Annotated in this window: 54 protein-coding genes, 2 tRNA genes and 3 pseudogenes (1 of these 59 only partly in view); 32 read left to right on the forward strand and 27 right to left on the reverse strand. The window is 71.5% G+C overall.

Annotated elements, in window-relative coordinates; all coding sequences use genetic code 11:
* The 6 genes from AB0D85_RS33750 to AB0D85_RS33775 form a co-directional block, all read left to right on the forward strand.
* Positions 1-839, forward strand: an 839-nt coding sequence (locus AB0D85_RS33750; RefSeq protein ID WP_362328642.1) for a helix-turn-helix domain-containing protein, incomplete at its 5' end; no start/stop codon positions are given.
* Positions 840-1,039: 200 nt separating this feature from the next.
* Positions 1,040-1,642, forward strand: a complete 603-nt coding sequence (gene orn / locus AB0D85_RS33755) for an oligoribonuclease (RefSeq protein WP_089105167.1) — start codon at positions 1,040-1,042, stop codon at positions 1,640-1,642.
* 114 nt (positions 1,643-1,756) lie between these two features.
* Positions 1,757-1,829: transfer RNA gene (locus AB0D85_RS33760), tRNA-His, on the forward strand.
* Positions 1,830-2,237: 408 nt separating this feature from the next.
* Positions 2,238-3,581 (forward strand): endonuclease domain-containing protein, encoded by a 1,344-nt coding sequence (locus AB0D85_RS33765; RefSeq protein WP_362328644.1) that lies wholly within the window; start codon positions 2,238-2,240, stop codon positions 3,579-3,581.
* Positions 3,582-3,769: 188 nt separating this feature from the next.
* The gene (locus AB0D85_RS33770) at positions 3,770-4,000 is read left to right on the forward strand and encodes an antitoxin (protein ID WP_362328646.1); all 231 of its coding nucleotides are present in this window, start codon (positions 3,770-3,772) and stop codon (positions 3,998-4,000) included.
* The gene (locus AB0D85_RS33775; protein WP_362328648.1) at positions 3,997-4,419 is read left to right on the forward strand and encodes a type II toxin-antitoxin system VapC family toxin; all 423 of its coding nucleotides are present in this window, start codon (positions 3,997-3,999) and stop codon (positions 4,417-4,419) included. Before AB0D85_RS33770 ends, AB0D85_RS33775 begins: the two co-directional genes overlap by 4 nt.
* Positions 4,420-4,607: 188 nt before the next feature.
* Here AB0D85_RS33775 and AB0D85_RS33780 read toward each other — a convergent pair whose 3' ends face one another.
* From AB0D85_RS33780 to AB0D85_RS33805, 6 genes and pseudogenes are all read right to left on the reverse strand, one after another.
* Complete coding sequence (locus AB0D85_RS33780) at positions 4,608-4,805, reverse strand: hypothetical protein (RefSeq protein WP_362328803.1); 198 nt, start codon at positions 4,803-4,805, stop codon at positions 4,608-4,610.
* A gap of 131 nt (positions 4,806-4,936) precedes the next feature.
* Positions 4,937-5,545 (reverse strand): annotated as a pseudogene (locus AB0D85_RS33785) (tetratricopeptide repeat protein); the annotation flags it as partial.
* A 380-nt stretch (positions 5,546-5,925) separates the two neighbouring features.
* Entirely contained in the window at positions 5,926-6,258 is a 333-nt protein-coding gene (locus AB0D85_RS33790) for a fumarylacetoacetate hydrolase family protein (RefSeq protein WP_362328650.1), read from the reverse strand.
* Entirely contained in the window at positions 6,182-6,466 is a 285-nt protein-coding gene (locus AB0D85_RS33795; protein WP_362328653.1) for a fumarylacetoacetate hydrolase family protein, read from the reverse strand. Before AB0D85_RS33795 ends, AB0D85_RS33790 begins: the two co-directional genes overlap by 77 nt.
* Before the next feature lie 46 nt (positions 6,467-6,512).
* Positions 6,513-6,617 carry an Rv2993c-like domain-containing protein gene (locus AB0D85_RS33800; protein WP_362328789.1) on the reverse strand — a complete coding sequence of 35 codons (105 nt, stop codon included), beginning with the start codon at positions 6,615-6,617 and terminating at the stop codon, positions 6,513-6,515.
* A gap of 354 nt (positions 6,618-6,971) precedes the next feature.
* The gene (locus AB0D85_RS33805; protein WP_362328655.1) at positions 6,972-7,640 is read right to left on the reverse strand and encodes a helix-turn-helix domain-containing protein; all 669 of its coding nucleotides are present in this window, start codon (positions 7,638-7,640) and stop codon (positions 6,972-6,974) included.
* A gap of 100 nt (positions 7,641-7,740) precedes the next feature.
* Here AB0D85_RS33805 and AB0D85_RS33810 point away from each other — a divergent pair, with 100 nt between their 5' ends.
* Both AB0D85_RS33810 and AB0D85_RS33815 read left to right on the forward strand, forming a co-directional pair.
* Positions 7,741-8,733 carry a 4,5-dihydroxyphthalate decarboxylase gene (locus AB0D85_RS33810; protein ID WP_362328657.1) on the forward strand — a complete coding sequence of 331 codons (993 nt, stop codon included), beginning with the start codon at positions 7,741-7,743 and terminating at the stop codon, positions 8,731-8,733.
* Positions 8,734-8,787: 54 nt separating this feature from the next.
* Complete coding sequence (locus AB0D85_RS33815; RefSeq protein ID WP_362328791.1) at positions 8,788-8,976, forward strand: DUF1427 family protein; 189 nt, start codon at positions 8,788-8,790, stop codon at positions 8,974-8,976.
* Here the strand turns inward: AB0D85_RS33815 and AB0D85_RS33820 are convergent.
* Complete coding sequence (locus AB0D85_RS33820) at positions 8,940-9,260, reverse strand: integrase core domain-containing protein (RefSeq protein WP_362328659.1); 321 nt, start codon at positions 9,258-9,260, stop codon at positions 8,940-8,942. The genes AB0D85_RS33815 and AB0D85_RS33820 overlap by 37 nt on opposite strands.
* Positions 9,244-9,770, reverse strand: a pseudogene (locus AB0D85_RS33825) (IS30 family transposase); the annotation flags it as partial. The gene AB0D85_RS33820 and the pseudogene AB0D85_RS33825, both read right to left, overlap by 17 nt.
* A 6-nt stretch (positions 9,771-9,776) precedes the next feature.
* On the opposite strand from AB0D85_RS33825, the gene AB0D85_RS33830 reads away from it, so the two are divergent.
* The gene (locus AB0D85_RS33830) at positions 9,777-9,938 is read left to right on the forward strand and encodes a hypothetical protein (RefSeq protein ID WP_362328805.1); all 162 of its coding nucleotides are present in this window, start codon (positions 9,777-9,779) and stop codon (positions 9,936-9,938) included.
* Here AB0D85_RS33830 and AB0D85_RS33835 read toward each other — a convergent pair.
* From AB0D85_RS33835 to AB0D85_RS33845, 3 genes and pseudogenes are all read right to left on the reverse strand, one after another.
* Positions 9,881-10,171 (reverse strand): annotated as a pseudogene (locus AB0D85_RS33835) (IS3 family transposase); the annotation flags it as partial. The gene AB0D85_RS33830 and the pseudogene AB0D85_RS33835 sit on opposite strands and share 58 nt — an antisense overlap.
* The gene (locus AB0D85_RS33840) at positions 10,149-10,430 is read right to left on the reverse strand and encodes a transposase (RefSeq protein ID WP_362328661.1); all 282 of its coding nucleotides are present in this window, start codon (positions 10,428-10,430) and stop codon (positions 10,149-10,151) included. The pseudogene AB0D85_RS33835 and the gene AB0D85_RS33840, both read right to left, overlap by 23 nt.
* A gap of 71 nt (positions 10,431-10,501) precedes the next feature.
* On the reverse strand, positions 10,502-11,116 hold the full coding sequence (locus tag AB0D85_RS33845; RefSeq protein WP_362328663.1) for a hypothetical protein: 615 nt from the start codon (positions 11,114-11,116) through the stop codon (positions 10,502-10,504).
* A 189-nt stretch (positions 11,117-11,305) separates the two neighbouring features.
* Here AB0D85_RS33845 and AB0D85_RS33850 point away from each other — a divergent pair, with 189 nt between their 5' ends.
* Positions 11,306-11,560 (forward strand): hypothetical protein, encoded by a 255-nt coding sequence (locus tag AB0D85_RS33850; RefSeq protein WP_362328665.1) that lies wholly within the window; start codon positions 11,306-11,308, stop codon positions 11,558-11,560.
* Between the two features lie 276 nt (positions 11,561-11,836).
* Complete coding sequence (locus tag AB0D85_RS33855) at positions 11,837-11,989, forward strand: hypothetical protein (protein WP_362328807.1); 153 nt, start codon at positions 11,837-11,839, stop codon at positions 11,987-11,989.
* 219 nt (positions 11,990-12,208) lie between these two features.
* Here the strand turns inward: AB0D85_RS33855 and AB0D85_RS33860 are convergent, their stop codons facing one another.
* From AB0D85_RS33860 to AB0D85_RS33875, 4 genes are read right to left on the reverse strand one after another with little or no spacing between them, the layout of a single operon-like run.
* The gene (locus tag AB0D85_RS33860) at positions 12,209-13,492 is read right to left on the reverse strand and encodes a TIGR02679 family protein (RefSeq protein ID WP_362328667.1); all 1,284 of its coding nucleotides are present in this window, start codon (positions 13,490-13,492) and stop codon (positions 12,209-12,211) included.
* Positions 13,482-17,603 carry a TIGR02680 family protein gene (locus AB0D85_RS33865; RefSeq protein WP_362328669.1) on the reverse strand — a complete coding sequence of 1,374 codons (4,122 nt, stop codon included), beginning with the start codon at positions 17,601-17,603 and terminating at the stop codon, positions 13,482-13,484. The genes AB0D85_RS33860 and AB0D85_RS33865 overlap by 11 nt, the downstream gene beginning before the upstream one ends.
* Positions 17,600-19,024, reverse strand: coding sequence for a TIGR02678 family protein (locus AB0D85_RS33870; RefSeq protein ID WP_362328671.1), 1,425 nt, complete (start codon positions 19,022-19,024; stop codon positions 17,600-17,602). The genes AB0D85_RS33865 and AB0D85_RS33870 overlap by 4 nt, the downstream gene beginning before the upstream one ends.
* A gap of 40 nt (positions 19,025-19,064) precedes the next feature.
* Entirely contained in the window at positions 19,065-20,612 is a 1,548-nt protein-coding gene (locus AB0D85_RS33875; RefSeq protein WP_362328673.1) for a TIGR02677 family protein, read from the reverse strand.
* 424 nt (positions 20,613-21,036) lie between these two features.
* Between AB0D85_RS33875 and AB0D85_RS33880 the strand changes: the two genes are divergently transcribed.
* Both AB0D85_RS33880 and AB0D85_RS33885 read left to right on the forward strand, forming a co-directional pair.
* Positions 21,037-21,291: a type II toxin-antitoxin system VapB family antitoxin gene (locus AB0D85_RS33880; protein WP_361288642.1), complete on the forward strand. Its 255-nt coding sequence runs from the start codon at positions 21,037-21,039 to the stop codon at positions 21,289-21,291.
* On the forward strand, positions 21,291-21,710 hold the full coding sequence (locus tag AB0D85_RS33885) for a PIN domain nuclease (protein ID WP_362328675.1): 420 nt from the start codon (positions 21,291-21,293) through the stop codon (positions 21,708-21,710). Before AB0D85_RS33880 ends, AB0D85_RS33885 begins: the two co-directional genes overlap by 1 nt.
* A 428-nt stretch (positions 21,711-22,138) precedes the next feature.
* Here AB0D85_RS33885 and AB0D85_RS33890 read toward each other — a convergent pair whose 3' ends face one another.
* Positions 22,139-24,193: a hypothetical protein gene (locus AB0D85_RS33890; protein ID WP_362328677.1), complete on the reverse strand. Its 2,055-nt coding sequence runs from the start codon at positions 24,191-24,193 to the stop codon at positions 22,139-22,141.
* A gap of 280 nt (positions 24,194-24,473) precedes the next feature.
* Between AB0D85_RS33890 and AB0D85_RS33895 the strand changes: the two genes are divergently transcribed.
* Together AB0D85_RS33895 and AB0D85_RS33900 are read left to right on the forward strand one after the other, a co-directional pair.
* The gene (locus AB0D85_RS33895) at positions 24,474-25,049 is read left to right on the forward strand and encodes a TetR/AcrR family transcriptional regulator (protein ID WP_362328679.1); all 576 of its coding nucleotides are present in this window, start codon (positions 24,474-24,476) and stop codon (positions 25,047-25,049) included.
* Positions 25,050-25,135: 86 nt separating this feature from the next.
* Positions 25,136-25,930 (forward strand): oxidoreductase, encoded by a 795-nt coding sequence (locus AB0D85_RS33900; protein WP_362328681.1) that lies wholly within the window; start codon positions 25,136-25,138, stop codon positions 25,928-25,930.
* A 69-nt stretch (positions 25,931-25,999) separates the two neighbouring features.
* Here the strand turns inward: AB0D85_RS33900 and AB0D85_RS33905 are convergent, their stop codons facing one another.
* Positions 26,000-27,055, reverse strand: coding sequence for a LacI family DNA-binding transcriptional regulator (locus tag AB0D85_RS33905; protein ID WP_362328683.1), 1,056 nt, complete (start codon positions 27,053-27,055; stop codon positions 26,000-26,002).
* A gap of 341 nt (positions 27,056-27,396) precedes the next feature.
* Between AB0D85_RS33905 and AB0D85_RS33910 the strand changes: the two genes are divergently transcribed.
* The 5 genes from AB0D85_RS33910 (at position 27,397) to AB0D85_RS33930 (ending at position 33,053) form a co-directional block, all read left to right on the forward strand.
* A complete protein-coding gene (locus tag AB0D85_RS33910) occupies positions 27,397-28,722 on the forward strand; it encodes an extracellular solute-binding protein (RefSeq protein ID WP_362328685.1) in 1,326 nt (441 codons plus the stop codon).
* 5 nt (positions 28,723-28,727) lie between these two features.
* Positions 28,728-29,738 carry a sugar ABC transporter permease gene (locus tag AB0D85_RS33915; RefSeq protein WP_362328793.1) on the forward strand — a complete coding sequence of 337 codons (1,011 nt, stop codon included), beginning with the start codon at positions 28,728-28,730 and terminating at the stop codon, positions 29,736-29,738.
* Positions 29,739-29,748: 10 nt separating this feature from the next.
* Positions 29,749-30,645: a carbohydrate ABC transporter permease gene (locus AB0D85_RS33920; protein WP_362328687.1), complete on the forward strand. Its 897-nt coding sequence runs from the start codon at positions 29,749-29,751 to the stop codon at positions 30,643-30,645.
* Positions 30,646-30,769: 124 nt separating this feature from the next.
* Positions 30,770-32,203, forward strand: a complete 1,434-nt coding sequence (locus AB0D85_RS33925) for a GH1 family beta-glucosidase (RefSeq protein ID WP_362328689.1) — start codon at positions 30,770-30,772, stop codon at positions 32,201-32,203.
* 157 nt (positions 32,204-32,360) lie between these two features.
* Entirely contained in the window at positions 32,361-33,053 is a 693-nt protein-coding gene (locus AB0D85_RS33930; protein ID WP_362328691.1) for a hypothetical protein, read from the forward strand.
* Positions 33,054-33,126: 73 nt separating this feature from the next.
* Here AB0D85_RS33930 and AB0D85_RS33935 read toward each other — a convergent pair whose 3' ends face one another.
* The 3 genes from AB0D85_RS33935 to AB0D85_RS33945 form a co-directional block, all read right to left on the reverse strand.
* The gene (locus AB0D85_RS33935) at positions 33,127-34,611 is read right to left on the reverse strand and encodes a cellulose binding domain-containing protein (protein ID WP_362328693.1); all 1,485 of its coding nucleotides are present in this window, start codon (positions 34,609-34,611) and stop codon (positions 33,127-33,129) included.
* Between the two features lie 111 nt (positions 34,612-34,722).
* The gene (locus tag AB0D85_RS33940; protein ID WP_362328695.1) at positions 34,723-36,174 is read right to left on the reverse strand and encodes a HAMP domain-containing sensor histidine kinase; all 1,452 of its coding nucleotides are present in this window, start codon (positions 36,172-36,174) and stop codon (positions 34,723-34,725) included.
* Positions 36,171-36,875: a response regulator transcription factor gene (locus AB0D85_RS33945; protein WP_362328697.1), complete on the reverse strand. Its 705-nt coding sequence runs from the start codon at positions 36,873-36,875 to the stop codon at positions 36,171-36,173. Before AB0D85_RS33945 ends, AB0D85_RS33940 begins: the two co-directional genes overlap by 4 nt.
* Positions 36,876-36,973: 98 nt before the next feature.
* On the opposite strand from AB0D85_RS33945, the gene AB0D85_RS33950 reads away from it, so the two are divergent.
* Positions 36,974-37,504 (forward strand): hypothetical protein, encoded by a 531-nt coding sequence (locus AB0D85_RS33950; protein WP_362328699.1) that lies wholly within the window; start codon positions 36,974-36,976, stop codon positions 37,502-37,504.
* 14 nt (positions 37,505-37,518) lie between these two features.
* Here AB0D85_RS33950 and AB0D85_RS33955 read toward each other — a convergent pair whose 3' ends face one another.
* Together AB0D85_RS33955 and AB0D85_RS33960 are read right to left on the reverse strand one after the other, a co-directional pair.
* Entirely contained in the window at positions 37,519-38,391 is an 873-nt protein-coding gene (locus AB0D85_RS33955; RefSeq protein WP_362328701.1) for a fused MFS/spermidine synthase, read from the reverse strand.
* Positions 38,392-38,427: 36 nt separating this feature from the next.
* Complete coding sequence (locus AB0D85_RS33960; protein ID WP_362328703.1) at positions 38,428-38,835, reverse strand: hypothetical protein; 408 nt, start codon at positions 38,833-38,835, stop codon at positions 38,428-38,430.
* A 255-nt stretch (positions 38,836-39,090) separates the two neighbouring features.
* On the opposite strand from AB0D85_RS33960, the gene AB0D85_RS33965 reads away from it, so the two are divergent.
* Positions 39,091-40,515 (forward strand): hypothetical protein, encoded by a 1,425-nt coding sequence (locus AB0D85_RS33965; RefSeq protein WP_362328705.1) that lies wholly within the window; start codon positions 39,091-39,093, stop codon positions 40,513-40,515.
* A 171-nt stretch (positions 40,516-40,686) separates the two neighbouring features.
* Here the strand turns inward: AB0D85_RS33965 and AB0D85_RS33970 are convergent, their stop codons facing one another.
* Positions 40,687-41,283: a histidine phosphatase family protein gene (locus tag AB0D85_RS33970; RefSeq protein WP_362328707.1), complete on the reverse strand. Its 597-nt coding sequence runs from the start codon at positions 41,281-41,283 to the stop codon at positions 40,687-40,689.
* A gap of 213 nt (positions 41,284-41,496) precedes the next feature.
* Between AB0D85_RS33970 and AB0D85_RS33975 the strand changes: the two genes are divergently transcribed.
* From AB0D85_RS33975 to AB0D85_RS34005, 7 genes are all read left to right on the forward strand, one after another.
* Positions 41,497-42,450: a phosphatase PAP2 family protein gene (locus AB0D85_RS33975; RefSeq protein ID WP_362328709.1), complete on the forward strand. Its 954-nt coding sequence runs from the start codon at positions 41,497-41,499 to the stop codon at positions 42,448-42,450.
* A complete protein-coding gene (locus AB0D85_RS33980; protein ID WP_362328795.1) occupies positions 42,404-43,552 on the forward strand; it encodes a hypothetical protein in 1,149 nt (382 codons plus the stop codon). The genes AB0D85_RS33975 and AB0D85_RS33980 overlap by 47 nt, the downstream gene beginning before the upstream one ends.
* Positions 43,543-45,132 (forward strand): hypothetical protein, encoded by a 1,590-nt coding sequence (locus tag AB0D85_RS33985; RefSeq protein WP_362328711.1) that lies wholly within the window; start codon positions 43,543-43,545, stop codon positions 45,130-45,132. Before AB0D85_RS33980 ends, AB0D85_RS33985 begins: the two co-directional genes overlap by 10 nt.
* Entirely contained in the window at positions 45,129-46,466 is a 1,338-nt protein-coding gene (locus tag AB0D85_RS33990) for an AAA family ATPase (RefSeq protein ID WP_362328713.1), read from the forward strand. Before AB0D85_RS33985 ends, AB0D85_RS33990 begins: the two co-directional genes overlap by 4 nt.
* Positions 46,467-46,913: 447 nt before the next feature.
* Positions 46,914-47,276, forward strand: a complete 363-nt coding sequence (locus AB0D85_RS33995; protein ID WP_362328715.1) for a hypothetical protein — start codon at positions 46,914-46,916, stop codon at positions 47,274-47,276.
* A 53-nt stretch (positions 47,277-47,329) separates the two neighbouring features.
* Entirely contained in the window at positions 47,330-48,019 is a 690-nt protein-coding gene (locus AB0D85_RS34000; protein ID WP_362328717.1) for a bifunctional DNA primase/polymerase, read from the forward strand.
* Positions 48,010-48,083: transfer RNA gene (locus tag AB0D85_RS34005), tRNA-Lys, on the forward strand. Before AB0D85_RS34000 ends, AB0D85_RS34005 begins: the two co-directional genes overlap by 10 nt.
* Positions 48,084-48,146: 63 nt before the next feature.
* Here AB0D85_RS34005 and AB0D85_RS34010 read toward each other — a convergent pair.
* A complete protein-coding gene (locus AB0D85_RS34010; protein ID WP_362328797.1) occupies positions 48,147-49,397 on the reverse strand; it encodes a M6 family metalloprotease domain-containing protein in 1,251 nt (416 codons plus the stop codon).
* A gap of 371 nt (positions 49,398-49,768) precedes the next feature.
* Between AB0D85_RS34010 and AB0D85_RS34015 the strand changes: the two genes are divergently transcribed.
* Positions 49,769-51,613 carry an EAL domain-containing protein gene (locus AB0D85_RS34015; RefSeq protein ID WP_362328719.1) on the forward strand — a complete coding sequence of 615 codons (1,845 nt, stop codon included), beginning with the start codon at positions 49,769-49,771 and terminating at the stop codon, positions 51,611-51,613.
* On the opposite strand, the gene AB0D85_RS34020 is transcribed toward AB0D85_RS34015, so the two are convergent.
* The 3 genes from AB0D85_RS34020 to AB0D85_RS34030 form a co-directional block, all read right to left on the reverse strand.
* Positions 51,583-52,680 carry an LLM class flavin-dependent oxidoreductase gene (locus tag AB0D85_RS34020; RefSeq protein WP_362328721.1) on the reverse strand — a complete coding sequence of 366 codons (1,098 nt, stop codon included), beginning with the start codon at positions 52,678-52,680 and terminating at the stop codon, positions 51,583-51,585. The genes AB0D85_RS34015 and AB0D85_RS34020 overlap by 31 nt on opposite strands.
* Positions 52,681-52,862: 182 nt before the next feature.
* A complete protein-coding gene (locus AB0D85_RS34025) occupies positions 52,863-53,594 on the reverse strand; it encodes an aspartate/glutamate racemase family protein (RefSeq protein ID WP_362328723.1) in 732 nt (243 codons plus the stop codon).
* Positions 53,591-54,403 (reverse strand): aspartate/glutamate racemase family protein, encoded by an 813-nt coding sequence (locus tag AB0D85_RS34030; protein WP_362328725.1) that lies wholly within the window; start codon positions 54,401-54,403, stop codon positions 53,591-53,593. Before AB0D85_RS34030 ends, AB0D85_RS34025 begins: the two co-directional genes overlap by 4 nt.
* A 161-nt stretch (positions 54,404-54,564) precedes the next feature.
* Here AB0D85_RS34030 and AB0D85_RS34035 point away from each other — a divergent pair, with 161 nt between their 5' ends.
* Together AB0D85_RS34035 and AB0D85_RS34040 are read left to right on the forward strand one after the other, a co-directional pair.
* Positions 54,565-55,518, forward strand: a complete 954-nt coding sequence (locus AB0D85_RS34035) for a D-2-hydroxyacid dehydrogenase (RefSeq protein ID WP_362328727.1) — start codon at positions 54,565-54,567, stop codon at positions 55,516-55,518.
* A gap of 16 nt (positions 55,519-55,534) precedes the next feature.
* On the forward strand, positions 55,535-55,599 hold the 5' portion of the coding sequence (locus AB0D85_RS34040; protein WP_362328729.1) for an amidase. The gene runs 1,351 nt beyond the window's last position; 65 of the gene's 1,416 nt are visible here — the first part of the coding sequence; its start codon is at positions 55,535-55,537; the stop codon falls past the right edge of the window.

Genomic DNA, 55,599 nt, shown 5'->3' on the forward strand with positions numbered 1-55,599 from the left:
CGCCGCCCGAAGAAGCGCTGGACGCGCTGCGCCGCGCCCATGAAGAAGGGGCCCGCATAGTCGGGCTGTGCACGGGCGCGTTCGTGCTGGCCGCCACCACCCACTGGATGTACGCGCCGACACTGGCCAAGCGCTATCCGTCGGTGCACGTCGACCCGCGAGAACTCTTCGTGGACGACGGCGACGTCCTCACCTCGGCCGGTACGGCGGCCGGGATCGACCTCTGTCTCCACATCGTGCGGACGGACCACGGCAACGAGGCTGCCGGGGCACTGGCCCGCCGCCTGGTGGTCCCGCCGCGCCGCTCGGGCGGTCAGGAGCGCTACCTCGACCGGTCTTTACCAGAGGAGATCGGCGCCGACCCGCTCGCCGAGGTCGTCGCCTGGGCGCTGGAGCACCTCCACGAGCAGTTCGACGTGGAGACCCTTGCGGCACGCGCGTACATGAGCCGTCGTACCTTCGACCGTCGCTTCCGCTCGCTGACGGGATCGGCCCCTCTCCAGTGGCTGATCACCCAGCGGGTCCTGCAGGCGCAGCGCCTGCTGGAGACGTCGGACTACTCGGTGGACGAGGTGGCGGGCCGCTGCGGCTTCCGCTCCCCCGTCGCCCTGCGCGGCCACTTCCGCCGCCAGCTGGGTTCGTCCCCGGCTGCGTACCGGGCGGCCTACCGGGCACGCCGGCCGCAGTCCGACCGGCACGAAGCCCCGGAACCGGCCCCGCTGCCGCCGACGGGTCCGCTGCCGGTCCAGTATCCCGAGGGCGTACTGCCGATGCAGACCCGCAGGTCAGCAGCGGTAGGCCTGTCGGCAAGCCTGCCGGGGCCCCGCACAGGCAGCTGACGTGCGGTCTGCCCACCCGACTGGCTCGGGTGGGCAGACCGCACGCCCTCGCGACGGCGCCCGGCCACATCTCAGCCCGTCCGGCGCTTGAGGACGAGGCCGCAGGCCGATGACGCGGGGGTCCGGGGGCGGCAGCCCCCGCAGACGTCGACGCCGTACCGGGGGCACCCAAACGCGGACGTCAGCTTTAGGGTGGTCGCATGAACGATCGCATGGTGTGGATCGACTGCGAGATGACCGGCCTCTCGCTGTCCGACGACGCGCTCATCGAGGTGGCCGCCCTCGTCACCGATTCCGAGCTGAACGTGCTCGGCGAGGGCGTGGACATCGTCATCCGTCCGCCGGCCAAGGCACTGGAGACGATGCCGGAGGTGGTGCGGCAGATGCACACCACGTCCGGCCTGCTCGACGAACTGGCCGGCGGCACGACGCTCGCCGAGGCCGAGGAGCAGGTCCTGGCCTATGTACGGGAACACGTGAAGGAACCCGGCAAGGCCCCGCTGTGCGGAAACTCCGTCGGCACCGACCGCGGCTTCCTGGCCCGGGACATGGCCGCCCTGGAGGGCTGGCTGCACTACCGGATCGTCGACGTGTCCAGCGTCAAGGAGCTGGCCCGGCGCTGGTACCCGCGGGCGTACTTCAACAGCCCCGAGAAGAACGGCAACCACCGCGCCCTCGCCGACATCCGCGAGTCGATCGCCGAACTGCGCTACTACCGCGAGGCCATCTTCGTACCGCAGCCCGGCCCCGACTCGGACACCGCGCGGACCATCGCGGCCAAGCACGTCCTGCCTGCGGAGTAGGCATACGGGAGGTCTCCGGAGGGGCTCCCGGAAAGCCGTGCGCGAGCACCCCTTCGGACCCTGTACACTTTTTCTCGGCCGGTCGGAGAAACCACAAAGTCGCCGCCGGTCGTGGTGGGTGTAGCTCAGCTGGTAGAGCACCTGGTTGTGGTCCAGGATGTCGCGGGTTCGAGTCCCGTCACTCACCCTTGCATGAAAGGCCCCTGGCCTGCGGAAACGCGGGACAGGGGCCTGCTTGTCGTTTGGTCACGGCCGAACTACGGCCCATACAACCGGGATTCGAGTCGCCCGGGAAGAAGCGATAGCCGTAAGTCCGTATGGAATCTCACCTAAAGCATGCATCCAGTCGCGGACCGTGCCGTCTCTGTACATCGATCCGCCGGTGAGTGACGGGATCCTGATCAGGGACGAAGGACGCGAGGAGGGCAGTGGTGCTGCGGAGCGGAGCAAACCGTCGCGGCACTGACGCCGAAGCCAGCCTGCGGTTGTTCCCGCGTCCGCGCCCGTCCGGGCCTGGTTGAGAAGTGCGCCGCGTTGTCGGGGGCTGGCAGCCAAACAGGCCCCTTGGCTCGTTGCAGGCCGTTAGCCTGTCGGTATGTCAGAGCGTGTCAAGCCAGGTCGCGCCCACGGCCTGATCACCCTGGCTGCCGCGGACGCTCTGTGGGTCGGTCTGACGGCTGATGGTGCCGTGCCGACGGCTCCTGGGGCCTTCACGTGCTCTCCCGCCCGCGCCTGGGTGGGGTATGTCCTGCTCGGCGACCATGCGGTGACAATGGTGAGGGCGAGCGGCGGTCAGTGGAACGTCCCGGAGGATGAGGTGCGCCTGGCGGCCACAGAAGTCAACGCGGTGGCGATGGACCGACACGACATGGTCCGCATCGGCCCGTTTCGTGGAGCGCCGAGGCAGGGATGCAGCGAGGAAACGCCACTGCGTTGGCGCCGACGCATCGCGGAGGAACTGCAGGAGTCGGGCGGCCCCCAGCGGGCAGCACGACGTGAAGCCGGCCGGCCGCACCATCTGGCGGGGATCGACTGGCGGCAGATACTCGTGGAACAGACCCGCGACGGGACGCATCGGACGTGGTGGCTGCCGCGTGCCGTGGTCAGGCTGCTCGACGCGGCCGAGCATGCCGAGACGCGGTGGGTGCAAGCCGCGCGGACCCGACAGGCGAGCGCAGCCGTCACCGAGCCGTCCTCCCGCCCCCGACGGGCCCGAGACGCCGGGGGTCGGCAGACGGCGAGCCCCGAGAGACCCACCGCCTCACCACGCCCGTACGACAAAGAGCTGGAAGGCCAGCTGTACTCGGTGCTCAGCAGGAAGCCCGGCACCTCCAGCAGGGTGGCCGGGTGGGCGTGCGCCGTCTGCCGCACTGAGCCCGCCACCGTGCTCGACCACTGCCACGAACACGGCTACGTCCGCGCCCCCGTCTGCCAGTCCTGCAACACGCTGGAACGCCCCGACCACCTGTACAACAACGACATCCGCGTGGCGAACCGCTACACACGCCTCTTCCACACCGACACCGACAACTGGCTCCGCCACTGGCACCGCTGCCCCGGCTGCCGCGCACGCACCACCCTGCCCCTGCCCCACCTCGCCGCATGGACCGCCCACACAGCCTGCGGACCGCTGCGCCCGACCCACCCCGCCCCCCGCGGACGCAAACCCTGCGGTGTCCTGCGCGTGTCCTGGACAGGCAGTCAGAACGCCCCCCGCTCCTGCCTGCTCACCGTCACCGTCGACTTCTGCCCCTCCGGCGAACACCGCATCCTGGCCCAAGTCCCCTACCGCGAAGCCGCCGAGCGATTTCGCATCTGGTTGGCGGAGACGGCCCCCGCCGTGGCCGCCGCGGCCGGTCCTGACCGCTTGGACGGCCTCCCGGCCCAGTCCCGGCCAGTCATCGCGGACACCAGCGGCAAGAACCTGGAACTGTTCTGAACGGACACCGGAGCCCTCGCGCACGGCCATCAGACGCACCCGCCTCGGCCGTTCCGGCCGTCTTCGCTTGTTGGGATCGGCGAGATTCTTCTCTCCCGCTGCGTTGCACATCCCCTGTCCGAACTTCCCGACTGCCTGCGCCCATTTCGGCGACTGCACATCGCCTGCAATGCTGCTAAAATGATGGCATGACCGCGATCACCATCCGGGACGTCCCGGACGACACACTCAACGCCCTGAAGGTCCGCGCCGCACAGGCGGGCAAGTCGCTCCAGGCGTACGCCCTGGACCTTCTCGCCCGGGAGGCCGCCAAGCCCACCCTCTCGGAGATGGCCACACGCCTGGAACGTGAAACACGCGCCGAGCTCAGCACGACCGACATTCTCGACGCCATCGAGGACGGGCGGGACCGTCGTTGATCGTCATTGACTGCTCCAGCCTCGTGCACTTCCTCCTCGACCACGGCAGGACCGGAACCGCGATCCGTGAGCGGCTGAGCCGCGCCGACATCCTCGCAGCGCCGGGCCTGCTGGACTACGAGATCACCTCGGCCGCCTTCGGGCTGGCTCGCGGCCGACGAGGGGACAAGCCGAAGATCACGGAAAGGGAGGCCCAGAAGGCAATCACCGACTACCAGACCCTCGCTCTCGATCTCCACCCCACGCTGGTCCTGTGGCAGCGCGTGCGCGAGCTGTCGAACAACCTCTCCGTCTACGACGCGCATTACGTGGCCCTCGCCGAAAGCCTCGGTGTCCCGCTGATCACCAGCGACGCCAGGATCGAGCGCAGCGGAGTAGCACGCTGCACGATCGAGACCTTCGAGGCATCCAGCACCTGACTCCAGCGGTACCGGCGCGTGGGGTTCCACAACCCATGAGCGGCCGGCGAGGCCCCATCGGCGTCCGGCCCGGACCTTGCCGCGGCACCGGCTCGATCACGGCCTGCCGGCTCGACCTCCTCGGGCCTCCAGCGGGGCCGTGCGGGCACACGTGCACTGCCGTCGCGTGAGTGACGAACTCGGCGACCTCAAACCGCGTCGTGCAGGAGTGAAGCAGCTCTGTTGTAGACGTCGAGGGCCTGCTGTTGCCTTCCTGCGCAGGCCAGCGCACGAGCAAGGTTGTACAGAGCCTTTCCCTCCTCGCGCTGGTTGCCGACCTCGCGCAGAATCCCGGCAGCCCGGGTGTGCGCGTCGATGGCCGGCTCGAAGCTGTTGAGGCTCTGCAAGGCTCCCCAAGGTTGTTGAGGGCCTCGCCCACCTGGCCGCGACTGCCGTGCTCTTCGAGCAGGGGAATCCATGTTCGGTAGATGTCGGCGGCTTCGTTGAACTGGCCGACCTCCAGCAGCGCGACCCCGAGGCCGAAGAGGGCTTGGCCTTCGTCATAAGGGGTGCCTACCTCCTGCGAGAGGGCCGGCTCTCGCCGATGCGCGTCTATTGCCTGTTCGGGCCTGCCGAGCCGGGTCAGAGATCGACCGAGGTTGCCGAGGGCCTGGCACTCGCCGTACCGGTCACCGATTTCCTGGCAGATCTCCAGGTCTGCCTGCTGGGCTTCTGCTGACTGCTCATACAGCCCCAGATCCGAGAACAGCCCGCCCACGTGGCCGAGGGCTACGGCTTCGCCTTGGCGGTCACCAGCCAGCTGGAGTGCTGCGCCGGCGCGGAGGAGGGTGTTGAGCGCCTCCTCGATCCTGCCTACGTGAGCAAGTACCGCTCCGAGGGATGCGAGTATTCGGCCTGCTGGTGCGCTCACTTGCTCGAAGCAGTCGAGGGCGCGGGGGCGGGCGTCGATGGCCTCATCGAACCGGCCTGTCTGCGCAAGCGCCGTACCGAGGTTGTCCAGTGCCATGCCCTCACGGCGCCGGTCCCCAAGTTGTCCGGCAGCGGCCCGGCACTGCCCGCAGGTTTCGATGGCCTCTTCGAATCTTCGGGCTCCGCTGAGCGCGTTGGCCAGGTTGCCGAGCAGCATTGCCCGGTTGAGCTGCACAACTGACCGGGGGTGCTCGAAACCGTCGGAACACTTGGCACCGGCTTTCGTGCCGGGGCGTCCGGTCGGCGCTGCGGGCACGGTTGTCAATGAACGGCTGGATCCGTGTCACGTGCTCCAGCGCAGAGGACGTGACACCGATCCAGTCGTCGAAGTAACGGCGTCGGTCGAGGAAGCGGGCGAGGCTGAGCGCAAGGCCGGTGCCGAGGAGAGGATCGCCGGCGCTGCAGACGTCGGTGGCAATTGCGACAAGGTTGGGGTATTCGGCGTCCAACCAGGCCAGTGCCTGAACAGAGTCGGTGAACCGCGGCAAGCCGCGGCCATCGGTGTCGAGGGCGGGCGAGTCCGCACCGTCGCGCGAGTCACGTCGCCAGCCGATTTGTGCGGGGTTCGTCAGGGTCCCGATTCCCTCGATCGTGACCGACACGTTCTGCCCGCAGGTCACCGGGCCGCCCTCCGGGGTGCCGTTCCGGGATCTTGTGGATCAGCGGCGACGTGCGCGAGCGTTGCTTCACCGCGCCGTCCACCTCTGTGCGCAGCTCCAGGTCCGCGGGGTCGATCGACGTCTCGATCCACGGGCCGAGCGGGCAGGGGGGCGAATCCCTTGGCACGTCCCCTCTACCCGTCGGCCTTCTGCAGGTCGCGGGCGCTGAGATCGTTGGCGATGGTGTAGCCGAGGATGACGCTCGCGGCACGCTCGGCGGGCACGTTCTTGGCCGGCAGGCCGATCACTATCGCGAGCTCACCCTCGGAGTCCATCCGCTCGGACGCCGTGGGCAGCACGATCGCCACGTTGTGTCCGATCAAGTTCGTGGACGGCTTGAGGAACGTCATCGGCGCCGAGGGCACCTCGTTGCCGAACTCCGCCGCGTGCGTCGCGTAGTTCCGCCCGACGGCGATCACCTTCGACGGAAGGATGGGCCGCGAGCAGCCGCACGTCGGCCAGTGGTCAGCGTTTGCCCGTGAAGTTGGTCCTGCCGAAGGGATGTTCGGCGACCTGGAGGACCTGGTCTTCCTCGATCGATACGAACGCGACGCCACCTGACTGAGCAATCCGAGCTACGTGACCTGCGGCACAGCCCGTGGTCGCGAGTTCCGCGCCGTGCCTGGCGCTGCGCCCGGCCGGCTGCCACTCGGGTCCCGTCGCGCAGTTCGCACCCGGCGCCCGACGGCCCCTCGGGGCCGAGGATCCGGCGGCTCGTCATGGTGTCCGTGCCAGCAGCTGCGGTGATGCGGTTTCCGCACTCGCGGCGTGCCTTCCGCCGGGCCTGGGCCATACCCACCCGCTCCTCTGCGACGTGAGATGTCGAAGTCCGGACGGTGGCCGTTGAGCTGCCGGAGTAACGCGAGACCTCGGGCGACGGTCGCCGGGGCCGGGGTATCGGTACATTGCGATAGCGCGTGGAGTTCAGGGCTCCACGTGCCGCGCTTGCGGATTTTCGTCCCGCGGTGGTGCGTGTGTGCAGCCGAGGAGCATCTGGATGTCGTCGGCGATTCCTGCCGTGTTGGTCAGTCCGAAGCCCACGCGCTGCAGCAGGCACCCGTGCAGCAGGGCCATCACCACCCGTGCTCCACGCTCGGGTTCCACGGCGACGGGGACGGCGCCGGCGGCCTGGCCTCGGCGAAGGGCGTCGGTGATGCTGGCCAGCATCCCTTGGAAGCCCTCGACGGCGCGGGCGCGCACCGTCTCGTTGCGCAGCAGTTCTGACCAGCTCTGCACCCCACAGCGCAGCAGTTCCTCGACCGGCACCTCGCCCCCGGCGGGATCGATGATGGTTTCGGTGCTCAGCGCGTCGAGGGAGGCGGCCACCAACTCGACGGGGGAGGCGTGGTCGGTTGTCGCCGCCAGCTGCTGGACCGGGGCGAAGACGAGCCGGAAGGCGTCTTCCGCGATGGTGAGGATGATCTCTTCCTTGTTCGCGAAGTACCGGTAGGCCGCCCCGGCCGAGACACCGGCCTCTGCGGCGATGTCGGGCATGGAGGTCTGGTGGAAGCCGTCGCGTGAGAAGCAGCGACGCGCGGCCGCCACGATCTGCGCCCGCCGGGCCTCGCGACGCTCAGGGGTAATGCGCGGCACAGTTTCAACCTCCAACGTAAATGACCATTCACCTTGACAGTGCGGATCCCCTGGCCCACCCTAAACGTGAATGGTCATTCACGGAAGTGAGAGGTCCCTGATGAGCACACCCCTGCGCGTCGCCGCCTACACCTACGAGCACACGGAGGCGCTGCTCGACGGCCGCGTTCCGATCGACGGGGCGGACGCGACCCTCGAGACGGCCTCGCTGGTGTCGGACATCTTCCGGCGCACCATCGAGCGGCGCTACGACGTCGCCGAGTACGGCCTGACCTACTTCTTGCGCACCTTCGACCTCGAGGACTCGCCGTTCCTCGCGCTGCCGATCTTCCCGAACCGCAACTTCCGGCACTCGTCCGTCTTCGTGAACACCGCGGCGGGGATCGAGAAGCCGCAGGATCTCGCGGGCAGGACGATCGGCGAGTTCGCGATGTTCGGTCACGACCCTGGCGTGTGGATGAAGGGCATCTTCTCCGACGAGTACGGCCTGACGCCCGACCGGTCCCGCTGGGTCATCGGGGGCACCGACCACCCCATCCCCGCGTTCGACTGGGTCCCGCAGCCTGTGCCGGACGGGGTGGACGTGCGGCACGCGGCGGAGGGCGAGACCCTGGGCGCGATGCTCGAGTCCGGCGAGATCGATGCGCTGATTTCGGTCGACGTACCCCAGTCCCTGCTCAACGGCTCGACGAAGATCGCCCGGTTGTTCCCGGACTACGAGACCGTGGAGCGCGACTACTACCGGCGCACCGGGATCTTCCCCGCCATGCACATCGTCGCGGTCCCCCGGGAACTGGCAACGCAGACCGACCTGATGATCTCGATCTACCGTGCCTTCTGCGAAGCCAAGGAACTCACCCAGGAGAAGTACCGCCACGGTGCCCTGAAGCAGCACATGGGCGTCATCACTCCCTGGTTCAGCAAGCATTTCGAGGAGAACCGAAAGCTCCTCGGCGAGGACTGGTGGCCCTACGGCCTCGAAGCGAACCGCAAGGTCGTCGACACGTTCCTGCGCTACCACCACGAACAGGGCCTCTCCAAGCGCCTGCTCACCAGCGAGAACATCTTCGTCCCCGCGCTGCTCGACACCTGAGCGGCACGGACACCTGGTCGGCGGGAAAGGGACACCTTTGTGGCGTACATCGAGATGGCCGTAGTCGGCCTGCTCGTCGGGGCGCTCCACGCGCTTGCGCGGATCAAGTCGCCCGCGCCTCCATTGATCGCCATGGTGGGCCTCGGCGGCATGCTCATCACCGCTACCTGGTGGAGTGTCAATCCCCTCGATCTGTGGAGACCTTCCTATGCGGCCAGTTCCTCGGTGAGGCTGGCCCGGTAGTTGTGTTCGTAGTCGATCGGGCTCTTGAAGCCGCACACGCTGTGTAGCCGGCGGCTGTTGTGGAAGTCGGTGATCCAGGTCGCGATTCGGATGCGGGCTTCGGCGCGGGTGCTGAAGGTGTTCCGGTGGACGTATTCGACCTTGAGCACGCTGTTGAACGCCTCGCTGACGGCGTATTCGAAGCACGAGCCGGCCCGGCCCATGGACTGGAAGACGCCCAGCCGGCGGCAGGCCCGGCGGAACTTCCGAGAGCCGTATTCGGCGAGTTCAACCGGTCGTTGCAACACCGGGCTGTTGTAGCGAGCGTAGCTGCTCGCCGAATACCTCGGCGGGAGTCTTCCAGCCTAGGATCTTGCGGGGTCGGTTGTTGATCGCCAGGGCGACGGCCTCAAGGTACTCGGCAGACCACCTGGCCAGGTCGGTCCCCTTGGGAAGTACTGGCGCAGCAGCCCGTTCGTGTTCTCGTTCGTCGGACGCTGCCAGGGCGAGTGCGGGTCGGCGAAGAACACCTTCGTCCCGGTCTCGAGCGTGAACTGGGCATGGCCGGAGAGCTCCTTCCCGCGGTCCCAGGTCAGGGTCCTGCGCAGTTGCTCAGGCAGCCGCGTCACCGACGCCATCAGCGCGGCGTTCATCGCGGCGGCGCCGTAGCCGCCCAGCGACGGGCTGTTCCTCTCCGGGGGCTTGTGGGCCCAGCCCTCCAGCCGGGGCAGGCGGACCAGGATCGTGGACCGGCTGCTGCGCTCGACGAGCGTGCCGATCGCGGACCGGCCGGTCCCGATGACCAGATCACCCTCCCCACGATGCCAAGGGCGGCCGGCCGCCGGCCCGGCCGGGTCAGCCCCCGCCGTCTGCACACCTTCCGCGCGACCAGGCCGAACTCGGACATGATCTTCGCGATGGTGTTCACCGAGACCCGCCGGCCCTGCCTCACCAGCCTGATCCAGATCTTCGGCGAGCCGTAGGCGCCGCCGGAAGTGTCGAACTCCTCCCTCACCGCTTCGATCAGATGCTGTCTGCGCAGCTCACGCTGGGTGGGCCGGCGGGTGCGGTGCTCGTAGAACCACGACTCGCTCACGCCCGGAGCGCGACAGGAGACGCGGTGCGAAACGCCGTACTCGGTCCTGAAGTCGCTGATCACCCCGACGACGGACGCCGGGTCCGCCACGGCTACTTCACCCACAGGACCATGCAGCATTCGAGGACTCACGCTCCATGACCAGCTCCTTGTTGTCCCGCTTGAGGTGGGCGTTCTCCCGCCGCAACCGCTCCGGCTCGTCGCTCCCGCCCGCCGGAGCGGCTCCTGCCCTGCGGGCGCGGGAGACCCAACTCGCCAGCGCGGTCTCGTTGATCCCCAGGTCCTCGGCGACCTCGGCGATCGTCTTGCCGGACTCCGTGACGATCCGTACGGCCCCCTCACGGAACTCCGGATCAAACTTCCGCCGCTTCTCCGCCATGACTTCCAACTTCCCCTGCAGTCACGGTCTTCACGCTACGAGGGGAGGGGCATTCCCGCGGTCAGCTTTCTTTACGTCCTCGACAACACGCAGCAGCTCGGCCGCTCGGACAGCCACAGATCTGTCCTCGTCACGTGCCAGCTTCCGGGCGAGATCAGGAGGTACCGCACGCGGCTCCACCTTGACCACTTCCAGCAGGTCCGCGCCGCATAGTCCCAGTCGTCCTGCGCGCGGCTTGCCGCCATCCTGTCGAAGACCGCACGGGTGGCAGCTCGGTGGAGCAGGAGCTGGTTCGCACCGGCTCTGGCCGCGGCATGCACGTACCAGTCCTCCGTGCTCGGCTGGCTAAGCCTGCCCAGCAGAGGAATGGGTACACGACCAGGAATCGACTCCGCCCACTGCCACATCACCACAGCCGCACTGCTACGCAGGGAGAAATCGGCCGACACGGCCTGGTTCTTCACGTCTTCGATCTCGATCAGCATGGGATCCAGCCGGCCAACAGCCTCGAGAAGCGAGTAGGTGAGCAGCTGAGTGGTGTGGTCATCCATCGTTGTGGCCACCCCAAGCATCGCCTCGATGGTGGCCCGCTGTTGGTCCCGGCGCAGAGGCAGGAAAAGCCGGTTCACACGGCGCTCCGCTTTCTCGTGGTCGCCGAGGCCCAGTCCGTCGAGAAGCTGCTCCACTTGTAGCGCGACGTCTGAGATCGGCGGGGAGCCACCCGGCTCAGGCGTGGCTCCGCCACTGGCACCGCTACCCCGGCTGCCGCGCACGCACCACCCTGCCCCTGCCCCACCTCGCCGCATGGACCGCGCACACAGCTTGCCGATCACTGCGCCCGACCCGCCGAGCCCCTCACGGGCGCAGGCCCTGCGGTGTCCTGGACGGGCAGTCAGAACACGCCCCGCTCCTTCCTGCTCACCGTCACCGTCGACTTCTGCCCCTCCGGCGAACACCGCATCCTGGCCCAAGTCCCCTACCGCGAAGCCGCCGAGCGATTTCGCATCTGGTTGGCGGAGACGGCCCCCGCCGTGGCCGCCGCGGCCGGTCCTGACCGCTTGGACGGCCTCCCGGCCCAGTCCCGGCCAGTCATCGCGGACACCAGCGGCAAGAACCTGGAACTGTTCTGAACGGACACCGGAGCCCTCGAAGATCTACAGGCCGCTTCCGGCACTTCGACGAGTTGACATGGTGTGCAGCTTTCGATGAGTTGACCGGTCGTTGCGGGCGAAGCCGTGAGCGGTGACACCGCACCTGAACGAACGTCAGCGTCGGCTGTCGGACAGGGCGGAGGCCCGGCAACTCGGTCACGATGGATCGCCGCCGCACTCGCGGTGGATCCGTCCCGTCACACGGCCCTGCGTACCCTGCTGCTTATCCCGTTGCCTACCGGGCGGGTGCCCCGCGTGATCGGCATCGGCGATTTCTCCCTGCCCCGGCGGCGCCGCTATGCCGCCGTGGTGATCGACGCCGGGACCCATGAGCGGATCGACGTGCTGCCCGACCGCACGGCCGACACGCTGGAAGCGCGGCTGCGCGAGCATCCGGGTGCCGCGTGACGAGATCTTCCAGACCCTCATGGAGCGATGATCGCCGAGGCGGCGGCCCGCGACGACGTTTCCAGCCCGGTCAGCGTGGACTCGACGTCGCCCGCTCCCTGAGATGACACCACCGTTCCAGTCAGCCCAGGGGGCTCGGGCACTGACGCCGACTCCCCGGTGGATGCCGCCCGGCGCACCGTGGTGGACGGATCGATCCGACCGCCACCGAACGCCGGTTCAGGCGCGGGTGAGGTCGGACAGGAGCGCGGGCAGGAGGCGTTCCTCCATGACCGCGCTGCCCGACGCCTCCATCGCGAGGGCCAGTCCGGGGTCCCAGGGGCTGGCCGCGGGCGGTCCCGCGAGCGGTGTGGACTCGCCTTCGCCGACTGCCGCCGTGTAGTCGGCGGCAGTCATCCGCCAGGGGCGGGCACCGTGGCGGGCCACGGCGTCCGCGGTGATGCGCAGGCCGGCCCAGTCGAAGTCGGCGCGCCAGTGCAGCCGGGCTCCCGCGCGTACGGCGTCGCCGAGCAGTCTGTGGCAGGCGGCGGACGGGACGCCCTCGGTACACACGAGAGCGGCACCGGCGTCCTGGAGTTCGCCGGCGGCGGCGCGCAGTACGGCCGGGTTCTCGCAGACGTAGATGGTGCGGGCGGCGGGGACGACGGCGTCGGTGGCGAGTTGGTGGAGGGTGAGCCGGAAGGGGATGCCGAAGTCGGCGGCATCGCGAAGCCAGTCGCAGACCACGGTGTCGCCCTCGGCTCCGATGTTGAGGACGAGTACCTGGCTGGCGAGGTCGTCGGCGATGGCCCCGGCGCTCTCCCACAAGGCGCGCCGCCCGGCCCGATCACGCGGTACGGCCGCATCGTCGCCGGTACGCCATGCGAGGGCACGCAGGACGAGTTGTTCGAGCGGGGTGCCGGGGACGAGGGCCTTGGTGTCACCGGTGGTCCACTCGGCGAGGACCGGCAGCGGCAGCGGCAGGGCACCGACCGCATGTCCGGGGATGCGTTCCCCGTCACCGGTCAGTCTTTCGAGGACGCGTACCGCCGCGTCCAGGAGCGGCGCGTCCCCCCGACGTACGAGACGGGTGAGGGTGCCGTCGGCGGCGATCCGGTCGAGCCAGGCGGCGAACCATCCCTGCTCGGCGAGCCGGCTGGAGTGGGCCGACGTCAGGGCCTGCTCCCGGCGGGCCTGCTCACCGGCCCGCTCGGCCGGCCGGTCGCGCAGGGGGCCGTGGAGTCGGCCGAGGGTCTGGAGGAGACCGGTGCCGTAGCGGTCGTACAGATACCCGTCCAGGTCGCGCAGGGGTACGGAGAGGCGCTTGACGGTTTCGGGCCGGTAGCGGCCGGTGACGCCGATGACGGTGCGGCGCTCGGCCTCGCTGGGCCCCGTGAGCCCGATGTCGCCGTCGAGCGCGCCGCCGGTGCGCTCCAGTCTGCGGCGGGCAGCGACGAGCAGGCGGGTCCATCCCTCGCCCCGCACCTCGTCGTATCCGTGGCTTTCATGCTGCTCAGCCGACAACCGCGGTCTCCTCGGGGGTCGGGGCGCGCCGGGTGCCGGGCGAGCCGAGGGCGGCGGTGAGGTCGCCGGTGTCGTCGGCGAGGAGCCGGTCGCCGTCCCAGACGAGGAGCAGCGCGGAGACGGTGTGGTCGACGGCGGTGTGCGCGAGGTCGTAGTGGGCGGCGGCGGACACGGAGGCGTGGGCGGCCCACAGGTCGTAGCCGGTCATGAACAGGTCCAGGTCGAACTGGGCTGCCAGCGACATGAGTTCACCGCGCCCGGTGTCGTCGACGCCCGCGAAGGCCTCGTCGAGGGCGAGCAGGCGCGGGGCGTGCGGGTCGGCGGAGTTGAGCATGGCGTGCGCGGCGGCGAACAGCGGCAGGTGCAGCGACACCGACTGCTCACCGCCCGACAGGCGGCTGTGCCGGGCGCGGGTGAGCCGCTCCTCGCTCTTGTCGGGACGTACCAGCTGGAACGCGAACTGCCGCCAGCGCCGGTAGTCGAGGACCTCGGCGAGCAGTTCGCGGTAGGGCTGGTCGCGGTGGCGGGCGCGGGCGGTCTTGATCTGCGCGGCGAAGTGCGTGCGCACCCGGGCGAGACCCTCGGGGCCGAGGCGAGCGGCGCCGGCATCGAGGAGGGCGCAGACGGCGCGCTGCTCGTCGTCGAGGTGATCGGCGAGCAGCCAGCTCACCCCGACCGTGGTACCCGAGGACATGGTGCGCCGGCGCATGTCGGTGTTCATTCGCCTGATCAGGTCGCGGGCGTCGACCGTGCGGTCGTGGATCTGCTGGGCGAGCCGGGTGAGCAGGGCGTCCTCCAGGATGCGCCGCTCGGACTCGGAGAGCAGTTCGGCCTGGTCACGGCGGTGGGAGGCGATCTTCTGCGCGAAGGCCGCCACAGGCAGCGGGCCCTCCTCGTCCGCCACACGCACGAGGATGACCCCGTCGGAGCCGTCCCATTCGGGCCGGTAGTCCTGTCCGGCGGCGGCGAGCTGCGCCTGCAGGTCGTCCAGCGCCTTGGTGAGACGGGTGACGGACTGCTTGAGGCTGCTCTCGGTGGGAGTGAGGTCGCGGGTCGCGGCCAGGACCGCCTCATGGACGGCGACCACGGCCGACGGAAGTGCTTCCCCCGCCCAGTCGGCCTCCTGGGCGGGCCAGGCGAGGCCCGGCGGGCAGCGCAGGATGTCGAGGAGTTCACGGGCGGCGTACGGGCGCAGGGAGCGAGCGGTGTCCTTCTCCTCCGCCGCGGCGACCGCCCCGGCCTCGGCGGCGGCCGTACGGCGGGCCTCGGCCGCCGCGGTGCCGGCGATGGCGGTGTGCTGGGCCGTACGAGCCGCCTCGGCCTCCCTCACCAGGACGTCGATCCCGTCCTCGGTCTCCCGCACCCGGCGCATCACCTCCTGCGCCTCGGCCCCGACGGCTGTCTGGAGGGCTTCGAGACCCGCGGCCTCCTCGGCGTGCCGGCGGCGCGCCGCGCGCTCCGTGTCCGCCGCCGCCTCCTCGTCCCCGGCGGCGACGCCGAGCCGCTCGGCGGCGGCCTCGGCCGCCTCGCTCTGGCGGGCGTGTTCGCGGCGGCGGCCGGCGAGTTCGCGGACCGCCGTCTCGAAGGCGCGGGTGGCGGTCTCGACGGCGTCGACCTGTTCTGGGCGCCCGATCTCGATGGCGTGCTCGGCCGCGGTACGCCGCAGAGCGCGCTCGGTGACCGAGCAGGCGGCCACCGACTCGTCGTACGAACCCTGCGCGGCGTCGGCGGCGTCGCGGGTGGCGCGCAGCCTCGCCGCGGCCCGGTCGAGCTCGCGCAGCGCCTGCGTGATGCCGGTGGTGCGGGGCAGGGCGGCGCGGGCGGCGGCGTACGCCTCCAGGGCGGCGTCCGTACAGGCCTGCAGGCGCGCCAACTCGTCGACCTGGGCGGAGAGTTCGGCCAGCAGTGCCTCGCAGACGGCGATCCGGGCAGCGCGTCGGCGGGCGCGGGCGGTCGCGCCGACGTACTCGGCGTGCTCCTTGGTGTGGGCGCCGACCAGGACACCGGCCGTGTACCGCCCGTCGGGGCCGATGTGCGGGATGCCGGTGACGAGGTCGCCGGTGACGGCGACGGAGCGCAGTACGGCGGTGATCCGGGCGGCGGTCGGGATCGCCGTGCCGGCCCCCGGGCTCTCGGGGCTCTCGGGGCTCAGGAGATCGGCCAGACTCGGGCCGCTCACCGGGGCGCCGGCACGCAGGTAGCCTTCGCTGTGTCCGGCCGCGACGGGGTTGTCGTCGGCGGTGACGAGTGCGTCGAGGAGGCCCGACGCCTCCAGGGCGGCCTCCAGGTCAGCTCGTTGACGTTCTGCCAGGTCCTCTTCGAAGTCGACCAGTTGCCACAACGGGACGCCGTCACCGGGTGCCCGGTCGGCGGTGCGGCCGCGGGCCGGTGGCGGGGCGTCGTCGTGTTCGGCGGCGATCCGGTCGCGTTCGGCCTCCGTCTCGGCGCGGCGGCGCTCGATGTCGGTGCGCCGGGCGCGCAGGGAGGCGAGGGTGTCGCGCAGTTCCTGCACGGCGGGAGTGGTGGCCTCGGTGAGGGTGTCGGCGAGCGTGACCGCCTCGGCCTCGCCGGTGCGTTCGAGGGCTTCGACGAGGCGGCCGGCCCCCTCCGCGGTGAGGAGTTCGCCGTGCGCCTGCGTCCACTGGCCGAGTGCCGTACGGACCTGTTCGCGGGCGGATTCGAGGCCCGACTCGGCGGCGGTCTCCGCGGTCTCGGCCGCGGTGACCGCCTCCTGCGCGCGATCGAGGGAGATCCGGGCGAGGTCGCGGGTCTGCTCGGCGCCGCGTGCCGCCTGCTGGGCGGCACGCACCGCCCGGACGCCCTCGTGGCGGGCGGCGGCGAGCGCTGCGGAGCGGTCGGCGAGATGGGCGGGCTCGGCGTCGGCCGGGGTCCAGGGGAGGCCGGCGGTGTAGGCGTGGTCGGCGACGGCGGCGGCGTCCCGGGAGACGGCAGCGTCGAGTTCGGCGGCGAGCCGGGCGGCGTGTTCGGCCTCGGCGCGGGCGCGGCCGGTGGCGGCCGTACGGCGTTCGCGTTCGGCTATGGCCTGCCGTGCGGTCTGCTCGCAGGTGCGCACCAGGCGTTCCAGGTCGGCCAGTTGCTCGACGGCCTGATAGGCGGCGGAGGAGCGCAGCTGGTCGAGACGGGCGCGCTGGGCGGCGAGCGAGGCGTCGGCCGACTCGGCGCGCTTCTCGGCGGCGGCCTGCTGTTCCCGGGCCGCCGCCAGGTCCGTGGCGGCCGTGCGCAGCGCGGCGGCACGCTCGGCGGTCTCGGCGCGGCGGGCGGTGAGCCGGTCCGCGGCGGCGCGGGCGTGGACCCGCAGATAGGTGGAGTAGCTCGCCAGGAAGGCGCGGGTGGCGTCGTCGGCGGCGGCCAGCCCCTCCAGCGTGCGCTGCACGGACTCCATGTCGTCGAAGGAACGGGCCGCCTCGGCGATCAGGTCGTCGTCGAGCGGGCGCAGGCCGGCGGTGAGGGTGTCGGAGAGCTTGGCCGGGTCGAGGTTCTTGGCGAGCTGCGGGCGGCGCAGGGTGAGGATCAGGGTGAGCAGTTGCTCGTACCGCTCCGGGCCGAGGCCGAACAGGCGTTGGTCGACGGCGGCACGGTAGTCGGCGGTGGAGGTGATCAGCTCATGTCCGAGTTCGGCGGCGAGCTGCTTCCTCGTCATCGGCCGGTCGTCGTGGGTGAGGAGGGAGAAGTCCTCGCCGACACGGCCCTCGGCGACGAAGTGCCAGCGGGCGGGTGTGTCGCGATGCCGCTGGGCGTGCAGCCCGATGCCGCAGGTGACGGCCTCGCCGGTCTCCCGGTGGGTGAACTCGATCCAGACGTAGCCGAGCGCGCTGTCCTGCCCGCGGAAGAGCAGGTTGGACTTCATCGTGCGGTCCTCGGCGGCGAACGGGTTGAGCCGCTTGGGGTCGATACGGCCGTCGAGGACGAACGGGAACAGAACCTCCAGCGCCTTGGTCTTCCCTGACCCGTTGGGGCCCCGCAGCACCAACCAGCCGCCCGCGAAGGAGAACTCCTCGTCCCGGTAGTCCCACAGGTTGATGATCCCGGCGCGGGTGGGAACGAACCGGGCTGAGGGGGCGGGGGCCTGGGTGGGAGCGGGGGTGCTCACGGAGTCGGGTCCTTGGCGATGTCGTCGGCGAACAGGGCTGTCCGGGAGGGCAGTTGGGCCGCCGTACGGGTCTTCACGCGGGCGGTGACCCCCCGGTAGCGGGCGAGCAGCGGAAGCGCGAGGGCCCCGCCGTCGACCCGGGCGATCAGCGACATGCCGGCCAGCAGGTCGAGCGCCTGGTCCAGCAGCCGGTCCGGGTCGCCGCGCAGGTCGGCGGCGAAGCCCGCGCCGTACTCGGCGGTGATCTCCTTGAGTCTGCCCCGGAGCCAGGAGTCCGTGACGAAGGGGTAGCGGGTCTCTGCCGGCTCCTGCCCCTCGTCACCGGGTGCCGCGTACACCGGCACCTCTTCCGGCTCTGCGAGTCCGGCGAGTTCGGCGATCAGCCCACGCGACGGCAGGGCCGCGTCGATACGCCGGGCGCGCGCCGCGAGGCGTTCGGCGGCGGTGGGCGCGGGCAGCAGTTCGAGGGCGTGCCGTCCGGAGCGCTGCACGGCGGCGCTGATCCGGGCGGCCAGCAGCAGCGCTGCCTGCGCGACGGTACCGCCGCCGGGGAAACGGATGTCGGACAGCCTGCCGGAGGTGTCGATGAGCGCCACGCCCTCGGCCCGCCGCTCCACCGTCAGCCCGGTCAGGCGCTCCAGGTCCTCGGCGAGGGCGGGGGCCCGCAGCTGGCCCAGGAGTTCCGTGTCGGCGTCGGCGAAGTAGGCGACCGGATTCTCCAGCACCAGACGGCGGGCCCGGCGGGCCTGGTCGCGGCGCTGCGCCGCACGCCCTGCGGACATGCCCAGCGCACCGGCCGAGTCCAGGAGCGACATGACCGAGGTCAGGTGCTGCAGGACGCGGGTCGGGTGATGGACGGCGAGGAGGATCTCCCGGTCGATGTCGTACAGGGCCTCGGCCCGCTCGGGGTCGCCGGCCCAGGCTGTGGCGGAGCCGTCGGCGAGAGTGAGCGCGCCGCGCTCGGTGAGCCAGGTGACGGCGTCGACGAAGGCGTCCCGGTCGGGCTTGCGCGCGGTGTCGAGGCCGAGTCCGTCGATGCGTACGGCGTCGGCGGCGACCGCGTCGGCCAGCTCGCCGAGTGCCACCTGCGCGCCGTGGCGGCCCAGGGCCGCGAGGGTGAGGACGAGGTAGGCGTAGCGGCGGCGGTCGAAGGGCCGTCCCGCGCGAGTGAGGGCCGGGCGGGTGGCGTCCAAGCCGTCCTGAGCGCGCTGGAGCCGGGCGGTGTCGGCGGTGGTGACGAGCCGGTGGCCCAGCACCTCCATCAGGTCGGTGCGCAGCTGCTCGGCCCAGCGGCGCACGGTCGCCAGCGCCGCCCTGTCCGGGTACCCGGGCGTGATCAGCGGATGCCGCAGCACAAGCCGTACCGCCTTCTGGTAGTCGGCGAGTTCGAGCGGGGAGACGCCCTCGGCGACGCGACTCATGCGGTCCTGCCGAGGTGACGGCTCGTACGGCTCGTACGGTTCATGCGGTGACCTCCAGGCGCAGCCCGTCGAGATGGAGCCGCCCCCGCACGGTGTCGACGGTGGTGGAACCCTCGGCGGGGGTAAGGGTGAGCCGTACGCCGTGGGCGGAGCCCGAAGCGGCGGTGACCCGGCGGCTGGCGGGGACACGGGCGGCGAGGGCCACGTCCAGCAGGGCCAGCAGAGCCCGTGTCTCGGGCTCGTCGAGCGTCCGGCCGTACACACCGTCCGAGGCGAGGGAGTGCGCGGCACCCCGGCGCTCGGCCTGTTCCTTGAGCTGTCCGGCGCGGAGCAGGGCCCGCCGGTCGTCGTCGCGTTCGATGCGGCCGGGGCCGTGCAGGGCGGGGGTGCGGCCGGACTGGACCAGAGTGCGGGCGAGTTCGACCGGTTCCGCCTCCCACCAGGACGTACGCCCCGGGATCAGCTCGGGATCGGCGTACGGGACGGCGATGTGGCGGGGTGCGCCGAGCCCGAAGACCGCCTGGAACAAGGCGTGCGCGTCCTCGTCGCTCTCGCAGGAGGTGAACCACTGGGCGAGATGGCGCAGCTGACTCTCCCGGCTCACCCCGCCACGGCGCGCCTCGGTGACCCGGCGCAGCAGAGCGAGGACGGAGCGGATCGCGGTGACGGTGGCGTCCTGCAACCGCTCGGTCTCACTGTGCTCGCGCTCCGCAAACCAGTGGACGATGCCGTCCCAACGATGCCGCCAGTCCGCCACCCGCTCGGCGGGGCTGCGGAAGAGCCGCTCGTCCGCCTCGGCCGCGTACTCCACCATCCGCTCCACACCGGTGGCCGCCGCCTTCTCGACCGCCTCGGCCAACAGCGGAGCGTAGCGGCCGAGTTCGGCGGTGAACTCCCGCATGTGCGCGAGGAGCGTGTCCTTGTGGGCGAGGAACACCTCGGGCCGGGTGTCGTTGGTACGCGCCAGATCGCCCAGCATGAGATAGAAACGGGCCGCGCGCTGCGCCATCTCGTTCAGCACCGAGTCGAGACGGCCGAGCTTGCGGTACACCTCCTCGCCGTCGCCCGCGGTGTTGGCCTCGGCCAGGGCATGCAGGTCGCCGAGAATGTCGGGGAAGACGAGGCGGGAGAGCTGGGCATCCTCCAGGCTCGCCCCGAGCACGTCCTCCACCGCCCGGTACGCCCGGTACCCGGCCTGGGTGAACTGGTAGACGTAGTGGCGGTTGCGGTACTCGGCGAGGTTCGCGGCACGCGTCCCGTCGTACGACCGGTCCAGCACCTGCCACTCCGCGAGCGCGTCGAGCAGCGGCTGCACACCGGCCGTCCCGCCGAGGCCGCCCGCGGCCGGGTGGTCGACGGCGAGCCGCTCCAGCAGCCCCACCACGTCCGAAGCGTGCAGCAGCACCTGGTAGTTGGCACGCCCGCGGTCGAAGGCCCGCAGCAGCCACAGGTACTCGTGGCGCTTCTCGGCGGCGGCGAAGTGGAACAGCCGCAGCCGGTCGTCGACGGAGAACGCGTCGATGCCGAACGCGCCCTCGTCAACGGGCTCCGAGGCCGAGGGCTCCGCGGCGTCGAACTCGTCACTCACGGATCTGCGGGCTTCCCTTCTCCCCTGTTTCGGCCGGTGCACGTCCGGCCGGACACCACCGGATCCACGCCAGTCTGCCGTACCCCGACCAGCGCGGGTAAGTCGCTCCCCGGCTCATTCCATCTGTGCTATGAAGCGCCCCTCTCACGCCCCCTACCGGGCGGTGGCCGCCGTCGGGGATCCACCCGGCGGCCGGCTCAGCGGCAGATCGCTGCGTACGCCCCCCAGCCACACCGGTGAGCCGCCCGCGGCAGGCCACCCCGCCTTCGCCGTGGTGAACCTCCCTGCGGGCCGCCTTCCCCAGCCCTGCCGCGGTGCCAGGATCGCCCATCCACGATGAGACCTCCGACCGAAACGACATCTATTCTGAACAATAAAAGGTATCGTTTTATGGGGCAGGGCCAGCAGCGGAGGGACCATCCACATGGCCAGAACAGTCATCGACCTCGATGAAGACATGGTCACCGAGGCCATGCGCATCTTCGGAGCCAAAACGAAGGCCAAAGCCGTCCGCCTCGCCATGGAAGACGCCGTCAAGAGGCACCTGCGACAGGAGGGCTTCGACGCCATGGAGGCCGGCGAGTTCGACTTCAGTGAGATCGTCGAGAACACCGGCCCCCGCAACGCCGACGGCTCTCTCAAGCACGACGGCGACCGTGACGGAGGCCGGGCCGCCTGATGCAGGACCACTGCCTGATCGACAAGTCCGCCCTCGTCCGCTGGACGAAGCCGGGCGTCAAGGAGGTGCTCAAGCCCCTGCACGAGCGCTACCTCCTGGCCGTGTGCCAGCCCACCGAGTACGAGATGATCCACTCCGCACGGGACAGCTCCGAGGCGACCCGGATCAGCACCTGGCTCCACGCCTTCGACTACCTCCACGCCGACGACCACACCTTCGTCCGCGCCCTGGAAGTCCAGCGCCACGCTCTCAACGCAGGCTTCCACCGCGCACTGTCCCTCCCCGACCTGTTGATCGCCGCCACGGCAGAACTGCACCAGCGGACAGTCCTCCACTACGACGGCGACCTCGACATGATCGCCTCCCTCACCGGCCAACCCGCCGAATGGGTCGTACCGCCCGGCAGTGCCGACCACTGAGCGGACCGCCCGTCCACCGGGCGAGAGCGGCGGGCCGAAGTCTCGGTCACGCGCTCCCTAAGGACATCAGCCAGGCCGGGTCCGGCGCAGCCGCACCGGGGACCGTCTGTTCACGGGTGAACCCGGATCTCCATCCGGCACGTGGTGCGCATGGGCACGATCTCCACGCTCATGCCCATCCATCGTCCCCGACTGGAGCGTTTGGCCATGGCCAAACCGGATGCCGCGCAGTGTCATCCAGCCGCATCACCCGTCACCCGTATGCCCGGATTTACCCACCTGCACAGCAAAGACGCAGGTCACGATAGCGATACGAAACAGGTTCGAGTCCCGTCACTCACCCTTGAGTAGGAAAAGGCCCCTGGTCTGCGGAAACGCAGACCAGGGGCCTTTTCCGTCACCCGGTGGGGCCTCGGTCCGCAGTGGGGTCAGTCCGGCGGGTAGATGAGTGTGCCGGAGTCGGCGTCGTCGACGTAGCGGCCGGCGAGGTCGGCGTAGTACCCGTCGGACGGGTTGCCGTCCGAGAGGTCGGCGGCTTTGACGGTCGGGGAGGTGGCGGTACCGCCGGTGGAAACCGCCGCGGCGAAGTCGATGAGCCGGCCCGGGTAGTTGTCGAGCAGGTACTCGTTGACCTGCTCGCGGGCGGCCTCCTGGGTCGCGGTGCCGGAGTGGGCGGCCGTGAACGGCGGGACGGTGGCGAGGTAGACGGTGATGTTCGAGTTCTGCGTGATCGGCTGCTGGTCGACGTAGAGCTGACCGTCGTCGGTGGCGTACGAGCTCAGCCGGCTGTCCAGGGACGCCAGTCCGGCCTCCACGCCGGTGGCGCAGGTGTCGGCGCTGCCCGTGCAGTCCAGCAGGTCGGCGGCGCCGGTGGAGACGAGGACGGTGCGCACGTTGCCCTGGACCAGGACCTCACGGTCCTCGGGGTTGAGCGCGTTGACCGGAGTGGCGCTGTTGGCGATCTGCGGCAGCGGGTTGCCGCTGGTGCCCGCGTTGAGCACGCCGTAGTCCACGGAGGCGTTCCCGTGGGGGTCGTCGGCCAGGGAGCCGGTGATCGCGTCGCTCAGGTGATGCCGGCCGTCCTCGCTCGCGGTGTCCCCGTTGACGCTCTGGTCTCCGTAGAGGACCAGTGAGCCGGTGGGGTGTGAAGTGGAGGTGGTGACGTCGATGCCCGAGAGGTACGGCAGACCGGTGTAAGTGGTCCGCGTGTAGTGGGCGGCGGACGTCTCACCGGTGCGGTCTGCGGGGTCGCTGACCCAGACCGGAGTACGGGCCACCGAGTGGCCGGGCATGGCGGGGACCGGGCCGTGCACCCGCAAGCTGACCAGTACGGTCGCCTGCTGTCGGACCGTCAGGGCGACCGGATCGCTGGTGACGTCGCCGCCTGCCGGCACGGTGACGGACGTGGAACCGTCGAAGGTCAGCTGTGTCGGTGCCGCCGCCGCGGTGGCGCCGCCCGCGGTGGTGTCCTGCGGGGCGACGGAGGCCGCATCGAAGGTCACCGGCGTGGCACCCAGCGCATTGGACAGGTGGACGCGCGCCCCGTCCCCGCCGGAGGCGCCGATGCTGACGTGGGCCGGGATGCGCAGGGTCTGGCCGTCGGCAGTGGCTGCGCTGTCGTCGGACAACAGCACCTTGCCGGTGTCCTGGACCGAGGCCCAGGTGCCGACCCAGTGCTGGGCGCCGGCTCCGCTGCCGGTGACGGCCATCGGCCGTATGCCGAGCCCGAGGATGTGCAGGGCGGGCCGGCCGGCCTGGACGCCGTCGGTGAACTGGGGCAGGGAGATGCTGCTGACGACCGAGCCGGGGCATTGCAGCGGGACACTCACGGCATAGACCTTCGGGCCGGAGGCCGGGCTGGTCTGGGTGTTGTCGCCGTGGTTCTCGTGGGCCAGGGTGATGGCGGCCGCGGAGGCCGGGCCGGAGAGCCAGTCGGGCACGTTGTCCAGGTCGTAACCCTGGTCGGCCGGGTTGTTCCGGTCCAGGCAGTTGTTCTTGGCGTAGGTGATGGTGCCGGTGGCGCCCTGGGCCGCGCCGCCGGTGGCGAAGGCGAGGAAGACCACGGCGTCGCCGGTGTTGACGACGCCGTCGCCGGGCAGCGTGACGGTCTGGCCGGAGGCCACCATGTTGTCGTAGGTGCCCGTGCCGAACTGCGGCAGTGTGACGGTGGCGCCGTCGACGGTGACGGTGTGGCCGCTCCGCCAGCCCGCCGTGCTCGTCAGGTCGGCGGCGTTGAAGCTGTTGCCGGAGCCGTCGGCGTCAGCGGGGCCGGTCGTGGTGGTGAAGGTGCTGGTGGCGGTGTTGTTCAGACAGCCGCTGGTGTCGTTGATCGCGCAGGTCGGTCGAGTGGCGGACGTCGCGTGGGCCGGCGCCGTGGCCGTCAGTGACCCGGCGGCCAGAGCCGCGGCCACGACCATGACGGCGGCGACCGGTCTCGACGCGAGGCGTCCGGAGGCAGGCGTGAGTAAGCGGAAGACGGCCATGGAGGTCAGGATCCTTCCCAGCGCTCGGGCGGTCCCCCGACGGGCCCGCGCCGCTGTGCATTCTGAAGGCCGGCAGGTGCGGCGCCCCATCGCTTTGTGACCGCCCGGCGCCCGACCACAGTCCGCTTCCGGATCACCTGAGTCGATATGCACCTCAGGGCAGGCGAATCCTTGGTTCTTCCCGTGCGGACTCTTTACGTTTCCTGTCAGCTCAGGGCCCGGACCCGGCCGCCCTCTTTTTGTGGATTGACTATTCCACAAAGCGCGCTAAGGTGTCCCCATGGCACGCATCAGGGAATTCGACATCGACCAGGCCACGGACCGCGCCATGGATCTGTTCTGGCGCCGGGGCTATGCCGAGACCTCCCTGCAGGACCTGCTGAAGGAACTGTCGATAGGCAGCGGCAGCTTCTACGCGGCCTTCGGCTCGAAGGAGCAGCTCTACATACGCGCCCTCGACCGCTACATCTCCTCCCAGGGGAGCGACCTGGACACGGCCCTCGACGAGACGCCCGGGATCCGGGACGCGGTCCGCAAGGTGCTCGCCGCCATGATCGAGGCGGACCTGGCCGACCCCGCACGCGGGTGTCTCGTGGTCAACACCGCCACACAGTGCGGCGACCAGCCCCCGGCGGCCGACCGCGTCAACACCGCGATCCGCCAGGTCGAGTCCTCCCTCACCGGCGCCCTGGAGCGGGCCCAGGCGCGAGGGGAGATCTCCCCCGAGAAGAGCCCCAGGGAATTGGCCAGGTTCCTGACCACGTTCATCCAGGGGGTTCGCGTCGTCGGCGGAGCCCGCATGGGGAGGGAGTTCACGGAGGACGCCCTGTCCACGGCGATGCGCGCACTGGACTGAACACCGCGGACGCCCCGCACGGCACACCCACATCCGTGGTTCCGCCTGCCATATTTGTGTATTGATCAATCCAGAAAGGACCCGTCATGGAACTGCACCTCGAGGACAAGGTCGCCGTCGTCACCGGAGCCAGCAAGGGCATCGGCCTGGCCGTGGTCGAGAAGCTGGCCCAGGAGGGCGTGAAGGTGGTGGCGGGCAGTCGTTCCTCCACCCCCGAACTGGACGCCCTGGCGGCCAAGTACGACGTCACGATCGTGGCGGTCGACCTGTCCACCGCGGAAGGGGCCGAGACCCTGGTCCAGCAGGCCGTGGAGCGTCACCGGCGCCTGGACGTCCTCGTCAACAACGTGGGGGCCGCCGAACCCCGTGAGTCGTTCCTCGCGGTCAGCGACGCCGACTGGCAGCGCATCTTCGACCTGACCTTCTTCAGCGCCGTCCGCGCCAGCCGCGCGGCCCTGCCCCACCTGGTCGCGGCCGGCGACGCGACGATCGTCAACATCAGCTCGATCAACGCCCGGCTGCCCTTCCCCATGGTGGTCGACTACTCCGCGGCCAAGGCCGCGTTGACCAACCTGAACAAGTCCCTGTCCGAGGAGTTCGCCCCGCAGGGCGTCCGCGTCAACGCCATCGCTCCGGGACCCGTCCGCACGCCGTTCTGGACCGCGCCGGGCGGATTCGCCGACGCCACCGCCTCGGCCGCCGGGACCACCGCCCAGGAGGCGCTGGACGTCGTCGTGCCGCAGAGCATGGGCATCACGTCCGGGCGGATCACCGAGGCGCACGAGATCGCCGACCTCACCCTGTTCCTGGCCTCCCCGCTCGCCGCGAACATCACCGGCACGGAGATCCTCATCGACGGCGGCCAGACCAAGACACTCTGACGCCGGACCGGCCGACGCCCCTGCCGCAAGAAGGCCTACGGCCTGGTGCCGCCGCGCCCACCCCGTCCCTCAGGACGAGGCCCGCTCCACCAGTTCCGTCGGGAGTACCGCGTGCCGGCGTTCCAGCCCCCGGGACGCGGCCGGGCGGCGGTCGGCGATCTCGGACAGCAGCAGGTCGATCATCGCGCGGCCCATCTCCACGATGGGCTGGCGGACGCTGGTGAGCGGCGGGTCCATGTGGCGGGCGATGGCCGAGTCGTCGTACCCGACCAGGGCCACGTCGTCCGGGATACGGCGGCCCACCTCGCGCAGCACCTGGCGGGCGCCCGCCGCCGTCACGTCCGAGCCGGCGAAGACCGCGTCGAGGGCGGGCTCCCGCTCCAGCAGCCGGGTCATCGCGCGCCGGCCGCCCTCCTCGGTGAAGTCGCCCGGTTCGATGAGGAGTTCGTTCACCTGGTGGCCGGCGTCGCGCAGGGCGTCGCGGTAGCCGTCGACGCGGCGCTGGGCGCCGTACACGTCCAGGCGGCCGGTGATGTGCGCGATGGTCCGGCGGCCACCGGCCAGGAGGTGCTCGACGGCCGAGCGGCCGCCGCCGTAGTTGTCGGAGTCGACGGACGTCAGGGTCTCGGCGGCGGACCGCGGGCCGCTGATCACCGCCGGGATCTCCAGCTGGGCGAGAAGGTCGGGCAGCGGGTCGTCGGCATGGACGGAGACCAGCAGGACCCCGTCGACCCGGTGGGCGGCGAGGTACTGGGCCAGCCGTTCCCGCTCCCGGTCGCTGCCCGCGAAGATCAGCAGCAACTGCATCTCGGTGTCGGAGAGTTCGGCACCGACACCGCGGAGCATGTCCGAGAAGTACGGCTCCGCGAAGAACCGGGTCTCCGGCTCGGGGACGACCAGGGCGATGGCGTCGGTGCGGTTGGCCGCGAGGGCGCGGGCGGCGGTGTTCGGAACATAACCGAGCTCGGCGACCGCGGCCTCCACGGCTGCCCGGGTGGCGTCGCTGACCCGGGGCGAGCCGTTGATCACCCGGGACACCGTCCCGCGCCCCACCCCGGCCCGGGCGGCCACCTCTTCGAGGGTGGGCCGACCACCACTACGCCCCCGCGCTCCGTGGCTTGCCATGGGCTCCGCCCTTTCGCCGACATACAACTCGCTGGCCTGGAATCTAACAGTGCCACCCACCGGCGCATCCTCGGCCGATTTGTCAGGACATATACAGCCCTGTGCGACGCCATCCCCGGCTAGTTAACAGCCGGATAACTGAACGCGGTTCGCCGCGCCGACTCCCTTGACACCCCGCCGCGAACCGACGACCCTTCAACACATCACCGGTGGGAGCGCTCCCACAGTACCTGGCACATACACATCCCGCACGTTCCCCGCCCGAGCCGCAGCGAGAAACACACGGGCCCAACAGTGCAGTTGGCCGGGGGGTCGGCACGTCAGGGCAACAGGAGGACGTAATGCGAGCACGTACCCGAACCGCCTCGCGCAAGGCGGTGGTCCTGGCGGCCGTCGTGTCGTTGGGAGGAGCGTTGCTGGCCGGCTGTGCCAACGACAGCGGCAGTGGCAGCGGCGACTCCAGCGGCGGCGGGAAGGGCAAGACGACGATCACGCTCGGCCTGTTCGGCACGTTCGGCTTCAAGGAGGCCGGGCTCTACACGGAGTACGAGAAGCTCCACCCGAACATCGTCATCAAGGACACCTCGGTCGAGCAGAACGCGAACTACTACCCGGCGCTGGTCAACCACCTGACCACCAACAGCGGTCTGATGGACATCCAGGCCGTCGAAGTCGGCAACATCGCCGAGGTCACCAGCACGTTCGCGGACAAGCTGGAGGACCTGTCCAAGGTCTCCGGGGTGAAGGAGAGCAACTGGCTGGACTGGAAGTGGAAGCAGGCGACCACCAGCGGCGGGCAGACCATCGGTCTCGGCACCGACGTCGGACCGCTCGGCATCTGCTACCGCAAGGACCTCTTCCAGCAGGCCGGTCTGCCCACCGACCCCGCCGCGGTGGGCAAGCTGTGGGCGGGCAGCTGGGACAAGTTCATCCAGGTCGGCGAGCAGTACAAGAAGAAGGCGCCCTCCGGCACCGTCTTCATGGACTCCCCCGGCGGTCTCCTGAACGCGATCCTGTCCAGTGAGACCACCAAGTTCTACGACTCCTCCGGCAAGATCATCTACAAGACGAACCCGGCCGTGAAGAACGCGTTCGACACGACCGCGAAGGCCGCGCAGGAGGGACTGGTCCAGGCGCAGACCCAGTTCCAGCCGTCCTGGAACAGCACGATGGCCAACAACAAGTTCGCGGCGATCTCCTGCCCGCCGTGGATGCTCGGCTACATCAAGGGCCAGTCGAAGGCGGACGCGGCCGGCAAGTGGGCCGTGGCCCAGTCGCCGAAGGCCGGCAACTGGGGCGGTTCCTTCCTGACCGTGCCCAAGAGCGGCAAGAACGTCGCGGAGGCCGAGAAGCTGGTCGCCTGGCTGACCGCGCCCGCGCAGCAGACCAAGCTCTTCAGCGTGCAGGGCAACTTCCCGAGCGCGCCGTCGACGTACACCACGGCGGCGGTGACCGGCGCCAAGAACGACATGACCGGTGACGCCCCGATCGGCACGGTCTTCGCCGAGGCCGCCAAGAGCATCCCGGTGCAGATCATCGGCCCGAAGGACCAGATCATCCAGGACGGTCTGGCCAACAACGGCGTCATCCTCGTCACCAAGGGCAAGACCGCCGCGGAGGCCTGGGCGACGGCGACCAAGACCATCGACAACAGTCTGGACAAGTGACCGGCATGGCCACCCGGCACGACACCGCCGCGCCCCTCGCCAAGGAGGGGGGCGCGGCCCCGGTCCGCCCGTCCGCCGCGCCCACCGAGGCGGAACGGCGGCGCCGCGCCCGTCTCTCGCGCCGCTGGCAGCGGGACATCAAGTGGAGCCCGTACGGGTTCATCTCGCCGTTCTTCGTGCTCTTCCTCGCCTTCGGGCTCTTCCCGCTGGTCTACACGGGCTGGGCCTCGCTGCACACGGTGGAGCTGACCGCGCCCACCGACATGCAGTGGGCGGGGCTGCACAACTACACCCGGATCTTCGGCGACGAGTTCTTCTGGAACGCGGCGAAGAACACCCTGACCATCGGGATCATCTCGACGGTTCCGCAGCTGCTGATGGCGATGGGGCTCGCCCACATCCTCAACTACAAGCTGCGGGCCTCGACCTTCTACCGGGTCGTGATGCTGGCGCCGTACGCCACGTCGATCGCCGCCGCCTCGCTGGTCTTCGTCCTCCTCTTCGGCCGTGACTACGGCATGATCAACTGGGCGCTGCACTTCTTCGGTGTCGGCCACATCGACTGGCAGAACGACAAGTGGCCCTCGCAGATCGCGGTGTCGTCGATCGTGATCTGGCGCTGGACCGGCTACAACGCGCTGATCTACCTGGCGGCGATGCAGGCGATCCCGCAGGACCTCTACGAGTCGGCGGCCCTGGACGGCGCCTCGCGCTGGCAGCAGTTCTTCCATGTCACGCTGCCGCAGCTGCGGCCGACGATCCTGTTCACCTGTGTCGTCTCGACCATCGGCGCCAGCCAGCTGTTCGGCGAGCCGCTGATCTTCGACGCCAACAAGGGCGCGTCGGGCGGCGCGGAGCACCAGTTCCAGACGCTCGGCCTGTACCTGTACGAGCAGGGCTGGGTGAACCAGCACCTGGGCCGCGCCTCCGCCATCGCCTGGACGATGTTCCTGATCCTCATCGTGATCGGCATCGTCAACTACGTCATCTCGCGCCGGCTGCGCGCCAGTAGTTAGGAGACCGGCCGTGACGACGACCCTGACCAAACCCCCGGCTGTCGAACCCAAGCGGGTACGGCGCCCGAAGTCGGCGCGCGCCGGCGGCACCATGCACGCGGGCCCGATCGCCTACACGATCCTCGCGCTGTTCTCGATCGGCTCGCTGTTCCCGCTGGTGTGGACGGCGATCGCCGCGTCCCGGAACAACAACCGGCTGGCCGAGACCCCGCCGCCGTTCTGGTTCGGCGGGAACCTCTTCCACAACCTGGACGTGGCGTGGAACGAGGCCAACCTCGGCCAGGCGTTCTTCAACACCACGATCGTGGCGGGCATCTCCGCGGTGACCATCGTCGTGCTCTCGACGATCGCCGGGTTCGCCTTCGCCAAGCTGCGCTTCCGGGGCCGCAACATCCTGATGCTGACGGTGATCGGCACGATGATGGTGCCGCCGCAGCTGAGCATCATCCCGCTGTACATGATGGTCGCCAAGCTGAACTGGGCGGACCAGCTGCAGGCGGTCATCTTCCCGTCCCTGGTGAGCGCGTTCGGCGTGTTCTTCATGCGGCAGTACCTGCTCCAGGCGCTGCCGGACGAGCTGATCGAGGCGGCCAGGGTGGACGGCGCGAGCAGCTGGCGGGTGGTGTGGCACATCGTGTTCCCCGCGGCGCGCCCGGCCATGGCGGTACTCGGCATGCTGATGTTCGTGCAGGCGTGGAACGACTTCCTGTGGCCGTTCCTGGTCCTCACCCAGACCGGCAACCCGACCGTGCAGGTCGCCCTGGCGGGCCTGGGCCGCGGCTACACCCCCGACCAGTCCCTGATCATGGCGGGCGCGCTGCTGGGTACGCTGCCGCTGCTGCTGGTCTTCGCGATCTTCGGCAAGCAGATCGTGGGCGGCATCATGCAGGGCGCCGTGAAGGGCTGAACAGCTTCGAGAGGGGCCGGCGCCGCCCCTTCCCGCGCACGGGGGCCGGGTCACCGCCGTCCCGGCCCCTTCTCTCCTCCTCACCCACCCGTCGGTCTCCACGACCTCCTATGGGAGCGCTTCCATGACTGAACCCACGACCTCCGTGACCTTTCCTCCCGCCTTTCTCTGGGGCGCCGCGACCTCCGCGTACCAGATCGAGGGGGCGGTGCGGGAGGACGGCCGCACGCCCTCGATCTGGGACACCTTCAGTCATACCCCGGGCCGGACCGCCGGCGGCGAGACCGGTGACATCGCTGTCGACCACTACCACCGCTACCGCGACGACGTGGCGCTGATGGCGGACCTCGGCCTGACCGCGTACCGGTTCTCGGTCTCCTGGTCGCGCGTGCAGCCGACCGGCCGGGGCCCGGCGGTCCAGGTGGGCCTGGACTTCTACCGCCGGCTGGTGGACGAGCTGCTGGCGAAGGGCATCAAGCCCGCGATCACCCTCTACCACTGGGACCTGCCGCAGGAGCTGGAGGACGCGGGCGGCTGGCCGGAGCGGGACACGGCGTACCGGTTCGCCGAGTACGCGGGGATCGTCGGCGAGGCGCTCGGCGACCGCGTCGAGCAGTGGATCACCCTCAACGAGCCCTGGTGCAGCGCCTTCCTGGGCTACGGCTCCGGGGTGCACGCCCCCGGCCGTACCGACCCGGCGGCCACGCTGCGCGCCGCGCACCACCTCAACCTCGCGCACGGGCTGGGCACTTCGGCCCTGCGCTCGGTGATGCCGGCCCGGAACCAGGTCGCGATCAGCCTCAACTCCTCGGTCGTACGGCCGCTTTCGCCGGACCCGGCGGACCTGGTGGCGGTCCGCACGATCGACGACCTGGCCAACGGGGTCTTCCACGGCCCGATCCTGCACGGCGCGTACCCGGAGACGCTGTTCGCGGCGACGGCGTCGGTGACCGACTGGTCGCACGTCCTGGACGGCGACCTCGCCGCCGTCCACCAGCCGCTGGACGCGCTCGGGCTGAACTACTACACGCCCACGCTGGTGTCGGCGGCCTCCGCCACGGCGGACGGTCCGCGGGCGGACGGCCACGGCGCGAGCAGCCACTCCCCCTGGCCGGGCGCCGACGGCGTCGCGTTCCACCAGACCCCGGGCGAACGCACCGAGATGGGCTGGACGATCGACCCGACGGGCCTGCACGAGCTGATCATGCGCTACACCCGGGAGGCCCCGGGCCTACCGCTGTACGTCACGGAGAACGGCGCGGCCTACGACGACAAGCCCGACCCGGACGGCAACGTCCACGACCCGGAGCGCATCGCCTACCTGCACGGCCACCTCTCGGCGGTCCGCCGCGCCATCACCGACGGCGCGGACGTGCGCGGCTACTACCTGTGGTCCCTGATGGACAACTTCGAGTGGGCGTACGGCTACGAGAAGCGGTTCGGGGCGGTGTACGTCGACTACGCGACCCTCGCCCGCACCCCGAAGTCGAGCGCGCGCTGGTACGCGGAGGCGGCCCGCACGGGAACACTCCCGCCGGCCCGGCCGGCGGCGGCCTGAGACCGGGGGCGGCCTGAGACCGGGGGCGCGGCTTTGGGGGGCCGCGCCCCCTCCCGCTTCACAGACACCACTCAGGCAGTGATCAGCGGCCTCTCAACTCCCGGGCGTCTCATAGGACGTACGAGGTGATCGAGCCTCGGGGACATCGGAGGACGTCATGGGTTTCATCGCGCTGGTGATGCTGGCGCTGGTCATCGCCGGAGTGGTGGCCTTCGTCGGCCGGCACCGGCAGCAGGCCGCGGCCGGTGCCGGGCGGACGGCGCAGCAGGACTTCACCGCCGACGCCGGGGCCGAGGCCATCCGCTGGGTGGACCGGCTGGGCGGTGGCATCGCGACACTGGACGCGGGTGACGAGCGGGCGGCGCGCCAGGCGCTGGCGGACGCGACGGAGCGTCATCGCGCGGCGCAGAACCAGCTGGCGACGGCGTACACCCCGGCGCAGTACGCGCTGGTGACCCAGACCGCGGTGGAGGGCCTGCACTACGTACGGGCGGCCCGCACCGCCCTCGGCCTCGACCCGGGCCCGGCGCTGCCGCCGATGGGCGCGGCGACGGCGGGCCAGCAGGTGACGGTGGGCGGCCAGACCTACACGTCCTCGGACCGCCCCGGCGCCGGGACTCCGTACTACTACCCGGGCGGTTCGGTCGGCGGCCGTACCGTCCCCGGCGGCTGGTACAGCACGCCGTGGTGGAAGACGGCCCTGATCGCGGGCGCGGCGGGAGTGGGCGGCATGCTCCTGGCCGACGCGATCTTCGACGGCTTCCACCACCACGGCCCGCCGATGGGCGGGCCTGGCGGCCCGGGCGGATTCGGCGGCCCTGGCGGCTTCGGGGGGCCGGGGATCTTCTAGCGGCCCCGGGGGCGGTGCGTGCTGGTCCGGGCCGGTCGAAACCGGCCCGGACCACCGGGGTTTCGGGCGGTTGTCAGCCGATCGCCTTGAACGCGTTCGAGAAGGCGTACTTGTCCTGGGCGACCGAGCTGCAGGTGGCGTCCGCGGTGGGCTTGGTGCCGCCGGGGCACTGCTGGTCGCGGGTGGCCGACCACATCGACAGCCAACCGAGGCCCTTGGACTTGGCGAAGTCCACCAACTGGCCGGCGTCGTCGACCTTGAAGACCTCGGAGGAGACGTCGTTGACGCCGATCATCGGGGTGACGGCGACCGTCTTCCAGGCGGCGGAGTCGGAGAGCCCGAGCACGCTCTTGATCTGGGCCTGGGTGGCGGTGGCGGCCTGGGTGGCGTAGGTGCCCATGTCGCCGTTGTACGAGGGGCCGTAGTCCATCGCCATGATGTTGACGGTGCTGATCCTCACGCCGTTGGCCTTGGCATTGGAGAGCAGGTTCACGCCGTCCTGGGTGAGGCCCTCGGGCATGACCGGGAGGGTGAAGGAGACGTCCAGGTCCGGGTGGGCGGCCTGGAGCTTGGCGATGGCCTTCGCCCGGTTGGTGTTCGCCGTGGTGTTGGGCAGCGCGCCGCCCTCCACGTCGAAGTCGACCTTGGTCAGCTTGTACGCGTCCACGGCCTTGCCGTACGCCGCCGCCAGCGTGTCCGCCGAGGAGCAGGTGGTGGCGAGCTCGGAGCCGGAGGCGCCGCCGAAGGAGACCCGGACGTCACCGCCCTTGGCGCGCAGGGCGCCTATCTGGGCGGCGACGGCGTCGCTGGACAGGTCCGACACCCCGCCCCACTTGGGCGTGCAGCCGCCGCCGTCGGTGATGAAGGCGAGGTTGTAGTTCTTCACACCGGTCGCGTTCGCGGCGGCGAGGAGGTCGAACGCCGGGTAGAGCGAGGTGTCGACGTACGGGGCGAAGGCGGCGGAGGTGGTGGTGCCGGTACCGCTGCTCGGGGTCGGGGAAGCGGTGGCGGAGGAGGTGGCGGACGCCGTGGCCGTCGGTGCCGAGGTCGCCGTCGCGGTGGGGGTAGGAGTCGGGGTGGCCGTCGGGGTGGTGGACGCCGTCGGGCGGCCGCTGGGCTCGGGGGTCGCCGTGGTGTCCGCCGAACAGCTCGCGTTGTCGATACGGCAGCCGGTCGGGTCCCCGCTGCCGTTGACCACGAAGCCGACGGTGTCCGACTCGTCGGCCGCCAGACCGTCCGTGTCCCACTTCGGCGGCTTCACGGTGACGTGCTGACCGCTGACCGTGTACTCGGCGTTCCACAGGGAGCTGATCTTCGCGCCGGCCGGCAGGTCGAACTCCAGGGTCCAGTCCTTCTCCCTCGCACCGCTGTTGTTGGTGACGACGTACTGCGCGGTGTACCCGGTCGACCAGTCGCTCGTCCTCGTGTACGCGGCGCCGACCCCGGCGGCCTGCGCGATACCGGTGAACAGGATCGCCCCGCCACCGACGACGGCCGCCGCGACCACACCGCCCATCGCCTTGTTCCTGCCGCTGATTCTGCGCCGGTGCGTGCTCATGCGCGTGCCTGCCTTCGCCTGCCGAATGGGGTGGGGTGCGGCAGCACGCTAGCGACCGGGATTCGGACAAACGGCCCGACAGGGACGGTCGTTGGGGATCTTAGGGTGCGCTTAAGGAAGGGATCGGGACCGATTAAAGGTCGAGACCATTTCTTCCGCTGGTTCCCCGGTTCCGCTCCTGCCCGCCTCCCCCGGCTGCCTGCGCGAACGGCGTCGGCGCACCGTCCCCCGATGCCCCTTCCGCTCGGGCTTCCCGCCGTCCAGCTGGATCCAGATCCGCACCTCGGTCCCGCCGAGCACCGACGAGCCGATCCGCACATCACCGCCCGTCGACTCGGCGAGCCGGCGCACGATGTCCAGCCCGAGCCCGGTCGACCCGGCCGCCCCGGACCCCCGCCCCCGCGCCATCGCGGCCTCGGGATCCCGGATGCCCTGCCCCGCATCCGAGACCAGCACGATCACCGCGTCCTCCGCGTTGTGCACGTCGACCGCGAAGGCGGTGCCCTCGGCGGTGTGCCGGAACACATTGCCGAGCAGCGCGTCGAGCGCGGCGGCCAGATCCGCGCGGGCCACGGGTATGCGCACCGGCCGGTCGACACCGGCCACCCGCCATCTGCGGCCCTCGTCCTCCGCGAGCGCCGACCAGAACCGCATCCGCTCCCGCACCACCTCGGCCGCGTCGCACCCGGCACCCGGCCCGATCGCCGCCGTCTGCGGCTTGGCCTCCCGCGCGGTACGGATGATGGTGTCGACCTCACGCTCCAACTGCGCGACGGCGGCCCGGGTCTGCTCGGCGGCGGTCCCGTCCCCGAGCGAGGCCGCGTTCAGCCGCAGCACGGTGAGCGGGGTCCGCAGCCGGTGGGACAGGTCGGCGGCCAGTTCCCGCTCGTTCGCGAGCAGTTGTACGACCTGGTCGGCCATCGAGTTGAACGCGACCGCCGCCAGCCGCAGTTCGGTCGGCCCCTCCTCCGGCACCCGCGCCCCCAGCTTGCCCTCCCCCAGTTCGTGCGCGCCCTCGACCAGCCGCTGCGCGGGCTGCACCATCCGTACGCCCAGCCGGTCGGCGACGGCGACCGAGCCGACGATCAGCGCCAGGCCGACGGCGGCGAGCACCGCCCAGGCCGTGGAGACGCCGTGGGTCACCTCGGACTCGGGCACGTACACCTCGACGACCGCGATGGCCCCGGAGCCGAGCGCGACCGGCTGCAGCAGGGTCGACCCGCCGTCGACCCCGGTCGTGGACGCCCGCCCCAGCTTCCGTACGGCCGCGATGTCCTGGTCGGCGGCGTGCTGCCGCCCGATGTCGACGGCGGCCTGGCCACCGGCCGCGGGTATGTGCACGGCCATGCCCCGGTCGGCGCCGGCCGAGGCCACCACCCGCTCCAGCTTGTCCCGGTCGGTGGTGATGGACAGGGCCGGGGCGACGGCGGCCGCCTCCCGCTCGGCGTTGGAGAAGGCACGGTCGCGGGCCATCTCCTTGACGACCAGGCCGAGCGGAACGGCGAAGGCGACCACGACCATCGCCGTCACGGCCAGACAGACCTTGACCAGTGCCCACCTCATCGCGACGCCCCCTCCCCGGGTGGTTCGAGCTTCACGCCGACCCCGCGCAGGGTGTGCAGATAGCGCGGCCGAGCCGCCGTCTCCCCCAACTTCCGCCGCAGCCACGACAGGTGCACATCGATGGTCTGATCGTCCCCGTAGGACTGCTGCCACACCTCCGCGAGCAGTTCCCTGCGCGGCACCACGACCCCGGGCCGCCCGGCCAGAAAGGCCAGCAGATCGAATTCGCGCCGGGTGAGATCGAGCCGCATCCCGTCCAACTCGGCCTGCCGGCGCAGCGGATCGACGGTCAGCCCGCCGACCCGCAGCACACTGGACGGCGCCGCCTCGCCCCCGCCGGACCGCGCCCGGCGCAGCACGGCGGCCATCCGCGCCGAGAGGTGCTCGACGGAGAACGGCTTGGTCAGATAGTCGTCCGCACCGGCGTTGAGCAGTCGGACGATCTCCGTCTCGTCGTCGCGCGCGGTGGCGATGATGACGGGCACGTCGGTGATGCCGCGCAGCATCTTCAGCGCCTCGGAGCCGTCCAGGTCCGGCAGTCCGAGGTCCAGGACGACCACGTCGAAGCGGAAATGGGCGACCTCGCGCAGCGCCTCCAGTGCCGTACCGACGCTGCGCACGGTGTGCGAGGCGTCGGTCAGCTGCCGGATGAGCGCCGAGCGTACGAACTGGTCGTCCTCGACCACGAGCACACTTGCCATGCGCCGCACCGTACGCCATGCGGCAGGCGCCGGTCGGGGCCTGTGGATAACTCAGCTCATGTGCGCTCTGTGTGATTCCTGAGGCAATATGGCCCGCGATGCGCAGGGGACTCGTACACGTACTGGCTTGGCTGCTCGCCACGGGCGCGGCGGTCACGCTGTCGTGGTGGGGTGTCCACACGGTGATGGCCGGCACGGCCTACGACCCTCCGCGGGCCCTCCCCATCACGGCGACGGACGACGCCCCGACGACCCAGGGTTCAAAGCCGCTGGCATCGTCGGCGCCCGGTTCACCGAGCCCGTCGCGGACCCCTTCGAAGAGCCCGTCGGCGACTCCCGCCCCCACACCGTCCCGAACCCCCGCGAGCACACCGAGCCCCTCGGCCACCGCCACCGCCACCGCCTCCGGCCAGGTCAAGGCATACGACACCGACGGCGGCCGAGCGGTCTTCGACCTGGGCGACACCAGCGCGACACTGGTGTCGGCGACCCCGGGAACGGGCTGGTCGATGCAGGTCTGGAAGACGGAGACCTGGATCCGCATCCAGTTCAGCAAGAGCACGGACCGGGTGTCGGTGTTCTGCACGTGGCACGACGGTCCGCCGCAGGTGCAGGTGGAGACGTACTGAGGTGCTGTTCGCGGCTACCGGAACACCGACGGCGGCGGCGCAGGCGAAGCCACAGCCACCGCATCGGTCACGGCGACGGCCCCGCCCGTGAAATCCCGCAACTCCCGCCCGTGTTCGACCCGCCCCGGGTGCGGGTCGGACGCACAACGCCGGGTCAACTCCCCCACCGGCAGCTGAACGTCGGCCGCCACCAGCACCGCGTTGCCGAACCGCTTCCCCCGCCAGACCCCCGCGTCCGCCACCACCGCGAGCTCGGCGAACCGCGCGGCGGCCGTGGCGATCTGCCCTCTGAGGTGCGCCAACGGCGGCCCGTCCGCGAGGTTCGCCGCGTACACACCCCCCGGCCGCAGCACCCTCCGCACCTCGTCCAGGAACTCCGTGGACGTCAAGTGCGCCGGAGTGCGCGCCCCGCTGAACACATCCGCTACGACCAGGTCCGCCCACCCCTCCGGCACCTTGCCCAGCCCCTCCCGGGCGTCCACGGACCGCACCCGTATCCGCGCGTTCGGATCCACCGGCAGCTCGCGCCGGACCAGTTGGACGAGGGCCGCGTCCCGCTCGACGATCTGCTGCGTGGACCGGGGTCGGGTGGCCGCCACATACCGCGCCAGCGTGAACGCCCCGCCCCCGAGGTGCACGACCCGCACCGGTCTGCCCGGCGGTGCGACGAGGTCGATCACATGGCCGAGGCGGCGCTGGTACTCGAAGGAGAGGTACGCGGGGTCGTCGAGGTCGACATGGGACTGCGGGGCGCCGTCGATGAGCAGGGTCCAGGCACGGCCGCGGTCGGGGTCGGGTATGAGCTGGGCGAGGCCGCCGTCGACGGCCTCGACGACGGCGTCGGCGGCGGCAGCCGACCGGCGCCGGGAGTTCCTGGACTTGCTCATTCCGCCATTCTCCCAGGCGGCGGGCGCCCGGGACATTCAGCGGCAGCTGTCCGCGGCCTCGATCATCCGGGCCGCCTCCCCGAGCGCCCGGCGCAGCACCGCCGGGTCGGTCGCGAGGTCGGCCTCGCCGGGCGGCAGCAGCCAGTCGGAGCCCTCGACCGGTGGCTCGGGGCGGAGCCGCAGCCCGCACCCGCCGGTCCCGGTGCAGGTGCTGCCGGGGACGTCCCAGCCCGCCGCCGTGCCGGCCGGCACCACGAAGCCGAGGGTGCCGCCCCCGTCGTCGTGGAGCACGGGCCCCACCGCGTCCCCGGTCCCGCGGCGCAGGATGTCGACCGCCTCCAGGCCCTGCCGGGCCGGCACCGTCACGAGGTCGCATCCCGCATCGTCTGCCGCCGTCGATGCCGACGGCGGCGTACAGGGATCATTGCTCTGGCTGGTCTCCATCCCGGCCTCCACCGCGCAGCCCTCTTGCAGTCCATGACGTCCAACGCGCCACCGCGTCAACGGCTACGGCGGAAGTCAGCCGCAAAGGATGGCAGTTCATGGCAGATCGTGCATGAGATATCCGGTTTGTAGCCAAACCCTGCGTCACGGGTCCGACACAGCAGGTACGTTCTTGCCCGCCGGAACCAAGGGTCCACACGGACAACTCACCACGAGTCCGGCATGGTTCGACGGTTCGCACGAGAGGACCCGGCCATGACGTCGTCAACCACGACCTCGTCGCAGCCCGATCGGCCGGTACGGCCGAACCTCGCCTTCCGGCAGCTGCGCGGCCGGCACTCGCCGGCCGAGTTCGCCGCGCTGGTACGGCGTGCCGCCCGCGAGATCGGCGAGCGGGTGAGCTGTGACGCGCGCTACATCGGCCGGGTCGAGGCGGGTGAGATCCGCTGCCCGAACTACGCCTACGAACGGGTGTTCCTCCATATGTTTCCCGGCCGCACGCTCGCCGACCTCGGCTTCGCGCCCCGCTCGTCCGTACGCGGACGCGCGGGGCGGCCGCCGGAGGACACGCCCCTCGCGCCCGCCACAGGTGAGACGCAGGGGGGCATCGAGCCGTATGACCCGCAGAACCCGTACGAGACGCACGACAACTACGAGGAGAGCGACGTGCTGCGTCGCCTATTCATGACCGGCGGGGGCGCCACCGTGGCCGCCGCCACGCTGGGCCCCCTGGGGTTCACCATCGACGCCGTGGCGGCGGACCGGCCGGTACGCCGCGCCGGGTCCTCGCACGCGGCCGCCCTGGAGGAGGCCGTACGCCGGATCCGGCTGCTCGACGACCGGCACGGCGCGGACGGTCTGTACCGGCGCGCGGCGGCTCCGCTGCGCGCGGCGTACGCGCTGCTGGACGCGGGCGCGACCCGGCAGACGACCGCCGAACGCCTGCACTCGGGCGCCGGTGAACTGGCCATCTCCGTGGGCTGGCTGGCCCATGACTCCGGCCGCTTCGACGACGCCCGTTCGCACTACGCGGAGGCGCTGGCGACGGCTCGGATGACCGGGGACCCGGGGCTGGAGGCGCACGCCTTCTGCAACACGGCGTTCCTGGCGCGGGACGCCGGGCGCCCCCGGGAGGCGGTACGCGCCGCCCAGGCCGCGCAGCGCGTCGGGCGCCCGCTGGGCTCCGCCCGCCTGATGTCGCTGCTCGCGCTGCGCGAGGCGGGCGGCTGGGCGGGGCTCGCCGACCGCACCGGCTGCGAACAGGCGCTGGCCCGCGCACAGGCCCTCTTCGAGCGAGGCCACTCGGACGCCGACCCCGAGTGGATGAGCTTCTACGGAGAGGCCGAGCTGGAGGGCCTGGAGGCCCAGTGCTGGTCCACGCTGGGCGACTGGCGACGGGCGGCACGCCATGCCAGCCGCGCCGCCGACCTGCAGGACCCGCACTTCACGAGGAACATCGCGCTGTACACGGCGGAACTGGCCGACGACCTCGCGCGGGGCGGCCGACCGGACGAGGCGGCGCTGGCGGGGATGCGGGTGCTTGATCTCTTGGACCAGGTCCAGTCGTCCCGGATCCAGGGGATGCTGGCGGGCACGGCGCGGGTACTGCTGCCGCACCGCCGCGCGAGCGGGGTCCAGGAGTTCCTGGACCGGCATGCGTCGACACCGAGGGTTGTGTAGGCCGACATTCGGCTGCGGGTGAGTGGGGGCTGGTCGCGCAGTTCCCCGCGCCCCTTACGGGGCACGTCGTAGCTGCGGGCATGCGTGCCGCCTGGGGCGGCACGGGTGGGCGCAGCGGCACCCGGCCGGCGCCGGCGAGCGAAACCCCACGCCCCAGCCGACCCCCGCCGTTCAGCCGACCAGGTGCCCCAGATCGTTCCAGCTCTCGATCGCCGGGTCTCCGTATGCCCACCCCAGCACCGACAGGGACGTCGGGTTCAGTCTGATCTTCGCCGCGAAGTCCAGCGGCAGGCCCAGCCACCGTGCGCCGATCGACCGCAGTATGTGCCCGTGGGCGAACACCAGGACGTCCCGGTCCGCCGACCGCGCCCAGGACACCACCTCGTCCGCCCGCGCGGTCACCTCGGCGAGCGTCTCGCCCTCGGGCACGCCGTCCCGCCAGATCAGCCAGCCGGGGCGGACCGCCTGGATGTCCGCCGGGGTCAGGCCCTCGTACGCGCCGTAGTCCCACTCCATCAGCGTGTCCCAGTGGGCCGCACGGTCGCCGAAGCCCGCCAGTTCGCACGTCTCACGCGCGCGTGCCAGCGGACTGGTGCGCACCTCGGCGTCGGCGAGGCCGTCGAACGGCGGCCGGTGCAGACGCTCGCCCAGCAGCTTGGCCCCCCGCCGGCCCTCCTCCAGGAGCGGTACGTCGGTCCTGCCGGTGTGCTTGCCGGACAGCGACCACTCCGTCTGTCCGTGCCGGGCCAGCAGGATGCGCGGTGCCATGGAGGAAGAACCTTTCGGGAGAAATTCGGAAGCGGGACACCTCCATCATCACCCACCCTGGGAACGCACCGGGAACGGGCAACCCGGCGGGCGCTCCCCGCGTCTTTGAGTGCTGAACGCCCCCGCATGGGCGGGAACGCGTACACCGTAAAGTGTCACGGTCGGCCCGCCGGGCGCCGCGCAGACAAGGGACGAGAAGGGGGAGGCAGTCGGATGCCGCAGACCGAGAAACCGGGCACCGAGGTGACTCCGCGCACCCGACTGCGCTGGTGGACCGAGCTGCCGCTGATCCTGCTGGTGTACGGCTGCTACTCGGCCGGCCGTCTGCTCGCGCGCGGGAACACCGGCACCGCCGTCGACCACGGCCTGGCGATCCTGCGCATCGAGAAGGCCCTGCACCTCAACGCCGAGCACCCGCTCAACCGCCTGTTCACCCGCGAGGCATGGCTCGGCATACCGGCCGACTTCTGGTACGCCTCGCTGCACTACCTCGTCACCCCGGTGATCCTGGTCTGGCTGTTCCGCAGGCGCTCCGAGGCCTACCGGCGGGCCCGCACCTGGCTGATGACGTCCACGTTCATCGGCCTGATCGGCTTCACCCTGCTGCCCACCTGCCCGCCCCGGCTGCTGGACGCGAAGTACGGCTTCGTCGACACCATGGCCCAGTACAGCTCGTACGGCTGGTGGGGCGGCGAGGCCAGCGCCCCGCGCGGCCTCGGCGGCATGACCAACCAGTACGCGGCGATGCCGAGCCTGCACTGCGGCTGGGCGCTGTGGTGCGGCGTGATGCTGTGGCGGTACGGCAACACCCGGCTGACCAAGGTGCTCGGCGTGGCCTACCCGCTGCTGACCGCGACCGTCGTGATGGGCACCGCCAACCACTACTTCCTGGACGCGGTCGCGGGCGTCGCCGTGATGGGCGTCGGCTTCCTGCTCGCGCCGTACGTGATGCGGGGCGCGGACCTCGTCCGGGTGCGGATCACCCCGGGCGCCTCCCTCGTCGCAGCACGCTCGGACGGCGCAGGCTCCCCGATTGTCAGTGGCGGATGCCAGACTTCGGTGGGTGAGCGAATTCCATCGCAGCGCGAGTCCCGGCTCGCCCCCGGAGCCGAACCGGACGCTGCCCCCACAGACGCGGGGGACGGCGCTCCGGCACCGGCTCGCTGAGCTGCGCGGCCCCGCCGTCCCCGCCAAGGCCCTGGACGCGCGCGCCCTCGCGGCGCTCGCCGCGAACCCGGGGTGCCGCAGGCGCGCGATCCTGGACGGCGCCGGGGTGGACAAGACCGCGCTGGCGGGCGCCCTCGGCGCGCCGTCGGCCTTCGGCCAGTCCCAGTTCGCGCTGACCCGGGGCAACGCCTTCGAGGCGAAGGTGAAGGCGGACGGCGGGGCGGAGTTGCTGCGGCTGGTTCGGAAGCACCTCGATCCGGGCGCCGCACCGGACGAGACCGCCGAGTCCGCCGAGTCCGCCGAGCGGGCCGCCGCTGTGCCGAACCTGTCCGCGATCGGCCCGGAGGGGCGTACGGCCCGTACTGCGCTGGCGCTGCGCGAGGCCGTGGAGGCGGGTGGCTGGTCGCTGTTCGACCACCCGATGCTGGCCCTGGAGGTGGCCGGCTCCCCCGCGTTCCTGGAGCCGGACGCGGTGGTCGTGCACCCCGACGGCAGCTGGACGGTCGTGGAGATCAAGTCCTTCCCGATGCTGGACGGTTCGGCGGACCCGGCGAAGGTGGGCGCGGCGGCGCGGCAGGCCGCCGTGTACGTGCTGGCCCTCGAAAAGGTCGCGGCCCGGCTCACCCCCGCCCCGCGCGTACGCCACGACGTGCTGCTGGTCTGCCCCAAGGACTTCTCCAACCTGCCCACCGCCCGGGCCGTGGACGTCCGCAGGCAGCGCGCGGTCACCGCCCGCCAGCTGGACCGGCTCACCCGCATCGAGGACATCGCCGACGCCCTTCCCGAGGGCACCTGCTTCGCCCCGGACCTGCCGGCCGAGCAGCTCGCGCAGGCCGTGGACGCGGTCCCGGCGACGTACGCGCCCGAGTGCCTGTCCGCCTGCGAACTGGCCTTCCACTGCCGGCAGCGCTCCCGCGCGGGCGACGAGGTCACCGCGCTCGGCCGCGCGGTCCGCGCCGAGCTGGGCGGACTGACCACCGTCGAGGACGTCCTGTCGGCGGCCCGCGGCGAGACCGGTGACCCGGACGACCCGGCGGTGGCTGCCCTGCGCAGGGCGGCGGCCCTGCGGGCGGAGGCGCTTCGGGGGGCCGTGTGTCCCTGATCACCACCCTCGCCCGCCTGGAGGCCGTGAGCACCGGCACGGCACAGCCGGCCGCGACCGTCCGCCACCGGCACCTGTCCGGGCTGCCGCTCGTCTTCGTGCCGCTCACCACCGCCGGTGAGGCCGGTGCCCCGCTGGGCGCGCTGGTCGGCACCGACCGAGACGCCCCGCGCCTGCTGGTCGTGCCCCAGCCGCGCGACCGCGACCTGCGGTTCGCCTTCCTCGCCGAACTCGCCGACGTCGTCCTGCCGTACCTGGACTCCTACGCCGACAGCGTGGAGGCCGCCGAGCGCTCCGAGACCGACCCGGAGACCGGCAAGCGGGTCAAGGTCGAGGTCGAGCTGTGCGCGGACGCGCCCCAGTTGATCGTGCCGGGCCGCGCGGGCATCGAGTACGTACGGCTGCTGGGCCGGTCGATGCGGTTCCGGCGCACGGCGGAGCAGGACCCCGAGGCGCCCTACCCCGCCCCGCCCCGGGTGCCGTTGCTGGGCCGCTGGCTCACCCACTTCGGCGAGCGCGCCCGCGTCCCCGGCTCCTCCCTCCTGCTCGCCATGACGGACCTGCTGTCCCGGCACTGGGCGACCGGCCAGTCCGGCGTCGAGGACCAGCACCTGGGCGCGCTGCTCGCCTGGATCAATCCGCCGGAGGGCAGTACGGGCGCGGAGGCCGCGCGCCACGCCGAGCTCGCGCGGGACCGCGAGGGCCAGTTGGTGTGTCCGCCGGCCGGGCCCGCCACCGACCCGGCGTTCGACAACAAGCTGCTGGCCCCCGCCTTCGAGCGCTACGACCGGGCCCGCACCGCCCTGGCCACCGCCGAGGACGGCCTCCAGGCCGACGACCGGCTGGCGATCCTCACCGCCGCCGAACGCGAGATCCGCGACCTCGTCGAGAGCCGTACCCGGCCCACCTGGGACGCGGTCTGGCACGGCATCGACCTGCTGCACGAACTGCCCGAGGGCGCCCGGGCCGAGGAGCGCTGGACCCGCGACCGCTGGTCGTTCACCGGCCACCGCGACCGGGTCGTGGCCGGCGAGCCCCCGCAGCCGCGCCGCGACGACGCGGTCACCGCCGCGAACAAGCTGGCCACGCGCGAGCGTGAACAGGCGCGTCTGGAGGCCCAGGAGGCGCTGGACGACCCGCTGGTGATGGCGGGGCGGCGGCTGACCGGGGAGGCGTTCGCGGGCGAGGTCCTCGACGTCGTCATGGCGTACAGCGAGGGCAGGCGGCCCAGCCCGCGCCCGCTGGTGACCGTGCGCACGGAGGACCGGCCGCACCTCGGCGAGCGCGCGAAGGCGTACCGCTCGCTGGGCGGCAAACCGCAGTCCATGGAGTTCGTCGGGTACGAGGCCGAGGGGGTCGTCGTGCTGCGCGTGCTGGACAAGATGGGTCGGGGCAAGGAACCGGAGGCCGGATCGGTCCCGGAGAAGGGCGACCGGCTCACCTTCACCCTGTTCGAACACGAGCAGCGCGGCGGGGCGAAGCTGCCCGACCCGGAGGCGACCCCGTGGACGCACGGCGGCCCGCCGGGCGAGGCCGCGCAGGAGGCCCCCGACGCGGTGACGCAGGAGGATCTGCTGTGACAACCACGGATTTCGATCCCGGAACGGCCGCCTCCCGCGCCACCGCCGCGATCCTCCACGACACCCTGCACGGCACCGACCGGGGTGTGGTCGTGGACTCCCCGCCGGGCGCCGGCAAGTCCACGCTCGTGGTCCGCGCGGCGCTCGAACTCGCCGACGCGGGGCGCCCGCTGATGGTGGTCGCGCAGACGAACGCGCAGGTCGACGACCTGGTGCTGCGGCTCGCCGAGAAGAACCCGGAGCTGCCCGTCGGCCGGCTGCACAGCAGTGACGCCGACCCGTACGACAAGGCGCTGGACGACCTGCCGAACGTCCGCAAGTCGGCGAAGGCGGGCGACCTCAGGGAAGCCCAGGTCGTGCTGTCCACGGCAGCCAAGTGGGCGCATGTCACGGTGGACGAGCCGTGGCGGCACGCGATCGTCGACGAGGCGTACCAGATGCGCTCGGACTCGCTGCTCGCCGTGGCCGGGCTGTTCGAACGGGCGCTGTTCGTGGGCGACCCCGGCCAGCTCGACCCGTTCGCGATCGTGGGCAGCGAGCAGTGGGCGGGCCTGTCGTACGACCCCTCGGCCTCGGCGGTGTCCACGCTCCTCGCCCACAACCCGGGCCTCCCCCAGCACCGCCTCCCGGTCTCCTGGCGGCTGCCGGCCTCCGCTGCCCCGCTCGTCTCCGGCGCGTTCTACCCGTACACCCGGTTCCGCAGCGGCACGGACCACGGCGACCGGCGCCTCGCCTTCGCCGTCGCCTCCGACGGCTCCGGCCCCGACCGGGTGATCGACGAGGCCGCGGAGTCCGGCTGGGGCCTGCTGGAGCTGCCCGCCCGGCACACCCCGCGCACCGACCCGGAGGCGGTCCGGGCGGTGGCGACGGTCGTACGACGCCTGCTCGACCGGGGCGGCGCGGCCGTCTCCGAACGCTCCCCCGACCCCGCGCCGCTCACCGCCGACCGGATCGCGGTCGGCACGGCCCACCGGGACCAGGCGGCGGCGGTCCGCGCGGCCCTGGCGGAGCTGGGCGTGAGCGATGTCACGGTCGACACGGCGAATCGGCTCCAGGGCCGCGAGTACGACGTCACGGTCGTCCTCCACCCGCTCTCCGGCCGCCCCGACGCCACCGCCTTCCACCTGGAGACGGGCCGCCTGTGCGTCCTCGCCTCCCGCCACCGCCACGCCTGCATCGTGGTCTGCCGGGCCGGCGTGACCGACCTGCTGGACGACTACCCGTCCACGGAACCGGTCCAGCTGGGAACGGTCGTGAAGTTCCCGGACGGCTGGGAGGCGAACCATTCGGTGCTGGCCCATCTGGCCGAGCACCGGGTGATCTGGCGGCCTTGACCGGTGCCTCCGGTGCCCACCCGGCCGGCCTCGGCTGCCGCGCCCCCATCCGCCGGACGGAGTCCGGCACGCCGCCGGAGGCGGCCAATGGTTGCAGCCCCGGACGGCTGGGAGGCGAACCACGCGGTGCTGGCCCATCTGGCCGAGCACCGGGTGGTCTGGCAGCCGTGACCGGTGCCTCCGGTGCCCACCCGGCCGGCCCCGGCAGCCGCGCCCCCATCCGCCGGACGGAGTCCGGCACGCCGCCGGAGGCGGCCAATGGTTGCAGCCCCGGACGGCTGGGAGGCGAACCATTCGGTACTGGCGCATCTGGCCGAGCACCGGGTGATCTGGCGGCCGTGACCCGGCATCGTCAGGGTGAGGCGATGGCCTCGGCGTCCCCTTGCGCGGGCGCGAGAGAATGGACGGTGGCCATCGAACCGTAGAACCGTACGAGGAGGACCAGACATGGCGGAGCCCACGCCGCGTCGGAACGAACCGCGGCTACGCCCCGCGCCCCTGCTCTTCGAGCCCGTGGAAGCGGTCGCCGACCCGGAGCACTTCTTCGACCTGGAGTCCATCGACGACCCCAGGGTGCTGCTGGCGCGCGCGACCGAGCTGACCCAGGCGTTCCGTGCCGCCACCGACCGGGCCGTGGAGTTCCAGGCCATGGCGGCCGCGCAGCTCGCCGACCCGCGCCGCTTCGACCGGCTGACCCCGGCCGACATCGCCGAGCAGGCCGAGTGGACCGAGGACTACGCGAAGAAGATGGTCGAGTTCGGCCGGGACCTGCTGAGAGGAGCGGAAGGGCAGGGACCCGAGCAGATCTAGGGCCGGTACGGCCCTGGCGGACGGCATATGCCAGGCGGGCAAGATACCCCTCCGTGCTGCGTCCCGTCCCGGTTTCCGGCAACTCACAGGGAGCGGCCGCTCACCCGGGGTATCAATTCCTCATGAGCAGCAACCCGTACGAGACACCCCTCCGCGGCTCCGGCGACCGCGGCGACGCCGCCGGGGTCACCTCCGAAGGAGCCGCCTGGCTCGCCTCGGCAGGAACGTATCCGCGGAGCACGCTCGCGTTCTGGGAGGAGCGGCCGGACGCCCCGGTCGTCCTGCCCTGCGGCACCGCGTTCGACGTGGTGAACACCCCGGCGATGTTCGGCCGCCGCATGCTGGACCGGTTATGGGACGAGGGGCCGGGCTCCGGGCCGGTCGCGGTGTTCCGGGGCCGGATGCTCCTGTTCGCCGCTCCCGGCACGGCCGCACGGCTGCCCTCGCTGCTGGGCTGGGAGGAGTGGGGCGGCCGTGGCCAGGGCGTACCGCCGCTGCTGTGCCACGGCACCGGCGACGCGGTGACCGTACCGGCGCCGCACGGCGACCGGTCCCACCAGCCCGTCCCCGCCCCGGCCGGCTCACGCTGGCTGGTCGCGCCGGACACCCGGCACCCATGGCTCCCCGGCCCGGAAATCCTGCTCTGGGCGGCCGTACGGGCGGCCCGCTCGACCGTGCGGATATCGATTTTTCCTCCCGCCGATCAGGATGCTAAGGTCTACGACGTCAGCAGGCGCCGCTAGCTCAGTTGGTTAGAGCAGCTGACTCTTAATCAGCGGGTCCGGGGTTCGAGTCCCTGGCGGCGCACGCGAAGTAGGCGAAGGGCCAGGCTCCTGTGAGCTTGGCCCTTCGGTTTTGCGTCGCCGGCACTCAGTCCGGCCCTCCCGGCCCACCCGGTTCTTCCAGCCCTTCCGGCTCCCCCGGTGTGATCTTCACGTTCCAGTCGCCGGACACCGTCCGCCCCTCCACCTGCACCTTCACACCGTCCCCCGGCACCGTGAAGGTCTCGCCGACCGAGACCGGGGCGTCGGCCAGCGGCGGGTAGACCGAGTTCTCCCAGCAGGCCTCGGTGCCCGGATGGGCGTCGATCACCTCGACGGGGCCGCTGCCGGAGGCCGTCTCGTCGCGGACCCGGTAGACGAGGATGCCCTGCCGGCAGGCGGCCCTGTCGTTGCCGGAGGCGTCGCGCGCCTCGAAGGCGAGCACGGTGTCGGGCCCGGTGCGCACCACCGCCAGCTTGGTGCCGCCCCCGAGCCCGAAGGCCGGGGAGCCCGCGGCGCCCTGCTTCGACGCCTCGGGCCCGGCGGACAGCGACTCCAGGGTCAGCCGGGTCGGCCCGGCCCCCCGTACGCACACCACCTGGCGCGGATCCAGCCATCCCAGCTTCCACTTGTGCCAGGCGAACAGATCCGGGGACAGCCCGAACTGGCTGCCCATCAGATCCCAGTCGCCGACATACGTGTCCCAGTCGCCCTTGCCGTCCACCGGACGGTGGTAGAGGTCGGGGAGGTCGAAGAGATGACCGGTCTCATGGGCGAGAACCAGCCGGTCCGGCGGATGCTTCTCGAAGACGGTGACGACCCTGCGGACGTCCGTGCCGTCCACATGCATCGGGGTGTCCAGGTTGACCACCTTCGTGGCGTCGGAGTCCACGCCGGGGGCGTCCGGGTCGGCGACGAAGTACACGATGTCGTAGCGCGAGAAGTCGACCTCGGGATCGGCGGCCGCGAAGGCGTCCCGCAGGTAGGCGGCCCGGAGGGCGAGGTTCCAGTCGCGCTTCATGCCGTAGGCGACCGACGGCCGGGGCATCCGCAGCCAGTGGGTCAGCGGGTGCGGGCGGATCGTGAACTTCCCGTAGGAGGCCTGCTCGTAGTAGCGGCTGGTGGCCGGGAAGTGGTCGGCCGCGAGTTCGGCGGTCGTGGTGCGCGGGGTGGCGTCGGGAAAGGAGAGGAACACCATGACGGCCGAAAGCGGGTGGGTGGGTCGGGTGTAGGTGGCGTTCCAGGTGTCGAGACCCTCGGAGTGGTGCGCGTCGGTGCGGTGCAGGGCACAGGGAGCCGTGGAGAACGGCTCGGCGGCCGACGGTCCGGTCAGGATCGTCGTCGTGACGAGCGCCGCCATCGTGGTGGACACGGCGGCGGTGCTGCGCAGCGGGAGACGCGGCACGGAAGGACCTCCGGGGCGGTTCACGGGACACCGCACCCAGCCTGCGTGGGTTTGTCATTATATGTCCTGTTCATCTGCACCAGAAGGGTGAGGAATCCCCCGGTGACGCCCGAGCGACCCGAATGGCCGACACCCCGGGACACTCACGGAACGTCACAAGTGGTCGGGCGCCTCAAGAACCCGTCCAGGTGCGGGCAGAAACGATCTGTCAGAACCGCCGGTTCATCGGGGACACTGGACAGTGGCTGGAAGGCCCTCGGGCCAGCCTCTATGATCGGCACACTTTCCTGCACGGACAGAGATCGAGTGCACTGCGGGAGCGAGCGGTGAGCGGAACGTCCGAAGGGCCGACGCCCGCGGCAGACCTCGATTGGTCCGCCGTCACAGTGAGTGACAAGACGTATCAGATGCCGTACGACGAGACGGCAGACCAGAAGACATACGAACACGCCTTCACGGCCGCCGCGCTGCCCATGGCCGTGGTCGACCGGGAAGGCCTCGTCAGCACCGCCAACGAGGCGTTCGGCACCCTGATCGGCGCCGACCCCGTCGGCCTGACCGGGCGGGTCGCCGCGGATCTGGTGGACCTGGCCTCCGACGCCCGTACCTGGCACGCCTATCGCGAGGTGCTGCGCGGCCGGCAGGCCAGGCTGCGCTGCACCCGGCGGCTGAAACATCCCGACGGGCACTCGGTGTGGGTCCAGGTCACCATCTCGCCGCTGGCGAAGGACAGGCCGGGCATCCTGCTGTCGGTCTCCGACATCAGCGAGCGCCGCGAACTCCAGGCCCGGCTGCGGCACTTGCAGATGCACGACCCGGTGACCCGGCTGCCCAACCGGGCGTTGTTCTTCGAGCGGCTCTCGGGCGCGCTGGAGGCGGAGTCGTACGAGCAGAGCGGCACCGGCCGGATCGGCCTGTGCTACCTGGACCTGGACGGCTTCAAGGCGGTCAACGACACCCTCGGCCACCGGGTCGGCGACCGACTGCTGGCCGCCGTCGCCGAGCGGCTGACCCGGATCGCCGACGAGGCCGGCTTCGCGCGGGCCGGGGCGCCGCTGGTGGCCCGGCTCGGCGGCGACGAGTTCGCGCTGCTCGTCGAGGACTCCACGGGCACCGAGCAGTTGGCCGACCTGGCCGAGTCGGCGCTGGCCGCCCTCCAGGCGCCGTTCGACCTGGCCGGTCAGCGGCTCTCGTTGTCGGCGTCGATCGGGGTGGTGGAACGCCACGCGGCCGGAACGACCGCGACCGGCCTGATGCAGGCCGCCGACACGACCCTCTACTGGGCGAAGGCCGACGGCAAGTCCCGCTGGACGCTGTTCGACCCGGAGCGCAACGCCCACCGCATGACCCGCCAGGCGCTCTCCTCCAGCCTCCGCCCGGCCATCGAGCGCGGCGAGTTCGTGCTGGAGTACCAGCCGCTGGTGGGGATGGGGGACGGCCGGCTGAACGGGGTCGAGGCGCTGGTGCGCTGGCACCACCCGCAGTTCGGCACCCTGACGCCGAATCGGTTCATCGCACTGGCGGAGGAGGACGGCTCGATCGTCCAGCTGGGCCGCTGGGCCCTGACCACCGCCTGCCGCCAGGCCCGCCGCTGGCAGCTGGACCACCCCGGCGAACCGCCGATCTTCGTCAGTGTCAACGTCGCCGTCCGCCAGGTCTGGGACTCCGACCTGGTCGCGGATGTCGCCGAAACCCTGGCCGAGACCGGGCTGGCCCCGCATCTCCTCCAGCTGGAGCTGACGGAGTCGGCGGTCATGGGCTCGGCGGGCCGCCCCCTCCAGGCCCTCCAGGCCCTCAGCGACATGGGCGTCCGCATCGCCATCGACGACTTCGGCACCGGCTACTCGAACCTCGCCTACCTCAGCCGTCTCCCGGTCTCGGTCCTCAAGCTGGACGGCTCCTTCGTCCGGGGCTTCCAGTACGACGACCCGGGCGACCGCCCGAACCCGGCGGACGAGGTCGTGGTGGAGGCGATGATCCAGCTGGCCCACCGCCTGGGCCTGACGGTCACCGCCGAGTGCGTCGAGACCTCGGCGCAGGCCTCCCGGCTCCGTCACATCGGCTGCGACACCGGCCAGGGGTGGCTGTACTCCCGGCCGGTGACGCCGGATCGTATCTCCGAACTGCTGGACACCCGGACCTACGCGGACACCCCGGCCGGCAAACCGTAGGCGTCGGCGACCAGTTCGTAGGAGTGCAGCCGGAGCTCGCCGCGGTGGGCGTGCGAGGTGAGCATCAACTCGTCGGCGCCGGTGCGCTTCTGGAGGTCGTCGAGACCGGCGCGGACCTCGTCGGCGGTGCCGTGCACGATGTTGGACGTCCAGGAGTGCACGAACTCCTCCTCCATCGGGGAGAACTCGTGCTTCTCGGCGTCGTCCGGGTCGGGGAACAGCCCCGGCCGCCCGGTGCGCAGCCGCAGCATGTTCAGCGCGCCGGCCCGCACCTGGCGCCGCGCCTCGCGCTCGTCGTCCGTCGCGAGGACGGAGACGCCGATGAGGGCGTAGGGCTCGTCGAGGACGGCGGACGGGCTGAAGGACTGGCGGTACAGGTCGAGCGCCGGAACGGTGTTCTGCGCGGAGAAGTGGTGGGCGAAGGCGAACGGCAGCCCGAGCATGCCGGCGAGCCGGGCGCTGAACCCGGAGGAGCCGAGCAGCCAGACCGGCGGCCGGTGCGGGGACTGCACACCGCCGGGGCTGGTGCTCTGGACCGGCCCCGGGATCGCGTGGATCCTCCGGTACGGGTGCCCGTCCGGGAAGTCGTCGTCGAGGAACCGGATCAGCTCGGCGAGCTGCTGGGGGAAGTCGTCGGCGCCCTCGTTGAGGGTCTGGGTACGGCGCAGGGCGGCCGCGGTGGCCCCGTCGGTCCCCGGCGCCCGCCCGAGGCCGAGGTCGACCCGCCCCGGGGCCAGGGCCTCCAGCGTCCCGAACTGCTCGGCGATGACGAGCGGTGCGTGGTTCGGCAGCATCACGCCGCCCGACCCGAGCCGGATCCGCTCCGTGTGGGCGGCGAGGTGGGCGAGGATCACGGCGGGCGAGGAGGAGGCCACGCCGGGCATCGAGTGGTGCTCGGCGACCCAGTACCGGTGGAATCCGCGTGCCTCGGTGAGCCGCGCGAGCGCCGCGCTGGTGCGCAGGGCGTCGGTGGCGGTACTGCCGGTGCCGACGGTCACCAGGTCCAGTACGGAGAGGGGGACGGGGGCGGTCCCGTGCGTGATGCCACGGATCTCGTCTGCCGACACGGTGAGAGCCTCCTGTTTAGCGGCCGTGAGCTGTTCTGAGGGGCGTTAACAGGAGGATGTCTCCGGTTATTCCCGGCTGCGGGCGGGTGGGGGCTGGTCGCGCCCACGCGGCGGTAGCCGCACATCGATACAGCCCCGCGCCCCTGGGTTGGCTGCGCTGCCCGGCACCTAGAGCTGCTGGGTCAGACCTGCACGATGGGTTCGCGGGTGAACAGGGTGCCCAGCGCCGGGGCGTTCACCCGGCGGTCCGCCAGGCGCAGGCCCTCCCACACCGTGACCTGGTTCGCCGTGAGCACCGGTTTCGACAGCGCCTTCTCCAGGAGGGACAGGTGCGCCGCGGTGTGCAGCGCCGTGTCCGGAAGGAGCACCGCCTCCGCGCCGGAGGCGTCCGCGGCCCGCGCCAGGGTGAGGACGTCCTCCTCGCCCCACGTCCCCACCTCCGCCGCCGTGACGATCCCCGACGACCGCATCCCGGTCACCTCCAGGCCCCCGGCCCGCAGGAAGTCGGCGAAGAGGGCGGCCACGTCGTCCGGGTAGGTCGCGCCGACCGCCACCCGCCGCAGCCCGAGTTCCCGCGCCGCGTGCACGAACGCGAAGGACGTGGACGACGCCGGCAGCCCGGCCGCCTGCGCGAGCGCGCGGACCTGCCGCTGGGCGCCCTCCCAGCCGTACACGAAGCTTCCGCTGGTGCATGCCCACACCACCGCGTCCGCGCCCGCGAGCCGCAGCTCCGCGACGCCCGCCGCCAGCCGGTCCGCGGACCCCATCTCCCGCAGGGCGTCCACCCGGTGCGCGTCCTCGCCGATGTCGGTGTGGACGACGTCCACCCTGACATCGCTGCCGAGGAGCTGCTCGATACGGGGGTAGTCGTCCTCGGCGGAGTGCCCCGGGTAGAGGAGTCCGAGCGCTGTCATGTCCACCCTTCCTGCTGTTCTTCCGGCAGTGCGGGCCAGTCACCCGACGCCGGCGGTTCCGCCGCGGGTTCGTCCCGGTGACGGATCAGCGCCTGATAAGGCCCCACCGCTCGGGTACCCAGCCTGCGCAGCGCCGCCCACATCGTGACCTGGTTGGCGGACAGGACGGGGATGCGGAGCTCGGCCTCCAGTTGGGGGATGACGTCGTAGGTGGGGAGGTTGGTGCAGGAGATGAACAGGGCGTCGGCGGCCCCGGGCCGTACCGCCTGCCGGGCCATGGCGACCACGTCCCGGTACGGCACCTGCCAGATGTGCCTGGTCAGCCCCATGAACGCGCAGCCGGCGACCCGTACGCCCGCCTCCGCCACGTACTCCTCCAGCACCCGCGTCACCGAGACGGTGTACGGCGTGACCAGCGCGAGCCGCCGTATCCCCAGCTCGGTCAGCGCGTCGAGCAGCGCCCCGGACGTGGTCACGGACGGCACCGCGCCGGACCGGGTCATCGCCTCGCACATCGCGCGCTCGCCCGCGATCCCGCCGACGAAGCTGCCGGAGGTGCAGGCGTAGGCGACGACCTCGGGCGCCACCGCGGTGAGCGCGCGCACCGCCTCGCCGAGTGTCTCGTGCTCGCTGACCAGCCGGGCCAGGTCGAGGCTGACCTCGACCGGCACGAAAGGTGTCCTGGTCAGATGCAGGGACACCTCGTCCGGTACCCAGCGCCACAGCTCGCGGTCGAGCGCGAAGTCGAAGGGCGCGACGACGCCCACACCGCGCTGGGGACGAGGTCCGCCAAGAAAGGAGACGTCCATAAGAAGTCACCGGCCTCACGCTGGAGATCGAGGAGGTAACGGTCGACGGATACGCCCGTGTTGACGAAGGTAGGTTCGGGTGCGAGCGTGGTCAATCCGCGCATGTCAGACGTTCCATCCGCCCATGTCAGACGCCGTCCGACACCGGGAGACCACCCCGAATGACGCCGCCCGTGCCCACCCTGCTGGTCCTCGACGCCGACCCGCCGCCGCGGCTCGGCCGGCTGACCGGCCGCGCCCGGATCGTGCACACGGACGCGGCGGGCCTGCCGGCCCGGCTGCCGGAGGCCGATGTCCTGCTCGTCTGGGACTTCGCCTCGTCCGCCGTCCGCGAGGCCTGGCCGGGCGAGGGGCCGCGGCCGCGCTGGGTGCACACGGCGAGCGCGGGCGTCGACCATCTGCTGTGCCCCGAGCTGGCCGCGTCCGACACGGTCGTCACCAACGCGCGCGGGGTCTTCGACCGGCCCATCGCCGAGTACGTGGCCGCGCTGGTCCTCGCGCTGGCCAAGGATCTGCCCCGGACCCTCGATCTCCAGCGGGAGCGGACCTGGCGGCACCGCGAGGCGCGCCGGGTGGGCGGCACGCGCGCGTGCGTGGTCGGTACCGGCCCGATCGGCCGGGCCATCGTCCGCACCCTCAAGGCGCTCGACATCACCACCGCCCTGGTCGGGCGCGTCCCGCGCACCGGTATCCACGGCCCCGACGACCTGGACCGGCTGATGTCCCGCGCGGACTGGGTGATCGCGGCGGCGCCGCTGACCGAGCAGACGTACGGCATGTTCGACACGCACCGCTTCGGTGTGATGCAGCCGTCGGCCTGCTTCATCAACGTCGGCCGCGGCCAGCTCGTCGACGAGGAGGCGCTGGTCCGGGCGCTGACGCGCAGATGGATCTCCGCGGCGGCCCTGGACGTCTTCGCCACCGAGCCGCTGCCCGCGGACAGCCCGCTGTGGACCGTCCCCGGCCTTCTCGTCTCCCCGCACATGAGCGGGGACACGGTCGGCTGGCGGGACGAACTGGGCACCCAGTTCGTCGAGTTGTACGAGCGGTGGGCGGCGGGCAGATCTCTGCTGAACGTGGTCGACAAGAAGCGCGGTTACGTGCCCGGTCACTGACCCTCGGGAGGGGCCCATGGAGCTCACCGACCTCACCGCCCGACAACTCCTCGACGGCTACCGCAAGGGCGAGTTCGGCCC

Origin of the sequence: Streptomyces sp. NPDC048277 (genome assembly GCF_040652235.1) — a bacterium.
In the GTDB taxonomy this organism is placed as follows: Bacteria; Actinomycetota; Actinomycetes; order Streptomycetales; family Streptomycetaceae; genus Streptomyces.

Bases quoted from the DNA above. Each gene is read 5' to 3' on its own strand.
- AB0D85_RS33870 (WP_362328671.1), bottom strand. From the start codon at position 19,024: ATGAGTCGCGTCGCCGAGGGCGTCTCCCCGCTCGAACTCGCCGACTAC.
- AB0D85_RS33945 (WP_362328697.1), bottom strand. From the start codon at position 36,875: ATGGCAAGTGTGCTCGTGGTCGAGGACGACCAGTTCGTACGCTCGGCG.
- AB0D85_RS34025 (WP_362328723.1), bottom strand. From the start codon at position 53,594: ATGACAGCGCTCGGACTCCTCTACCCGGGGCACTCCGCCGAGGACGAC.
- AB0D85_RS34010 (WP_362328797.1), bottom strand. From the start codon at position 49,397: ATGGCGGCGCTCGTCACGACGACGATCCTGACCGGACCGTCGGCCGCC.
- AB0D85_RS33815 (WP_362328791.1), top strand. From the start codon at position 8,788: ATGGCCGTAGTCGGCCTGCTCGTCGGGGCGCTCCACGCGCTTGCGCGG.
- orn (WP_089105167.1), top strand. From the start codon at position 1,040: ATGAACGATCGCATGGTGTGGATCGACTGCGAGATGACCGGCCTCTCG.
- AB0D85_RS34030 (WP_362328725.1), bottom strand. From the start codon at position 54,403: ATGGACGTCTCCTTTCTTGGCGGACCTCGTCCCCAGCGCGGTGTGGGC.
- AB0D85_RS33935 (WP_362328693.1), bottom strand. From the start codon at position 34,611: ATGAGCACGCACCGGCGCAGAATCAGCGGCAGGAACAAGGCGATGGGC.
- AB0D85_RS33930 (WP_362328691.1), top strand. From the start codon at position 32,361: ATGGGTTTCATCGCGCTGGTGATGCTGGCGCTGGTCATCGCCGGAGTG.
- AB0D85_RS33765 (WP_362328644.1), top strand. From the start codon at position 2,238: ATGTCAGAGCGTGTCAAGCCAGGTCGCGCCCACGGCCTGATCACCCTG.
- AB0D85_RS33880 (WP_361288642.1), top strand. From the start codon at position 21,037: ATGGCCAGAACAGTCATCGACCTCGATGAAGACATGGTCACCGAGGCC.
- AB0D85_RS33995 (WP_362328715.1), top strand. From the start codon at position 46,914: ATGGCGGAGCCCACGCCGCGTCGGAACGAACCGCGGCTACGCCCCGCG.
- AB0D85_RS34035 (WP_362328727.1), top strand. From the start codon at position 54,565: ATGACGCCGCCCGTGCCCACCCTGCTGGTCCTCGACGCCGACCCGCCG.
- AB0D85_RS33975 (WP_362328709.1), top strand. From the start codon at position 41,497: ATGCCGCAGACCGAGAAACCGGGCACCGAGGTGACTCCGCGCACCCGA.
- AB0D85_RS33960 (WP_362328703.1), bottom strand. From the start codon at position 38,835: ATGGAGACCAGCCAGAGCAATGATCCCTGTACGCCGCCGTCGGCATCG.
- AB0D85_RS33970 (WP_362328707.1), bottom strand. From the start codon at position 41,283: ATGGCACCGCGCATCCTGCTGGCCCGGCACGGACAGACGGAGTGGTCG.
- AB0D85_RS33810 (WP_362328657.1), top strand. From the start codon at position 7,741: ATGAGCACACCCCTGCGCGTCGCCGCCTACACCTACGAGCACACGGAG.
- AB0D85_RS33955 (WP_362328701.1), bottom strand. From the start codon at position 38,391: ATGAGCAAGTCCAGGAACTCCCGGCGCCGGTCGGCTGCCGCCGCCGAC.
- AB0D85_RS33905 (WP_362328683.1), bottom strand. From the start codon at position 27,055: ATGGCAAGCCACGGAGCGCGGGGGCGTAGTGGTGGTCGGCCCACCCTC.
- AB0D85_RS33770 (WP_362328646.1), top strand. From the start codon at position 3,770: ATGACCGCGATCACCATCCGGGACGTCCCGGACGACACACTCAACGCC.
- AB0D85_RS33895 (WP_362328679.1), top strand. From the start codon at position 24,474: ATGGCACGCATCAGGGAATTCGACATCGACCAGGCCACGGACCGCGCC.
- AB0D85_RS33940 (WP_362328695.1), bottom strand. From the start codon at position 36,174: ATGAGGTGGGCACTGGTCAAGGTCTGTCTGGCCGTGACGGCGATGGTC.
- AB0D85_RS33840 (WP_362328661.1), bottom strand. From the start codon at position 10,430: ATGGCGGAGAAGCGGCGGAAGTTTGATCCGGAGTTCCGTGAGGGGGCC.
- AB0D85_RS33900 (WP_362328681.1), top strand. From the start codon at position 25,136: ATGGAACTGCACCTCGAGGACAAGGTCGCCGTCGTCACCGGAGCCAGC.
- AB0D85_RS33890 (WP_362328677.1), bottom strand. From the start codon at position 24,193: ATGGCCGTCTTCCGCTTACTCACGCCTGCCTCCGGACGCCTCGCGTCG.
- AB0D85_RS33885 (WP_362328675.1), top strand. From the start codon at position 21,291: ATGCAGGACCACTGCCTGATCGACAAGTCCGCCCTCGTCCGCTGGACG.
- AB0D85_RS33950 (WP_362328699.1), top strand. From the start codon at position 36,974: ATGCGCAGGGGACTCGTACACGTACTGGCTTGGCTGCTCGCCACGGGC.
- AB0D85_RS33830 (WP_362328805.1), top strand. From the start codon at position 9,777: ATGCCAAGGGCGGCCGGCCGCCGGCCCGGCCGGGTCAGCCCCCGCCGT.
- AB0D85_RS33910 (WP_362328685.1), top strand. From the start codon at position 27,397: ATGCGAGCACGTACCCGAACCGCCTCGCGCAAGGCGGTGGTCCTGGCG.
- AB0D85_RS33965 (WP_362328705.1), top strand. From the start codon at position 39,091: ATGACGTCGTCAACCACGACCTCGTCGCAGCCCGATCGGCCGGTACGG.
- AB0D85_RS33925 (WP_362328689.1), top strand. From the start codon at position 30,770: ATGACTGAACCCACGACCTCCGTGACCTTTCCTCCCGCCTTTCTCTGG.
- AB0D85_RS33915 (WP_362328793.1), top strand. From the start codon at position 28,728: ATGGCCACCCGGCACGACACCGCCGCGCCCCTCGCCAAGGAGGGGGGC.